A 57671-nucleotide genomic window follows, 5' to 3' on the forward strand; every position below is an offset into this window, starting at 1 on the left:
ATCTTTGCCGAGGGCACCAGCAATCCCTGGGGACTGGACTACGACCAGTACGGCGAGTTCTTCGTTACCGCCTGCGTCATCCCGCATCTCTACCACATTGTGCCAGGCGGACGTTATCAGCGGCAGGCGGGTCAGCACTTCAATCCGTACACGTATGATGACATCAAGACCATCGCCGACCATGCGCACTATGCAGGCAATCCGCGGCCTGATGTCTCGCATGATAAATCGACGGGTGCTGGCATCGTGAATGACGACACGAATGCGCTTGGTGGCGGTCATGCGCATTGCGGTCTCGCCATTTATCAGAGCAGCCTTTTTCCGCCGACATATCGGAATCAGCTTATCTTTGGCAACCTGCATGGGCATCGGCTGGTGACGAACTACACGGACCCGCATGCGAGCACCTATGTGGGCAAGCACGGCAGTGACTTCATGCGCGCCAACGACATGCACTTCATTCCCGTGACGCAGAAGGTGGGGCCGGATGGCGCGCTGTATGTCAGTGACTGGAGCGATGAGCAGATCTGCCACCGCGGCAGCAATGCGGTGGAGAACTGGGACCGGAGCAATGGACGGATTTATCGCGTGAGCTATGACGGCTGGAAACCTTGGAAGGGTGATCTGGCGAAGGAGAGTGATGAGGCGCTGGCGAAGCTCGCGGTGCAGACGGAGAACGAGTGGGAGTCGCGGATGGCGAGGAGGGTGCTGATGGAGAAAATCATAATAATTCCAAATTCTCGAAAAAAGCTCATCTCTCTACTCTCGATCTTTGAAAATAATGAGGACTCTGGATGGCATTTAAAGACTGAAACATGGCTAAAGCAGGACTGGCTGGGATCTCTGCTCATGCCAGACGTTCACCTCCAAAATCTTAATTTTGATGCCAAACATAATGAGCGCCTAGTGGCTCAGCGCCTGCGTTCTGCAGCTTCTCAGCCTGACTTTTTGAATACAGATCTTCGCGTTTTGAATGATGTAGTTCAGAAACATCCTTCCCCAATCGTTCGTCGCGAAATCGCCTCGGCGCTTCAGCGGCTGCCGCAGGATAAGCGCAAAGACCTCGCCACCGCCCTCCTAAAACACGGCGAGGACAAAGACGACCCGATGATCCCGTTGCTGATCTGGTATGGCATCGAGCCGCTTGTCGGCGCTGATCCGATGGTGGGGCTGGAGCTCGCGCGGGTGTCGAAGCTGCCGAACGTGACGGAGTTTATTTATCGCCGCCTATCTTCGGATGATGCGGGGCGGGCTTCGATGCTTTCGGAGCTGACGAAGGAGCCGGATGCGGCCAAGCGCGAGGCGACGCTGGCGATGATCCTGAGCAGTGCTCGTGGTGCGGGCAAGCTCACGATGCCACCGGACTGGGCGGCGACTGCAGCAAAGCTCAAGGCTGGCGGTTCAGGAGCCGCCAGACCGGCTAAAGCCGGGACTACGGAACAGCTGGTCACCGAACTCAGCGCGTTGTTTGGCGATGCGGAGGCGCTGCAAATGTTCCGTGAACGTCTGGCGCTTGCCAGCGCGCTGGTGAATGAGCGCGAGAAGGCGCTTGGTGTTCTCATTCAGACTGGCGATGGGGGCACGGCGAAGATTTTGCTGCAGATCCTCACGCAGGACGCTCCGGCTTCGCTGAGGAGGAAGGCGATTCAGGCGCTGGCATCGCTCAAGGATGCGGGAACGCCAAAGGTGCTTGGGGCGCTGCTGCCGAAGCTTTCTGCGAATGAACTGCCTGATGCGGTCAACACGCTCGCTTCGACGAAGGAAGGATCCAAGGAGCTGCTCAAGGCGGTGGAGGCCAAGACGGTGCCACCCACGGCGCTTTCGCCTTTCCTTGTGCGTCAGCTCACGGCCTTTGACGATGCGGAGATCAATGAGCTGATCAAATCTGCCTGGGGCGATGTGAACGCGCCGAAGGCGGATCTGGGCGAGAGGACGAAGAAGTATCGCGAACTGCTCACGCCTGCGGCTTTGGCCAAGGGGGATCTGGCGAAGGGCAAGATGCTTTTCACCATGACCTGCGGTCAGTGTCACAAGCTTTTTGGCGAAGGGCAGAACGTGGGGCCGGACATCACGGGAAGCAATCGCGCGGACTTGAACTACCTGCTCGAAAACGTGCTGGATCCGAATGCGGTGATCGGCAAGGCCTACCAGCTCAACCTCTTCACCATGAAGGATGGTCGTGTCATGAGTGGTGTCATCAAGGAGGAAAGTCCTGCGGCGGTGAAGATCGCGATGATGGGCGGGGTGGAGTTTACGCTGCCGCAGCCGGACATCGCCAAGCGTGAGGTGTCGAAGCTGAGCACGATGCCTGAAGGGTTGTTTGATGCGCTCAAACCGGAGCAGGTCATTGATCTGGTGAAGTATCTGCAAAGCGGGGCGGCCGGAGCGGCGAAAGCTGGGACGAAAGTGCCCGGAGCGATCGAAGGCGAGGGGCTCAAGGTTCTGGCGAAGACGGGTGGCAATGCCAAGCCGCAGGGCATGGGTGGCTTTGGTGGCGATTGGAGCGGGGCTTCGCAGCTCTGGTGGACAGGGGCCAAGCCGGGGCAGAAGCTGACGCTGGCGCTGCCGGTGCAGGAGAAGGGGAAATACACGCTGAAAGCGGCGCTCACCCTTGCGAAGGACTACGGCATCATTGATGTGGCGTTGGATGACACAACTGTGGCCACGGCTTGGGACGGCTACAATGGACCCAAAGTGATTCACAGCGATGAACTCGACTGGGGCACGCATGAGCTTAGCGCCGGGGAGCATCAGCTCACCCTCACGATCACTGGCAAGCATGCGGATGCGGTGCCGGGATACATGGTGGGGCTGGATTATGTGAGGTTGGAGAAGAAGTAGCCCGTGCTTGCACAGGCGGCATTTTTTGAGCACACTTGGCCGCATGAACATCAATCTCAGTCCTGCGCTGGATAGTTTTGTCACTCGCGGAGTGCGGGATGGCTTGTTTGCCAGCGCGGATGCGGCGATTGAAGAAGGGCTGCAACTTCTTGCCAGGCAAACCCAGCTTAAACAATCCTTCACCGCTGCGAGCGAGGACGAATTGCTGGGAAAACTTGATGCAGGGATTGCGTCTCTCGATGCAGGCCAGGGCATTCCAGCCTCCCAGGCTTTTGCGATGCTGCGCAATCAAAGCCATTGATTCATGGCTGAGGCGATCATTTCTCCGGAAGCGCTCCAGGACATGGGAGGCATCCGCAGTTACATCGCCATGGACAATCCAGAAGCGGCGTAGCGTGTCGTGCAGGCTTTTGAAGCCTCGGCTGCTTTATTGGCGACACAGCCGGAACTTGGGCCGTGCAAACCCCGCCTGCGTGGACTGCGTCTTTGGGTGGTCACAGAGTTTCCCACTTATCTGATGTTTTATCGTCTGCGTGAAGGGCAAGTTGAAATCGTACGTGTTCTTCATGGTGCGCGCGATTTGAAGTCACTTTTGGAATAACCACGAGACATATCCACTTCAACGCACGCATGCGGATGCGGTGCCGGGATTCGTGGTGGGGCTGGATTATGTGAGGTTGGAGAACAAGTGATCGTTCGACATAGCGGCTGACCAGCTTACGCTTCAGTTCCATGGAAGCGGTTGGCGATATTTTGTCTGCCTTGATTCAGGTTTTCTGCCTCTTGATTGAGTTCTTGGCGGAGGCGACTGTCTGGTTTCTGCAACTTCTGTTCTTTGTGGTGGAGAACATCGTCTGCGGTGTGCTCTGGCTTTGCCGCTGTTCGAAGTTTGCTGGGCTGCGGAGAATAAAGAGGCTGTCTGAAGAGACACGCTTTGTCATCCACAGCTGCCTGCATACTACTCTGGCGCTCGGCCTGGTAGGTGGGATCGTCTATTTCGCCTGGTTTCGGAAACCGGCTACGGTGCCCGAACCAGCACGGGCACCCGAACCGACGAAAATGGAAAAAACCTTGCGAGTGATCGAGAAAGCCAAACAGCTCAAAGAAACGCTCCTGCCGCCGAAACCCCAGCCATGAAGGACCTGCAATCCACGAAAGCCATGTGGCTCAAGGGCTGGCTGTTTCTGCTCATTGGGCTGATGTCAGCGGCCATCTTGCTGGTGGAGAACTGGAGCTGGCGTACGGCGCTGCTGCTGGCGCTGTGCGTGTGGGGATTCTGCCGGGCGTATTACTTCGCGTTCTACGTGATCGAGCGCTGGGTGGATCCGCAGTTCAAGTTCAGCGGGCTGGGGCATTTTCTGGCGTACCTGCTGCGGCGCCGGGACTGAGGCATGAGAAATTAGTTTGCAAGGTCGAAGCGGTTTTCATTTAATCCGGCCTGCAAAGGTATTGCCACCCACCATGAAAACGAAACTTACTTGGATTGTGCTGCTCGTCGGCAGCTTGTTTGCCCTTCAGAACCTGTTTGCTACCGCCTCCAAAAGCAATGTGGGCACGGTGGTGAAAGTGGACGGGCTCAAGTTTAAGGAGAAGGCGTCTTCGTTTGCCGGCAAGCCTCTCATCGTGGAGTTCTGGGCCACCTGGTGTCCGCCTTGCCGCGCCAGCATTCCGCATCTCAATGAAGTTTACAAAAAGTACCAGGCCAAGGGCCTCGAGATCATTGGCGTCACGAAGGAAGACCGCCCAACAGTGAGTGCATTCCTCAAAGAGGTGCCCATCAACTACCACGTGGCCTTTGATTCCAATGGCAAATTCAGCAAGCCCTTTGGCATCAAGGGCATCCCTCACGCCATGATCCTCGACAAGGAGGGCAAGGTTGTATGGGAAGGCCATCCCATGAGCCTGCCAGAAAGCGAATTGGAGACGGTCTTGAAGTAGCTGCTGCTGTGGTCACGCTTTGGCGAGTGCTTCGTCAAAGCGTGCGATCAAATCTGCCGTGTCTTCCAAGCCAGCAGACACGCGGAGGAGCCAGCGGCTGACGCCGCAGCTCTCGGCCCAGTCGAGTTCATCGTAGTGCGCGAGAAGAGTGTAGGGGCAGGCGAGGGTGAAGTTGGTGCCGAGGCTTGGGCCTTTGCAGACGCGCAGGGCGTCGAAGACCTTGGGGCTGGTCTGCTCGGGGTTTTTGAGCGTGAAGGAGAAGAGGCAGCCGTAGCCGCCGTTGTCGCGGCGGATGAATTCGTAGCCGCGTCCGCCTTCGCTGGCGGCGTGCCAGACGCGGTCCACTTTGGGGTGGCTGCGCAGATGATCGGCGAGCGCCTGCGCGTTGTGGCTCATCTTAGCGGCGCGTTGTGAGAAATCGCGGCTGTTGAGTTCCAGGGCCACGGCATCGCCGCGCCAGAGTTCGTGATCGGCATGGGCCGTCAGGAAGGCGGAGAAGGCCGCGTGATGCGGTGAGTTGCGGTTGAGAACGACGCTGCCGGCGAGGACATCGCCTACGCCGGAGAAGCTCTTGGTGAGGCTTGTTGTCACGACATCGGCCACGCGGTGGGCATTCACATGCGCGACGGTGGAGATGGTGTCGTCGATGATGATTGGTACGCCGGGTTGTGCGGCAGCACGGATCGCGAGAAGGCGTTCGAAATCGACGCAGCGGAGCAGGGGATTGCTCGGGGCTTCGCAGAAGATGCCCGCGATTGGCTCGCTTTGCAGCAAGGCGCTGAGGTCATTGTACTCGCCGTCCTTGATGAGCGGCATGAAATGAACGCCGGTGCCGAAGAACTGCTGCAGCTTCAGCACATCCACATAGGGGAAGTCGAGCTGCACGGTTTTGCGGCTGGGGAAAAGCTGTGTGAGCATGCGATGCACGGCAAAGTTTGCCGCCATGCCGGAGGGAAAGAGAAAGACGTCTTCAGGCTGCTGACCGGCCAGTTGCGCGATGCGCTCGCGGATGGTGCGGTTGGCGGCCGTGCCTTCGTCCACGCTGGCGGTGCTCTGGCGTTCGCCCAAGGCATCGCAAGCCTGGCGGGTGCTCACGCATTCACCGCAGAAGCGCCAGAACTTGCGGGCCTGCACGTAGCTGTCCGCTGGAAACACGGCGACGCCGAGGTTATGCACGGTCCATTCGAGCGCGCGGCCGGTGCCGATGAACTTCACACAGCGCTCCGCATGCACGACGCGTGGAAACACGAGGCAGCGCTCGCCGGCTGCGGCGAATTCTTTTTCCGCCGCTGCAAACAGCCGGGAGATGGCCGGCGGGCAGCAGAAGCGCGGGTAGCCGGATTTGAACTTTGAGACCACATTCTGGTCCCCTTCTTCATAACCGATCACATGTTCCCACAGCGGCAGGCACACGGACACGCCGAGGTCGTGGTCAGGGATCGCTTTGCCGAGGTCTTCGGCATTGCAGAGAGGGTGGGTGAACAGGTCGGTCATTGGGGGGGACGGCACTTTTCTTCACACCTGCGCAAGTGCAAGGGAATGCGGCGGCGCATTGTGAGAAGCGGCGGCCCTCACCAGAAAGCCAGAGGCGTGGCTTTTGAGATGACGCAGCAATCCCCAGCGCGGCAGGCTATTCGTTGATGCCCGTTGCAGTCTGGCGCTGCTGGTTTTTGTGCTCCAGTTTCTTCCGCCGGTTGAAGTCGGCCAGCTCGTTGCGGTAGCGCTTCAGGGCCATCTTTTCGTCGATATATCGATAATGCGGGCGCTCTCGGCGGGTACGTGCAAAATGAGGCAGTGCGAGGAATGCTTTCATCTGCTCGGAGGTGGGTAACCCGGCTCGCTTCTCATCGAGATATGCCTTGGATGTCTCGTCTCCAAATATCCACAGGCTAATCGGGTAGTCATTACTGGCATCGACGATGGCCAAAAACTCACTGGTGACCTGTTCAAAGACATCCTTCGTCCATCGCAATTGTTCCAGAACCAGATCGTGATGCTTGTAGAGCATCGCCACCAGATTCAGAAGATGCGTTCTCAAGGCATCGGATTCCTCGCTGCCAATCGCGTCGCGACCGAAAAAGCAGTAGTGAAACCAATACCAGCTGTCCCCGAAAACCAACGGGAAATCTCCTGCTTCAATGGACTCGTCCAAAGAGATAAATTGAGTTCCAGAGAACTCCTGGTCCATGAAGTAAAACTTCGCCATATCAGTAGGTCACTTCTTCTTCAGCGCCGCATCAATGTCCTTCCACAGGTCTTCCATGTGCTCGATGCCGACGGAAAAGCGGACGAGGCCGTCGGTGACGCCGGCGGCTTCGCGGGCGTCTTTGGGGATGGAGGCGTGGGTCATGCTGGCGGGATGGGCGACGAGGCTTTCGATGCCGCCGAGGCTTTCCGCCTGGGTGAAGAGGCGGAGGCGGCGGATGAAGGCGAGGGTGTCGGCGTAGCTGAGGCCGAAATCGGCGAGGAGCATGCCGCCGCCGGCGGTCATCTGCTTTTTGGCCAGCTTGTGCTGCGGGTGGCTCTTCAGGAAGGGGTATTTGACGCTCTTGACGCCTTTGCACCCTTCCAGACGCTGGGCCAGTTCGAGGGCGTTGGAGCAGTGGCGCTCCATGCGGATGGCCTCGGTTTTGGCACCGCGGGAGATGAGCCAGGTGTCGAAGGGGCTGGGCTGCAGGCCGATGGCTTTCTGAGCGAAGATCATCTTCTCCTGCCATTCGTCGGAATTGGTGCAGACGGCACCGCCGAGGGCATCGCTGTGGCCGTTGGTGTACTTGGTGGTGCTGAGGAGGGAAAGATCGGCACCGAGATCCAGCGGCTGCTGCAGCAGGCTGGAGGCAAAGGTGTTGTCCATGGCCACAATGCTCCCCGCTTTGTGCGCAACTTCGCTGATGGTCTTGATGTCCAAGATTTTCAGCAGCGGATTGGTGGGTGATTCCAGCCACACCAGAGCGGGCTTGAGCCGTGTGATGAGGTCGTAGTTCTCCGGATTGGCGAGGTTGGCGTATTTGATTTTGACGCCGAAACGCTTCAGCACCTTCTCGAAGATGCGATAGGTGCAGCCGTAGATCTGCTGCTCGGAGAGGATCGTGTCGCCGGTCTTGAGGGAAAACAGGATGGCGGAGATGGCGCTGAGGCCGCTGGCGAAGGCGGTGCAGTGCTTCGCATTTTCCAGGCTGGCGAGCGTGGTCTGGAGGTTGCGGAAGTTCGGATTGCCTGAGCGGGTGTAGTCAAAGCCGTTGGGATTCCCGGTCTCAAACGTGGATGTCATGTAGATCGGCGGGATCACGGCGCCGGTCTCGCTGCGGTAGTCCTGGCCCACGTGAATGGCGCGCGTTTCGAAGCGTGCGTCGGCGGGGATGGTTGGGTCGTCCTTCATGAGGTGATGTGTGACATGCAGAATTAGCTTTGCAAGGCCCCTGCGCGCATGCTTTATGAGTTAAATCTGTTCTTTCATGCCCGACTCCACTGCTCCTCGAAAATTCCGTCGCGTTCTGCTCAAACTCAGCGGTGAAGCGCTGAGAGAACCCGGCAGCCATGACAATATTTCCCCGCCCATCGTCGAAGACATGGCGGCGCAGATCAAAGCAGCGCATCAAACCGGCCTCGAAATCGCCCTCGTCGTGGGCGGTGGCAACTTCTGGCGCGGCGTGACTGCCAGCAACAAAGGCATGGAACGCGCCACGGCCGACTACATGGGCATGCTGGCCACGGTGATGAATTCGCTCGCGGTGCAAAGCATGCTGGAAGCGATGGACGTGCCGACGCGCGTTCAAAGCGCCATCAAGATGGACAATGTGGCCGAGCCCTTCATCCGCCGCAAAGCGATGCGCCATCTGGAACTGGGCCGCGTGGTCATCTTCGCCGCCGGCACGGGCAATCCGTTTTTCTCCACCGACACGACCGCTGCGCTGCGTGCCAGCGAGATCAATGCCGAGATCGTGCTCAAGGCCACGAAGGTGGATGGCATCTACGACTCCGATCCCAACAAAAACCCGAACGCCGTCAAATTCGACCGCGTCAGCTTTCATGAGTGCCTGACACGCCAGCTCAAGGTGATGGACTCGACCGCTTTCTCCCTGTGCATGGAGAACAACATGCCCATCGGTGTTTTCAGCATGAACGAACCTGACAACATCCGCCGGGCGCTCATCGGCGAATACATCGGTACGATGGTCGATGCGAAAGGCTGATCTAACTTCCAACCCGATACTGATATGGACCCTGAACTGACGATGATGGAGGCCGAAGAGGCCATGACGAAGGCGGTGGAGCATGCCATCCACGAATTTGCCACTGTGCGCACAGGCAAGGCCTCGCCGACGCTCGTGGAAAACATGGACGTGCATGTGATGAGCTACGGCAGCCACATGAAGCTGAAGCAGCTGGCCATGATCACCACACCGGATGCTCGGCTGATCCGCATCGAGCCCTTTGATTCCTCCACGCTGCAGGACATTGACCGCGCGATCCGCGAGTCACGCCTCGGCCTGAACGGCAGCATTGAAGGCAAGGTGATCCGCCTGCCGATTCCCTCTCTTTCCACGGAACGCCGCGAGCAGATGGTGAAGATGTGCAAGACCCTCGGCGAGGACGCCCGTGTGCGGGTGCGCTCCGCCCGCCGCGATGCGCTCGAAACCATCAAGAAAGGCGAGAAAGACGGCTTTATCACCGAAGATGACCTCCACCGCATGGAAAAGGAAATTCAGGTGATGACCGACAAGAAGATCGCTGAGATCGACCAGCACGTGGTGTCGAAAGAGAAAGAGATCATGACGGTTTGAGCCGAACTCGTTTCTGATGTTTCCCGCGCGCGACTACCTCGACCTCACCCACACGAAGCACGGCATCCTGTTTCCGGATGACTCGCCCGTGTGGACGGCGTTGACGCGGATTGAATCCTATCTGGACTTTCGTTTGCAGCGCGAAATCCGCGTCCAGGTGCCACCCGGGGCGTTCATTGGCGAGGATGTGTTCATTGATGAAGGCACGACCATCGAGCCCGGGGCGGTGATCAAAGGTCCGGCATGGATCGGGCGCAACTGCCAGCTCCGTGCGGGCTGCTACATCCGTGAGAATGTGATCATCGGCGACGGCTGCGTGCTCGGGAACTCCTGCGAGTTCAAGAACTGCGTGGTCTTCGACGGCTGTGAGATCCCGCATTACAACTACGTGGGCGACTCGATCCTCGGCCACAAGGCGCATCTGGGAGCTGGCGTGATCCTTTCCAATGTGCGGCTGGACCGGCTGGAGGTCACTGTGAGGACCGACACGGATGTCATTCCCACCGGCTTGCGAAAATTTGGCGCGGTTGTGGGCGACTATGCTGAGATCGGCTGCAACAGCGTGATCAGTCCCGGCAGCATCATCGGCCGCCGCAGCATCGTCTATCCGCTGTCGCATTTCAGCGGTGTGCTGGAGGCCGATCTCATGCTGAAGACGCGGCAGACGCAACAGGTGGTCAAGCGTCGGCGGTAGGAGAGAGAATGAATACAATTCGGGTCGCGGGAGTCAGATCAACATCCCACTCTTATGAAATCGTCTTTTCGCCCGCTCCTCGTCGTTTCAGCCATTTTGTCTTTGGCGAGCTGTGACAAACCCCTGCCGCCTGCGGCTACCGCACCCTTGGCGGCAGAAACAGACAACCAGCTCGCTGAGGCGCGAGATGCCTTGCAGCGTCAGGCATTGGAGATCGAAACCAAGACGGCCTTGATGGACAAGCAGCTGGCAGAGATGGCGCAGTCGCTCAAGGAGCGTGACAACGCCGAACTGCGTGACTCGTTGGACGCTCTGAAGCGGCAGAATGACGAGCTGCGTGTGCAAGCGGATGCTGCGCGGCAGCAGAGCAATGCCATCACCCAGCGCATCGTCGTCACGCCCCAGCCAAATGTGGTGCCGCAGCCCATGGCGCTGCCCGATTACTCGTTGTTCTATGACCGTCTGGCGCCTTTTGGCCGCTGGTTTGAGGTGAATGGCTACGGTTACTGCTGGCGGCCCACCATCACCGTGGCGGGCTGGCGTCCCTATGTGGATGGCTGCTGGGTCTGGTCATCGCTTGGCTGGGCCTGGCAGTCGAACGAGCCCTTTGGCTGGGCTACCTATCACTACGGGCGCTGGGTGAATCTGGCACGCTACGGCTGGATCTGGGTGCCGGGCAGCGAGTGGGCTCCGGCGTGGGTCGCGTGGCGTCAAAGCCGGGATTGCGTGGGCTGGGCGCCACTGCCGCCGGAGACAGGCGTGTTCAGCGGTGCGTATCGCGACTGTGACTCACGCTACGGCCTCGGCCCCACCAGCTACACCTTCATCAACACGACCCAGTTTGTGAGCCCGACCTACATCAACATCTATGCGCCCGTGACGCGGCAGACCACGATCTTCCAGCACAGCGTGAACGTGACGCAGATCGTGCCCAGCCACAGCCAGCGGCATGCGTTTGTCCATCAAGGAGGACCACCCCGCTCCCAGATGGAGCAGGCCTGTGGCCGGCCGGTGCCCCAGCGGCAGGTGCAAACCATGCACGCCGACCAGATGCCGACGCGCCCGCAGCATCATGGGCGGAGAGACGCGGATGCTCCTGTGGCCATGGTGGAACTTCCCGCCGTGGCTCCCGGTGGCCACATGAGGCGCCCCGAAATCAAAGAGCACATCCAAAAGCCGGTTTTGATGGGTGGATTTGAAGGCGTGCCGCAGCAGGCTGCCAGGGAGATTCGCGAGAACATCGCCCAAGAGAAAGAAACGGCCGTGGTGCAACAACAACCGCCACCGATGCGCGGGCACATGCAGCATGGCCCTGGCCGGCGTCCGGCCGGGCCACCGACGGTCGTCAATGCACCGCCCGCAGTGCCAGGTGCTATTCTGCCGGAAACCGTGAGGCCTGCCAGCCCTTCTGAACCCCCTGCTGTGGCTCCAGCTACAGCTCCAGTGGCGACGGTGCAACAGCAGCCGGGGCAGGGAAGCATGCCACAAGGATCTCGTCGGCATTCGCCTGAAGGACGGCCTGCGACGAACTTGCCAGCCCAGGAAACCGTGCGCCCCGCTGTGGCTGTAGAACCTGGCGCAGACGCGACGAGAGAGCCTCGGCGGCATGGCCAGCCCGGGATGGGGGCACCACAGGCACCGAATGTGTCGCCTGAGAGCAAGGTGGTGGAGAACAGCCCTCCTGCTGCCGCATCATCCACACCCGCCGTGATGCCTGCTGTGGTGGAGAACAAGGCCCCGGAGCCTTCGGCTGCTCCAGTGGTGCCTGTTGTTGAGCCAGAACGGACCGCTGCACCAGCCGTCATGCCGCAGCCGCCTGCCGAACCCAGTGTTTCGCCGCAACCCGTGGCCGCCGAGGTGGAAAGAACGCGAATGCATGCTGGCCGGGAACAGGCCCAAGCCGCCGCCATGGAGCAGCGCCAGCAGCAGGAGATGCAAGACCGTGCCATGGCAGAGAAAAGGGCGGCTGAACAAGCCGCCGCGAATGCCGAAGCGGAAAAGAGCCGCATGCAGGCCGCCGCTGCGCAGCAGGAGGCGCAGGCGGCCCAGCAGCAGCGCATGGCTGCCGACCAAGCCGCCGAGACTGAAAAAGCACGCCAGCAGGCCGCTGCGACCGCAGCCCAGCAACAGCAGGAGATGGCGGCCCAGCAGCAGCGTGCCACGGCTGAACGCATGGCTTCCGAACAAGCCGCCGCCGCAGAAGCAGAACGGGTTCGTCAGCAGACTGAAGCCGCAGCCATGCAGCAGCGCCAGCAGGAGGAAGCCACCCGCCGTGCCGCTGAAGAGCAGCAAATGAAGGCGCAGCAGGAAACCGAACGCCGCACTCAAGAAATGGCCGCCCAGCGCCAGGCTGAAGAGCAGGCCCGTCGTCAGCAGGAGGCTGAAATGCAGCGTGCGCAGGAGCAGGCCCGCCGTGCGGCTGAAGAACAGCAGATGCGCGCCCAGCAGGAGGCGGCTCAGAGAGCCCAAGAAATGGCCCAGCGTCAGGCGGAAGAGCAGGCCCGGCGTGCCCAGGAGATGGCTCAGCGCCAAGCAGAGGAGCAGGCGCGTCGTGCTCAGGAAGAAGCCCAGCGTGCTGCCGCAGAGGCCGCGCAGAGGGCTGCTGCCGAAGCTGCGCAGCGTGCCGCCGCTGAAGCCGCCCGCAATCAGCCGCAGCCTGCTCCCGGATCTTGAGCCGACGCGATGATTCGCCCTGCCCGTCACAGTTCCTGATTGTCATGCGGCAGGCTGGCGCGGTAGAATTTTGGAATGCGCTGGCTGCTGCCCCTTTTCCTAATCGGCGGTTCGTGGGCAGTGCATGCGGATGAGGTCATCCGGGTCACCTGGAAGACCACGCACGCAGCAGCACCGCCGCAGTTCAGTCGTCCGACGGCGGATTTCCTGCCGATGTTCCGGCTGGCGCTGACCACGCTGCCAGAGTCTGTGATCGTCGCCCTGGCTCTGTCACAACCCGCGATGCTTGGACTGACGCCTGCGCAGGCGGGCATGATGCGGCCTTTGGTGGCGGAGTGTTATGCGTTGATCGCCAAATCACCGGCCTACTCCGGTGTGGCTTCGGCGCTGCCGTATTGTTTTGCGGAAAAACGTCCGCAGGAAGGGCTGGCGCTGGTGCACATGCCCACGGGGGCGGATGCGCGGACTCCAATGCTGCTGTTTCTGCACGGTTATGGCGGCAGTTTCCTGTGGTATCAGCATTTGCTGGCCGAGCATTTTGGCAATCACATCATTGTCTGTCCCGCTCATGGCATCAACACCTCAACCATTACCAGCGAGTATGTGCAGGAGTGCGTGCAGGCCGTGGGCTTGCGTCTGGGACGACCCGTGCTGAAGCCGGTTTTGATGGGGCTGTCAGCAGGCGGGTTCGGTGCCTGTGATTTGTACACGAAGCACCCGGAACGCTTTGACCGCCTGATCTGCCTGGCTGCGTATCCTCCCGAGGACCTGCTGCTGAAATTTCCGCGGGAGGCGAGGGCTGGATTCATTGCAGGTGGAAACGAGTACTTCGTGAAGTCGGGAGATTTCGCCCGACGCATCGCGCAGGTGAGGCAGCTCGCACCTGTCACGCAGGCATTCACCGTTCCGGAGGCGGATCACTTTTTCCTGCTCAGCCATACGACGCTGACGATGGCCAAGCTGCGCGAGTGGATGCCCCGGCCCTGATTCACACCCGCAGCATATCCTTCACCACCTGCCAGTAGAGGAAGATGCAGCCGCGCCAGGAATAGCGGAATTCGCCGTTGCCGGTGGGCTCGATGACGCCTGCGGTGATGTTGTGGTCAATGAGCACGCTCATGTCGCGCTCGATGTAGGCGTGGAGATACTCAGTGTCCTGCAGCGCCAGGTCTTCGGAGCGGATGCCTTCGCGGTGGAGGAAGTCTTCATGGCGCTCCAGCAGGTCAGAGAACGAGCCCGCATGGGTGAAGCGGTTCAGGCGCTGCTTGGGGGAGTGCTTCATCGTGGCGGCGAAGGGGTAATTCGTCGTGGTGAAGGTGACTCCACTGGTGGTGCGTGAAGTGAGGCTGACGTAGGAAAAGCCAAACTCCCCCTGCTGCGCCAGCGCAATGGCGGCCTGCATGCGTTTTTCCGCGTGGTAGAAGAGCCGCATGAAGTAGTCCGTCTGGCTGAACTTCCAGCCGGTGTCACCGACTTCGGTGAATCCGGCATCATCCGCCTCGCTGCTGAGCTCGGAGAGCTCAGGGAAGACTTCGCGGGAAGGGGGGAAGCGGTGCTTGACCTCGCTTTTGATAGGGAAGCGCAGCCGCCGAACGCGGAAGACGATTTCCATCCACGGCAGCATGAACCAGGCACCGACAAAGATGGCGCCGCCGATGTGCGAGTAGGTCAGGTAGTAGCCGCTGAGATAGGAGGCGCCCAGCAAAGCCAGCCAGCCCAGCTTCTGGATGAAGCGGTTGTTGAAGGAGCGGCAGGCGATGGCAAAAACGATGACTGCCGCAACATACAGAATCTGCTGGAGTGAGGTTTCCATGGGGCCGCTGATTTTGAAGCGAAGGTGAAACTAAAGGATGAGGTGAGACAAAGCAACCCTGCATCCGTTCGTCTTAACCGCCTGAAAACGAAGAGGCCGGACGCACTCCCGATGCATCCGGCCTCCCACTCAACCTTAACCAAAAAATGAGCGCTTAGAAATTGACCTGGGCCTGCACGCCGAGGTAGTCGTAATTCACGTTGCTGTAAGGAGCCACGTTGGTGTTGGTGCGCATGCCGTGCATGAACATGGCCGTGAGTTCCAGTTCCGGGTAGGGGATGTAGCGGAAACCAAAGCCGACTTCGTTGACCTTGTCCTTCGGTGCGTTGACGGCAAATTTACGACCGCCGTTGTAGGTCTGCCAGCGGGCGAAGGGAATGATTTCGCGCTGGTTGGCAAACACGTGGCGGTAATTTGCCTGCACATAGCCGCCGCTCAGACTGGAGGAGGTGATGGTGCGCATGTCATTGGAAAGCTGCGGTCCTTTGCCCCAGTTCCATTCGGTTTCGATGCCGAAGGGCTGCGGGTACAAGATGGCGGAAATGCCGACGCGTGCATCGGTGAAACCACGGTTGCCTCCGTTGCCATTGGCAGGAGTGCCCACGCCGGGGATGGCTGCCGTGGTGGTGTTGAATTTCCCAGCATAGCCCTGGACGCTTAGCTCGAGGAATTGACCGTTGTCGAACTCGAAGGGATAGGTGGCACGGGCCGCCCAATGCGGCTGTCCGTTCGTGTCCGGCTTGTTGATGCCTTGGCCGGAAAAAGCACCAAAGGCGATCATGCCATAGTCACCCGAACCGCGCAGCCCCATCTTGACGAGGTTTTTGAAACGTTCGCGGATCTCATAAGGGGCATACATGTAGTAGACGCCAAAGTCACGCTCGCTTTCCACGGCCGTGCTGATGGCTTCAGGGCGCTCCAAGGCGAGCCGATTCTGGGATGACTGCAAGATGGAATGGCCATAGGGGACTTTGGACAGACCCATGCGGACGCGATGTTCACGGGCTGGGTCGAGGGAGACGTCGGCGTAGTAGTCGCGCGCCTGCACACCGCCATTGCCATTGACGCCGCCAAACAAGTCTGCCTGGAAATAGAGGTAGACATGGTTGGTCAGGTCACCACTGAAGGCCAGACGGCCGCGGCGGACACCGATGCTCGACTGGTCATTGGCAAACGAGTCATTCTGAACATGCAGCTGACCGCCATCTTCGTGCATCACGGAATCCGCACGCACTTGCAGGTAGCCCTTCATTTTCAGTCGCTCATACCATTTGTCAGCCAGCAGGGTGTCGAGCTCTGCTGCAGACATGGTGGAGGGGGAGGTGTTGTCGGTGATCTTGGAGATGTCCTCAATCTGCCCGCGGGTCGTGGAAATGACGTTTTCGAGATCGCCCACCTTGCTCTCGGTCTGGGAGAGGCGTTTTTCCAGCGTGGTGCCGCCCGCGCGATTCAAGGCATTCTCAAGATTACCCACTTTGCTTTCGGTCTGAGCCAGACGCTTTTCCAGAGCGGAGGTGTTTGTCGCTGGTCCGGCTGCAGGAACTGAAGCTGCTGGCGGCGGAGCGGCGGCCACTGTGGCTTTGTCCCTTTCCTTGTCCTCTTCACGGGAGGCGGCGACCAGCATGTCGTACTCCTCCTGGCTCAGGGTGCCCTTGGCCTTCATGATGGAGAAGAGCTTTTCCATGGCAGGGCCAGCAGCAACTGGCAAGGAGGGGGGCAGGGCGATGGCGACGGCTGCAAGAGCAGCCATGACACGGGAAATGCGGGAATGTTTGAGGCGCATGTGTGAGGTGAGTCAGGTGAGTTGAATGAGCTCCCCCAGGCGATGTGGTATCCCCTAGGAAAGGAATGTCACATGGCTGTAACCGGAATCCCCTGCGAGATCCTTAATGTGACGCTTTCGTCACGAAAGTGAGTTATTCACATGGCAATTGCCTCTTGAGAGGTGGCGGCGGGCTCAGTATTCTGTTTGTGACGCTTTCGTCACAGTGTGCATTTTGACCACCTGCCCCATTCCGCCAATATCCGCCTCGTCACCCGCGAACTGCCGGCGGACAAGCTTATCGCCTTACTCTATCCTACAACCCTCATGAAGATCGCCTTCCTCACCCTTGTCACCACCTTGACCGCAGCACTTTCGCTTCAGGCTCAGACCACCCTGCGCATTCGCGGCTCCGACACCCTCGGAGCCAAGCTCGTCCCGCAGCTGGCCGAATCCTTCAAGAAGCAGGGTGGCAAAGTCAGCTTTGACATCGCGGCGGAAGGTTCCTCCACCGCTTTCACGAATCTGGCCTCCGGCACGGCGGAAGTGGGCATGTCCAGCCGCAAGGTGAAGGCAGATGAGCGCACACTTTGCCGCAGCAAGGGAGTGACCCTCACGGAATACGAAGTCGCCTGGGACATGATCTCCGTCGTGGTGAACAAGAACAACCCCGTGTCCGATCTCTCCAAAAAGCAGCTGCTGCAGATTTTTGCCGGTGACATCAAGGACTGGAGCGAAGTCGGCGGCACCCCCGGCCCCATCTCGGTTTACACCCGCAACACATCCTCGGGCACGTACAAAGACTTCATCGGTCTGGCCATGAAAGGCCGTGAGTATGGCAAAAACAGCCAGAAGATGGCTGGGAATGAGCAGATTGCCGCTGAAGTGGGCTCCAATCCGAACGGGATCGGCTATGTCGGCTACGCTTATTCGGGTGCGAAGGGCATCAAGGTGGTCTCCATCGCAGGTGCCTTCCCCAGCCCAGCGGCGGTGAAGTCCTACCCGCTGTCCCGCCCGACTTATCTCTACACCAGCGGCGAACCCACCGGCACCACCAAGGCCTTCATCGACTTCTGCCTCAGCCCTGCGGGCGACGCGATTGTCAACAAGGCTGGCTTTGTCCCACTTAGCATTGCGAAATAACTGTTGATTGACCGATTCACCAGTCCGGCGGAAGAGACATGTCTCGACCGCCGGATTTGTTTTCAACTCCGGTGCATTCTTCCCTCATAGCCGCATGAACAGCCTCCCGACGCCCAGCAGACCGCCGCTGCGCAGCGTGCTGCTCAGGAGTCGCAAGCACACCATTCTTGGGGTGGATCCCCAGAAGCTGATCAAATATTTCTTCGGCAGCAATGCCAGCGTGGCCATCATCGTGCTGGTGCTGATCATGGTGTTCCTGCTGCGCGAGGGCATTGATTTTCTGCCGACCTACCAGCGTGAGTTGCAGACCTATCGCCGGGCGGGCCTGGAGTTTTGTGACATCATCGACCAGCCGTTGCAGCGGAATCAGGCGCTTTCCAGCAGTCTGCGCCAGGCAGTCAGTGCATCCTTGGAAACGCTGAGCAAGACAGCGCGTGACCGCCGTGATGCGGCCTTTTTGCTGAAGCGACAGGTTGAGGACAAGACTGCGCGACCGAGCGAATCGCTCACGCAGGCGCTGGAGAAGACGCCTCCCGCACCGGAGCAGATCGAGGTTTTTCGCCGTGAACTGGCTGAGGCGTCCGCTGCTGCTGCGAAAGCGCTGGAATATCCGGCCGTTTTCAGTGCCGCAGAACGCGAGCAAATGCAGCGCGAATTCTCTGCGCTGACACCGGAGGTCACTGACCTGCCGCCGCTAATGCAGACGCTGGTGGCGGATTTCAGTGCCAAAGACCGCGAGGCACGCACCAAGTTTGCTGCTCTTGTAACGGCGCAGGAAGAATTTGAGGAAGCTACGGAACCGCTCCAAGAAGTGGTGGACGAGCTCAAGGCGAAAGCTCTGGAGACGAAGGAAAAAGCCGTGGAGTTTGAGGTGCTGGAAACCAACCGCCTGCGTCTTCTCGAAGCCGCCGCCACAGAAACTGATCCAAAAGAAAAAGCCAGCCTGACCAAGGAGGCGGAGGAATCCGTCGCTGAAACGGTGAATCTGGAGGAGAGCATCAAGGAAATCACCGGACGCACGGCTGAACTGCGTGAGCAGGTGGAAAAATATGCCGTGGTCATTGAAAAGGCCGCTGCTGATCTGCCCAAAGACGCGGGCACCCGAGCCGCCCGCAGACTGGTCAGCGATGTGCGTGAAGGGATTCCGGTGCATGCCCGTGAAATGCGGGCTGCGGCTGGAAAGCTTGAAGGCTGGCACTGGGACAAACCGGTATCCATTTTCACCGTCATTGGCGCTTTCTTCTTCGGCACCCAATGGATCACGAACAGCTCCTGGCAGGACTTCTTTGGCTTTGTCCCGCTGCTGACGGGCTCGCTCGTCATTGCCGCCATCGCCATTTTGATCGCCACGCCCATCAGTGTGGTGGCCGCCATTTACACGAACCAGTTTGCCAGTGAACGGGAGAAGGAGCTGATCAAGCCGGTGATCGAATTCATTCAGGCCATTCCTTCGGTCGTGCTGGGATTCATTGGCATCTCGCTGGTGGGGAATTTGATCAAAGACGTGAGTGAATGGAGCTGGCTGCAATGGGTGCCGGGATTCCCGATTCAGGAGCGTCTCAACATGTTCAATGCGGGCTGTCTGCTCGCTTTCATGGCCGTGCCCACCATGTTCAGTCTCTCGGAAGATGCGCTGAACAACGTGCCGCGTGCCTACATTGATGCGTCTGACGCGCTCGGTGCCACCAAGCTGCAGACTGTCTTTCGTGTCATCGTGCCCGCAGGCATCTCCGGCATTCTCTCCGCCATTCTGCTGGGCCTTGGCCGCGTGGTCGGTGAAACGATGGTGGTGCTGCTCGTCGCGGGCAACCGCATCGCCATTCCTGATTTCAGCGCCGGACCTGGCGTCATTTTTCATCCGGCCCACACGCTGACCGGCATCATCGCGCAGGAACTTGGCGAGGTGTCACGCGGCAGCTCGCACTGGCAGGCGCTGTTCATGGTCGGCATCGTGCTGTTTGCCATCTCGCTGCTGGTCAACTGGTGCGCCCGCGCCGTGGCCCGCCGCTTTGAACCCCACAAGGCATGACTCCTGTCCCCACCAACGACAATCCTTTCGCCGGCGACAACTCCGGCATTCAGCAGCGCGAGACCGCTGCGCGCTGGGCCCTGCGCATCGGCAGCTACATCGTGGTCATCATCACGCTGGCGATCATGCTGCACATTTTCGTCAAAGGCGCGCCGGTGGTGTTTCAGTCAAAGTGGCCGTTTGTGAACACAAAGTTCCTCACCGAACTGCCGGCCACGCTGCACGTCATCGAAGACCAGCAGGGCAACCACATTGAAACCGATGTGAACGGAGCCGACGCGATCAAGAAGAAGCTGGGCGACAACTTCCGTGCGGAAAAAACCATCTCCTATTCAGGCGGCGGTATCCTGGGGCCGATCGTCGGTACGGCGCTGCTGGTGGTCGTCAGCGTCGGTGTGGCGCTTTTCCTTGGCGTCGCCTGTGCGATCTATCTCAGTGAGTATGCCAAACACGGCAAATTTCTCGAAATGGTGCGGCTGGCGATCTTGAATCTCGCGGGCGTGCCCTCGGTTGTGTTCGGTTTGTTTGGTCTTGGGGCGTTCGTTTTGACCGCACCGACGTTTGTCGATGTGCCGGCGGAGCGCTCGGTGTTCTCCATCCCGCTCGGCTTCACCACGCTGAGCTTTGAAGGCTGGGACACCTGCGTGCTGTCCGGCGGGTTCACGCTCGCCTTCGTCATCCTGCCCGTCATCATCACTGCCAGCGAGCAGTGCCTGCAGGCGGTGCCGCAGGGCTTTCGTGAAACAAGCATGGCCCTGGGTGCGACGCGCTGGCAGACCATCCGCTACAGCGTGCTGCCCTTTGCCACGCCCGGCATTCTGACTTCCAGCATCCTTGGCATTGCGCGTGCGGCAGGTGAAACGGCTCCGATCATGTTCACCGCTGCGCTGGCTTTCAAAGACAAGCTGCCCTGGCAGAAGGACCTGCCGCCGCTGCCGGCGGACGCGTCGATCTTTGCGCACTGGGAGCAGAGCGTGGCGCGCTTTTTCGGCATCTTCACCGAGTCTGTGCAGGCCCTGCCGTATCACATCTACACACTTGCCGCCAAGATCCCGCAGAACGAGTACGCGGAGCGTGCGCAGTATGGGTCTGTTTTCGTTTTCCTAGTTCTGGTCGCCTCGCTGGCCGCCAGCTCTGTGATGCTGCGCAAACGTCTGCGCGCCAAGTATCGCTGGTAATTGCTTCTCATTTCATGTCCGCCGATTCCACCGCCCAGTCCACACCGCCGCCTGTCGTCCAGGTGAGGGACATGGATTTTTGCTACGGCACCAGCAAGGCGCTGTTCGACATCAATTTGAAGGTCGAATACCACCGCGTCACTGCGCTGATCGGCCCCTCGGGCTGTGGCAAGAGCACGCTGCTGCGCTGCATCAACCGCATGAACGACCGCGTTCCCAGCGCCCGTGTGACGAAGGGTGAAGTGCTCGTCAAAGGCAAGAACATCCATGATGATGATGTGGATCTCACGCAGTTGCGCAAGCAGGTCGGCATGGTGTTCCAGAAGTCGAACCCCTTTCCCAAGAGCATCTACGAAAACGTGGCCTATGGGCTGCGCATCCATGGTGAGAAAAATAAAAGCGTGCTCGATGAAGCCGTTGAACGCTCGCTGAGCCATGCCGCGCTGTGGGAGGAGCTCAAGGACCGCCTGCATGCGAACGCCCTCGCCCTTTCCGGCGGCCAGCAACAGCGGTTATGCATTGCCCGTGCCATCGCCACGGTGCCCGATGTGCTGCTGATGGACGAGCCCTGCTCGGCGCTGGACCCCATCTCCACGCTTAAAATCGAAGAGCTCATGCACCAGCTCGCCAAAGAATTCACGGTGGTCATCGTCACCCACAACATGCAGCAGGCCGTGCGCGTCTCGGACTACACGGCCTTCCTGCACCTCGGCAAACTGGTTGAGTTTGCCCCCACGGAGGAGCTCTTCACCAATCCGCGCGAAAAGCTCACCGAGTCTTATTTGCGCGGCACTTTCAGTTAAAAATGGCCGCCGAAACACCAGCTCCCACTGCCGCAGAGCCGCTCATTCAGGTGGAAAAGTTCAACTATGCCTATGGTGACAACCAGGTGCTCTTTGACGTCGATCTGAACATGCGCAGCGAGGATGTGACGGCTCTCATCGGCCCGTCCGGCTGCGGCAAGAGCACCCTGCTGCGTTCCATCAACCGCATCAACGATCTTGTGGACTCCGCCCACGTTGTCAGTGGCAAGATCAAAATCGACGGCATCGATCTCTATGCGCCTGATGTCGATGTGATCAACCTGCGCCGCAATGTGGGCATGGTCTTCCAGAAGTACAATCCCTTCCCGCGTTCCATTTTTGAAAACGCCGTGTACGGCCTGCGTGTGGCCGGCATCAAAGACCGCCACGACCTTGAAGAAGCCGCCGAACGCAGCCTGCGCTCGGCCGCCCTGTGGGATGAGGTGAAGGACCGTCTCCACGAAGTGGCCACCGGACTTTCCGGCGGCCAGCAGCAACGTTTGTGCATTGCCCGCGCCATTGCCCTGCAGCCACGCATTCTGCTCATGGATGAGCCCTGTGCCGCCTTGGACCCCATCGCCACCGCGCGCATTGAGGAGCTGATTCACCAGCTGCGCGACCAGTACACGTTCGTCATCGTCACGCACAACATGGAGCAGGCCAAGCGCATCGCCGACCGCACCGCGTTCTTTTACAAAGGCCGGCTGATCGAGGAGGACGAGACGATGAACATCTTCCATCACCCCAAGGATTCGCAGACCGAGGCCTACATCACGGGACGGCTGACTTGAGGCCGCAGGCTCGGCGGCATGCCCGCATACCCCGAAGTTGAAAATATTGTTTCTTGCAGCACTGTGGTGGCGCATGAACCTTCGCCCCTTTGCCCTGTTGCTTCTCATTGCCAGCGTTGCCCGCGCCGGCGTGGAGGTGGACATTGAAAAATTCGGCGAGAGTCTCGGCGGGTGGACGAAGGAGAAAAAGAAAGCTGCTGAGTACAAATTCTCGGAGGTCGATTTCCGCACCTACAAACCGGAGGTCACCACCGCACCCGATGGGGGCGTCTTTATCTCCGTACGGGTGGATCACCTCCGTGGCATGTTTTCTTCCGATGACCATGCCAGCATCGAGATGAGCTTTGCGCCAGACGGTACCCTTCTCTCCTCCCAGGCGGCCATCTCCATTCAGGCACGCCGCATCAGCAGCGACATGTTTCGCAGCGGTGGCAGTTCCGCTGCCAAGGCTGCAGGTGAACTCGCTGGCGGCACTGTGGAAAAAGCCGCCAAGCTTAGCAGCAACGTCTTTGCCAGCCTCGCCGGCAAGCTCCTCCGGGAAAACGTCACCGAGCCAGGCCGCATCGCCTACCCGGCCGCGCTGCGTCACAATTATAATCTCCTGTACCAGTGCGTGAAATTCGTCAAGGACCCGCCCAAGGCCCTCGTCGTGGAAGGAGATCCTCTTCGCCCCAAACCTCCTGAGCCCAAAGGCGCCCCTGAGGGCATGTTCAACGTGAACACCTTTGGCGAGCCCCCCAAGGAAGGGGACAAAAAAGAAGAGAAGAAGGAAGAGGCCAAGAAGGAAGCCGAGGCCGCCAAACCATGAGCCGGAGGCAGCTGCTCATTGATGTTGGTAATGGTCGCACCAAGTTTGGTTTAGCCACGAGTGAGGCGATTCTCGAACGCCGGGAGCATGCCACGCGTGAGCTTTCGCCCGATGCCGTGCGTGCGGTCACGCAGGGCTGGCAGTTTGAAAGCGCGGTCATTTGCAGTGTGGTGCCCAAGGCGGTCCCTGCGTTCCGTGAAGTGTTGGGCGACCAGCTCATCGAACTGCGGTATGACACTCCCATGGGCATAGGCATTCGCTACCCGAAGCCGGAGAGCATTGGCCCTGACCGTCTGGCAAACGCGGTCGCACTGGCGCACATGCATGGTGCGCCGGGTATCGTGATCGACTTCGGCACGGCGGTGACGTTCGACATCCTCTCCGCCGACAAGTTTTACATCGGGGGGGTGATCGCACCAGGGCTGCGGTTGATGACCGATTACTTGCACGAACGCACCGCCCTGCTGCCCCGGGTTGATCTTCTTGAGCCCACCACGGCCATCGGCCAGTCCACCGAGGGAGCCATCCTTGCGGGGGCTGCCATCGGGTATCGAGGGATGGTGAAAGGCATCCTGGAGGCGCTGAAAAAAGAGCTCGGGGGGCAGAAGGTCAGCATCGTCGCCACGGGTGGGGATGCGGAATGGATCATTTCCGGCATGGGCGAAGACATCATCACGGACCCTGATTTGACCTTGCACGGACTGCGTTTGGTGGGCAATCTCCGCGCCCCGCTTTGAGGCGGGACGCGTTATGGCTGAAACTGACAAAACCTCCATCGGCATCGACTTTGGCGGCACCTCCGTGAAACTCGGTGTGTGCCGTGGCGATGAACTGCTCGTCACCGACGAGCCCATCCCCACCACGCAGTTCCACGGGCCTGCCGCGCTCATTGGGGAGATGGCCTCACGCGTCGCGAAGCTGCAAAAGTCGTATCCCGCCATCTGCGCCATCGGTGTCGGTGTTCCTGGCCTCGTGGATTTCGATCACGGATTTGTGCATGAGCTGACGAATGTCCCCGGCTGGAAGCATGTGCCGCTCAAGACCATCCTCAGCGAAAAGACCGGGCTGCCCGTGCTGGTGGAAAATGATGCGAATGCGATGACCTATGCCGAGTTCCGTCATGGGGCGGCACGCGGCCTGAAAAACGTCATCGGCCTCACGATGGGCACCGGCATCGGCGGTGGTCTGGTGCTTGATGGCAAGATGTTCCGAGGCAGCGGCTTCGTGGCGGGAGAGATCGGCCAGATGAGCATTGATTACAACGGCAAGGCCGGCCACTACGGCAATCTGGGCGCGCTGGAAAAGTACACCGGAAACCAGCAGATCGCCGAGCATGCCGTGCTGCGCTACTCCGAAGCGGGCATCGAGAAAGACATCGCCGACTGCACGCCCAAAAAGATCGCTGATGCGGCGCAGGCCGGGGATGACATCGCCCGCCAGATCTGGGGTGAGGTGGCCGACTGGCTCGGTACTGCGATTTCCAGCATCGCCTGGCTGCTCAACCCTGATGCCTTCGTGATCGGTGGCGGTGTGGCGCAAGCCGGAGACCTGATTTTCACGCCACTTAAGAACAAGGTGCAGAGCATGCTCAGCACCGTGGTCTGGGAGCGCCTGCAGATTGTGCCCGCTCGCTTCAGCAATGAGGCCGGCATCATTGGCAATGCCGCGTTGGCGGCTGACGCGGTGTGATCATCGCTGCAGGAAGAAGCTGCTAAGCATAAAAAAGGTCCAGTTCCTGATGAACTGGACCTTTTTTTGTAAATTTGCAGGCTACTTCTTTTTCCCTTTGGGCTGCGGCTTGGGCTCCCAGTCCTCCACCTTGATGATAGCTTCCAAATCTTTCTTGGCGTCGATGTCTTCCGGCAGGATTTTGAACTTGGTGAGGTAGCGCAGCGCCTTGGTCACCTGCAGAATCTCGTTCTTCTTGGATTCGATCTTGCCCGGGGGCACCTCTTTCATCGCGCTGGCGAAATCGCGCACGGTGGCCATGGCAAATTCACGGGCTTCGGCATTGTCCGCGTAGCAGAGAGACTCAAAGTAGTGCAGCATCTTCTCGATGCCTTCGAGCTTGGCGGCCGATTCACGGATGTTTTTGGCAATCTCAGCGCGCTTGGCCGTGGTGGCGGCTTCGCTCATGTGGCTGGTCTCACCACCCTCGATGGCGCGCTTGGGCAGGGGGCGGTACCAGATGTTGCGATAGCGGACGGGGTTGCCGTGGTCCTGCAGCTTGAGCGGGCCCTTGTCTGGGAAAGGGCGGGGGGAGGAACGCTTCATGTGGCCGCCACCGCCTTCGAGAGGCGTGTGGTCCTGGGTGAGCACGCCGTTCACGAAAACGGTGATGTAGCCGGGATCGAGTTCCTTGCCGTCTTTGAAGATGGGGCGGCGGAAGACGATGTCGTAGGTCTGCCATTCACCCGGAGTACGCAGCGGATTCGCCATCGGCGGGTTGATGCCGTAGATGGATGACGCCATGCCATCGGGGTAGCTGGGGTTGTTGTAATTATCCAGCACCTGCACTTCGACCTGGCCCATGAGGAAGACGCCGCTGTTGCCACGGCCCTGGCTGTTGCCCTCGACCTTGGAAGGAGCACTCCATTCAATGTGGAGCTGGCAGTCGGAAAATTCCTCCTTGGTGCGCACGTAACCGCTGCCCGGCACGCATTGCAGCACACCGTCTTTGACTTCCCACTTGGTGGGCTCAGCAGGCGTTTTGTCCGCCTGCCATTTTTCAATCTCCTCCGGCTTCCCGCCGAAAAGGATGACGGCATCCGAAGGCGGTGTGCCCGGCTTTTCCTGGGTGCTGAACGTGCCCGGCTCCACGCGCACGGGCTGCGGACGGTTCATGTCATGGATTGCCCATGGATGCGTCGCATCCGGCGGATCGCCGTAGAACGCGCCATCAGCGAGCGCAGCGGTGGTGAGCAGAGACAGTGCGAGAGTGTGAAGCGTGGGTCGGTTCATGGTGGTGAAGAGGTAGATAGGAAGGCGCTTGGAGCAATGAGGATTCATACACTCACCGCGGCCAAATCTCGCGCTCGCTTGGAATGGCAAAAAATATGCCATTCCGCCGATGCGGCAGAATGGCATATCGTATTTTTAAGGGGATCAGCCGTTGGGCAGAAGACGCTCCCAGAGGATGTCGTTCATGAGGACGTTCGTGATGAACTCGCGACTGCTGTCAACGGCGGCCACCGGGGTCGGAGCCACGGCAGGCACGACGATGTCGAGGATGAGGCCCTTGGCAGTGCGCTGGGATGTGATGCGGCCACCGAGATGGTAGGCGAGGAAGAACGCGCCCATGAGGGTGAGGCCTGGTCCATCCGTGGTGACGTCATCGTGAGTGAAGAAGGGATCAAACACGGAGCGCAGCACATCGCTGGCGAGTCCAGGACCGGTGTCGGTGAGGGTGAGATGCAGTGCTCCGGTATCGGCGGCCTCGGCCGCGGTTTTGGCAGAGAGGGTGACCTGTGTGCCGGAGGAAAGCAGCGATAGCTCTGTCTGAAGCAGCAGGTGCAGCATTTTTTCAAACGCAGGTCGGCTGGCCTGAAGGGCTGGGAGTGCTCCTGCAGCTTCAAATTTCAGCTCGATACCCTTTGCCGTGAAGGCGGCACGCTGCTGGTCAATCAATGCTTGAATGACATTGGCCGCATCCATCTTGTGCTCGGCACCGGAGGCGGACTGCAGTTCACCGAGGAGATCGGCGATGCGGGCGGCTTGGCGCACCACATGCGCGTGGAAGTCACGCCAGAAGGTGGCCTGACGCAGGCGGTCGAGGTCAAAATTCTGCTGGCCGAGTCTTCCGGGAGTGATGTCCAGGAAGGCATGCACGGCACGCAGAGGCTGGTTCAGCTTCTGGTTCAGCCCGGCGGCAACGACCCCCAGCCCCATGACGCGGTCGGTGATGAGCAGGTTCTGCAGCACAGAGAGTTTTTCCTGCAGCAGACCGTCGCGCTCCTGCTGGAGGATGTAAAACTCCATGGCCCGGTGCAGGGTGTTGCGCACATCGTCCATCTGGATGGGCTTGGAGATGTAGCGGAAAATGCTGCCGAGGTTGACCGCATCCACCGTGACATCGTAGTCGGCGTAAGCCGTGACCATCATGCGCACGAGGCGGGGGCGGAGCTGGCGTGCACGCTCAAGCAGCTGCACCCCTTTTTCCCCCGGCATGCGCTGGTCGGACAGCAGCACGCCGATGTCCTCACCATGCTGCTCGATGAGTTTGAGCCCCTCGGCCGCACTGATGGCTGTGAGGATGCGGAATTCGTCTCCGAATGTCTTTTCGAAGTACTTCAACGCCTTCTCTTCATCATCGACATAGAGAACGGCATAGCGTTTGAGGTCGTATTGGTTTTGCATATGGGGAAGTCCTTCTAGGTGTCGGCGTGGTTGTTGTTGGGGCTGTCGGTAGAGGGTAGCTCGAGAATGAACTCGGTAAACTGGCCGGGCTGGCTGCGTACTTCAATGCGTCCGCCATGGTCGGCAATGATGCGGTTGCAAATGGAAAGTCCAAGCCCCATGCCCTGGCCCACGTCTTTGGTGGTGAAGAAGGGGTCGAAGATCTTGTCCCGGATCTCCTGCGGAATGCCGGGTCCGTTGTCCTTGATGGAGAGAATGGTTCTGTTTCCGCGGGCGAACGCGGAAAGCTTGATGCAGGCCGACTCTCCCTCCGGGTATTCCTTGGTCGCCATGGCATCCAGGGCGTTCTGGATGAAATTGATGAGCACCTGCACGAACTGGTTGCTGTCGCCCCGGATTTCAAGCTCCTCGGGAATGTCCACTTCACGCTGGATGCCGTCTTTCCAGACGTGAGCAAAGAAGCGCATGCAGGTGTTCACCACGTTCTTCAAGTCAAAGGCGTGATTGAGCTGGTTGGTGGTGCGGGTGAAGCCGCGCAGGTCGGAGATGATCTGGATGACGCGGTTCACCCCTTCCTCCACATCTTTGACGGTGTCGGCAAAGTCGGCGCGTTCATCCTCGGGCAGGGATTTGGTGGAACGACTGATGATGCCCAGGCCCTGACGTGCGTAGTTGAGCGGATTGTTGATTTCGTGGATCAAGCCGGCACTGAGGCGTCCGAGGGAGGCGAGCTTCTCATTCTGCACGAGCATGGATTCGGTCTCCTTGATCTGCTCCAGCGCATTTTCGAGCTGTTGCTTTTGCACCACGAGCTCCTTCTGGAACAGGCGCGAATCGACGAGATTTTTCAAGCGCACCATGATCTCCGTGAGTGAGAATGGTTTGGCCAGAAAGTCGCTGGCCCCGGCGTCGAGGCATGCGAGCTTGGTTTTCTCATCCGCACGTGCGGTGAGCAGCACCACGGGGATGGAGCGTGTGATGCTGCGCTCACGCAGCTCACGGCAGACCTGCAGGCCGTCTTTTTCCGGCATCATCATGTCTGAGAGAATGATGTCCGGGAGGAACTGCGCCGCCTTTTCCACGGCCTGCTGCCCGTCCACGGCTTCCAGAATTTCGAAGGTGCCGCTGAGCTGGCTCTTGAGGAAGCGCAGCATGTCGGGCTCGTCGTCGGCGATCAGCAGCTTGGGCTTGCGGCTGCGGCCGACGCCGGTTTCCACCGGACGCAGGGTGGCTTGCAGCGAAGTCATGGCCGGGAAGAGTTCGGCGCGGCGATAGAGTTCGGCGATCCAGTCCTTGTTCTTGGGGCTGTCGGCGTCTCCTTCCTCGATCGTTTCATCCGACTCATCATCTTCAGTGGCGGTCGGCTCACCTTGGAGGAGAGGGATGTTCACCGTCATGGTCGTACCTTTGCCGACTTCACTGGTGGCCACGACATTGCCGCCCTGCGCTTCCGCGAGCTCTTTGACGAGGGCGAGGCCGATGCCCATGCCCTGGAATTTGCGCTGGGATGAAGTGTCCGCCTGCCAGAAGCGATTGAAGATATGCGGCAGCTGATCCGCTGGAATGCCCATGCCGGAGTCACGCACTTCAATGGCCAGCCAGCCGTCTGTCTTGAGGGCGCTGAAGTTGACGTGACCATTGGCGGCAGTGAATTTCAGAGCATTAAAGAGCAGGTTGAGGCAGATGCGTTCCAGCTTCTCCGGATCGGCGAGCACGGTGCCGAGATCTTCATCCACATGGGAATGCAGATGGATGCGCTTGTCTTTCGCGACGCTGCCGACGGCGTTGGCGAGACCGCTGATAAAATCGTTCACATTCACGCGCTTGGTGTTGACCTGAGCGCGGCCGGATTCGAGGCGCACCAGATCCAGCAAGTCATTGATGAGCTTGAGCAGGCGCATGGAGTTGCCGTGCATGGTGGCCATCAGGTCTCGTTCTTCCTGAGGACGGGTGGATTCAGCGCTCTGGATCAGGCTTTCCAGCGGAGCGATAAGCAGGGTAAGCGGCGTGCGAAGTTCATGGCTGATGTTGGCGAAGAAGCGGCTTTTGGCCTCGTCGAGCTCACGCAGTTTCTGGTTGCTGGCCTCAAGCTCGGCGCGGTTGAGGTCCAGATCGTGACGCAGCTTGAACTCGGAGAAGCGGATGGTGTTGTAAAACCAGGTGCCGGCGGTGGTGAAGACTCCGGTGACGAAAAGGAAATAAAGATTGTTGAAGAAGATGCTGCGATTGACGATCGGACCATGGAAATAGCACGCCAGCAGGTAGGACGTCACCGTGAGGACCACCACCAGGATGCTGTCCTGCAGCGTCCAGCGCATGAGAATAGCGGCTCCCAGCATCACCAGGTTCAGCCCGGCATAGTAGGGTGATTCAGCCCCCCCTTTGGCGTAGATCATCCATGCAATCCCGACAATGAGAGGCATGGCCATGAGCAGGCCGAGCAGTCGGTGCATGCGCTTGCCCCAGGCGGTGGTCAAAGCCAGCCAGACGAGGATGCTGACCACGGCGGAAAGAACACGAGCGGGAAAGAAGCGCTTTACGCCTTCCTCCTGAAACACCACCCAGTCCAATGAACTTCCGGCCAGCATGAACACGACGGCAAGGATGCCGCAGAGCTGATAGTTACGGACTCGGATGTCCTGCTCGTAGGCCTGGAAGTTTCCTTTCAGGCCACCAGCTAAAACTGGAGAAGCATCAGGCATCGAGAGGTTTGCGTACTTCGAGGAAGATATTCACGCCCGTGGCGTCTGGTTTCACCACAAAAGACCCCGGGGGCGCACGATCAGGCGCCAGCTTGAGAAACTGTTCTTCGTCACGGTACACGAGATGCCATTCGGCCAGATACTCCATCCAGTTCCGCCAGGGATTGCTGGGGTGCACATTGGTGGCGATCAGCAATCCGCCGGGTGCGAGCAGATCATAGAAGATTTCCAGCAGACGCCGGCAGATGCGGTCGGAGAGGTAGTCGAACAAACCGGCGCAATAGACCATGTCATAGGTGCCTGACTGGGCCGCCGCACGTCCGGACTCTTTCAAAACTTGGTGCACGGATTTTTTCTCGAAGCGCAGGCCGGTGCGGCGACGGTGTCGGTTGCGCAGATCTTCCAGAGACCGCGTCGTGTGCATGATGGTCTCATCATTGAAGTCCAGCAGCAGCAGGTCTGCCGAGTCGGAGATGGGCTCATGGGTGAGGAAGTTTTGAATCTCCTGGGCCGGGCCGCAACCCAGGTTGTAGATGCGTGCCACGCGGTTCTGGGCGGCTGCACGTGCTGTTTCGGCCTTGAGCTGCTCCACCAGGTAAACGATGCGGTTGCGGTGTGCGATCACCGGCGGGATGTCCAGATAGAGCTTGTTGAGCAGCTTTGCAAAGATCGAGCTGCCTTCATAAGGATCACGCAGCATCATGCTGACCATCTCATAGTCACCGGCATAGCCCAGAGGCTTGTGATACGTCCGGTAAACAAACGGTGCGCACAGCACCAGCGGGTGAAGCTGGCGCTTGATGTAGCTGCGATGCACCGGCTGCTGCTCCAGCGGAATGATGGCGGCGGATTCCTCAAACCGCTTCATCAGCGGATACACTGTGGGAACGATGGGCTCCTCCATCTGCAGGAGGACTTCACGCTCCGCCTGAATGCGATCTCCCGTGGGCAGTGAGCGCACGCCGAGCTCCACCTGCTCCATCCAGCGGCGCAGGTCGGAAAGCATGGTGTGCATGTCCGCCACCACGATTTTGAAATCGGGCATGACGCGATAGCTTTTTTCCGTCTCCCGCAGGAACTCGGCAAACTCGGTCAGCAGGCGGCCCTTGTTCTGCGAGGGGGAGAGGATGTCGATGTCAATCCAGCCTTCATCTGACAGCGAAGCCTCGCAGATGAGCATGATGCCGGTGTTCACCAAGTTGGCAATGGTGGCCCTCCCGGTGTAGACCACGCGGTCGTTCATCATGATCCGGAAGTCATTCAGGACTTCAGAGAGCTGAACAATGCTGTAGGGATTGTAAACTTCAAACACACCCAGATAGCGTGTGAGCCGGTGAAGCGTGCCGCGCACTTCAGCCCCCTGGCTGTTGCGGCAGATGATGAAACTGAGCCGCTCCCCTGAGGAAGCGAGATTGGGAAGTGCGTTGTCGTTGTTCTCCATGTTACGAATCCTCTGCTAAAGCGGTTTGCTCGCTGATGACAACACAAGCCTTTTGGAAAAAGTTCGCCGCGTGTTCTGGCATGGCCCAGCGAGGGTGCCGGAGACGTACGAGGAGAATAAACATGGTGTCATTATATTTGAAATTAAAACCTCTGCGTGAAGCTCACCGCCAGCACCTGCCACTGATGCTTGTAGGTGCCGTCATACTGGTTGGGCGGATTGGAAGCGGCCCCGCTGATGACACGGGCGGGATAGTAAACGCAGGAGTAGGTCAGATCCACGCCCCGAGTTTTGCCCCGCCAGCCCACGCCCAGGCTGAAGACATGCCTGTCGTTGCCAGGGATCAGCGGTGTGTAGCTGTTCTGCGGCTGGGAATTTTCTGAATAGAGATAACCGCCGCGCAGCGCCCAGTGTTCATTCAGCTGATAGGACATCCCTGTGCCAAAATCGAGCGAGTTTCTCCACCCAAAGACGGTGCTGGTCGACCCGCCGAGCAAAGCCTGGTTGTTGCCGATCAAGAGGGGGAGGTCATCATGGGAGGAATTCTGCGCCCATTTGAAGTCAAAACCCACGGTGAAGCGGTCTGTCACGTCAAATCCATAGCCGACGGAGATGGAGGCAGGAAAGGTCATGTCGGATTTGAAGCTGCTTGATTCGCTGAAGGTGCCAATCAGCGCCGGCGGGATGTTGCTGGCTTTGAAGTCACCACTGAGATTGACCTTCACCGGCAGCCGCCCAATCACTGCAATGCGATGTCTTTTGGCAATGGTCCAGTTGATGCCTGCATAGGCGCCCAGGCCCCACCCCTGGCCGTGAATCTTGATGTCTCCTTCCGCCGAACCTGGTATAATGTTGTTCCAGGAGTAGAACTGCTTCATCGTCAGATCGGCATACAAGATGTCGAGCCCGATGGCAAAGCCGAGATCATCTGTGATCTTCACCGCGAGAGCCGGGGTGATGTCCACCGTCAGCAGATTGGCCTCGTAGGGCAACGCATAGCGCAGGCCGCCGCCCATGCCTCTGGGGTAGTAGGCGGCAAGGCCATATGGGGTGCTAACACCGAGGCCAAAGGACAGCCTGCCGGGCAGCAACGGCTGCACAAAGTACATGCTCGCGGGAAACACCCATGGCCGGTTGATCCGTACGTTCTGGCCACCGTTCTGCTCAAAGCGAATGTCTGAATGCCACATGGCTGTGTTGATCAGCAGCTCGCTTTTCTCCATCTTCAGAATGTTGGCCGGAGCGACACGCACAGCGGAGGCGTCGCTCAGATTGGCATATCTGCCACCCACGATGCTCAACGCCTGGGCGGAGTCAGGTATCACGGAGAATGTTTCGGATGCCTGCACCGCCGCTGAGGTCAAACCCAGGGCAAGAATGAAAGAAACGACGCGGTTATTCATGGTTGGGTTGGGCTGAGCTAAGCCAGTCCGTTGGACTGGCAGTATCTGAGAATTTCGACGGTCCCTTTCAGCCCGGTCTTGCGACACAGGTTGTGCTTGTGCACTGCGACGGTTCGCGGGCTGAGAGACAGATCCAGCGCCACCTGCTTGAGGCTTTTGCCGCGGGCCAGCTGCATAAGGACTTCCAGTTCACGATTGGAAAGCTTCTCATGCACCTGCCCTGAGGATCCTTTGCGGATGGAGCGGTCTGCAAACTTTTGCGCCAGTTCTCTGGAAATGTAACTGCGTCCTTCCAAAGTGCAGCGAATCGCATCAAACAACTCATGCGGAGGGGCGTCCTTGGTCACGTAGGACCGCGCCCCGAGCTGCATGGTGCGCGAGACAAACGTTTCCTCCTGATGCATGGAAACAGCGATGATTCTGGGAGGGGTGGGCAGGGTGCGCAGCTCCGTAGTCAGTTCCATTCCAGACCGGTCCCCGAGCTCGATATCGACAAGGGCGATTTCATAATTGTGGAGGCGGGCTTCAACCATCGCCTCCGCACAAGTGCCGGTGGAGACGACGGTCGCCTGGGGAAACTCCCCCTTCAGCATGCTCGTGAAAGCTTCACGAACCAGCGCATGATCATCGACAACCAGAATGCGGAAAGGCGGGGGAGATTGCATGAGAGTGTTCAATGCGGTGAAGAGGTTTATGCTGCGGACGGCTGCGGTGATGGCAGCGCCATGAGGCAGACCCGCGAACTGCCTCCTGGTCCGGCGCCCATGACTTGCATGCGGGAACCCAGCAGAGCACACCGGGCTTCGATGACGGCCAGTTCTGATTCGGCCATGGTCTCCTTCCAGATGCTGTCGCCACCATCGTGATCAATGGTGATTTCCAGTTTCTCGGCAGAAGCCCGGCAGGTCACCTCCACCCAAGAGGTGTTGGCAAAACGCACGCAATGTTTTAACAGCGCCTGCATGATTCGAAACAGATTGAGCCGGCTGGCGAGATCGAAAGACGGCTCATCACCGCTGATGTGGAGAACCAAAGAGCCGGCAAAATTTTCGCCAACATTGCGCACCAGCTGCTGCAGAGCGACATGCAGCCCGAAGGCCTTCAAAACTGGAGGAAACTGCTTTTCTGTCATGTCCCGCACCAGTTGCAACGTCTGCCGCAGAGTAGAATCCAGGCTGCTGAGCAATTTGCCGACGCTCGCCGCGTCTCCACCGTTCGCCAGTTCGTGTCGCATCATTTCACCCAGCGAGGCGCAGGCCACCAGACCTCCAGCCATGTCTTTGTGCAACAAATGTGCGAGATCGACGCGCTGAGCATCTTCTTCCTTTAACAGACTGCTCAGCGCCTGTAGCAGCATTGCGGCTGAGTTATTTTCCATTTCGAGGGCGATGGGATGCATGTGAAGGGCTAAATAATTTAAATCATTATGTCGCTGCATTTAGGAGAACCACATTCCGTGGGGCTTGGCACCTAAATGTTGATTCAATATTTAGGTTTTGCCTAAATCGGCATTGTGCCGTCTTTTTTGAAAGAATTCTTGTGGATCTGGAATTTAGTTAAAATAAACCTAATTTTATTAAATTTATAAAAATCCAAGGCTAATATTCCGCACATGTATCTAAATACCATTCAGCACAACCTCAGTGCCTGCAGCCGGATTCTGATTGTGACCGAAGAGCGGTCCTTGCTGGAAGATCTGCATGTTTCCCATGCACTACAGAACATGAGCCATAGTGGCAGTTCCTCTGCTTCACTGGGCACAGAGCATGGCAGCAATAAAGCTAGATCTGCTGCCTCCGCTCCTGAGGTGGTCTGCACTGCGAATGAGAAAGAGGCGTTAGCGTTGGTGGAATCAGCGGCTCAAAGTCACAAACCGTTCTCCCTGGTTATTATGGATGGACGTCTTTTTTATGGGAAAGACTATCGATATATCATCAATCGCTTATGGCAGTCGCAGCGCGACTTGCATGTGGTGCTGCATGCTGTTTCCCAGTTGGAATCATTCGAACAAATCCCGATCGACTTAGGGTCCAATCCACATCTGCTAGTCTTCAAATTTAGGCTGGTCCCCTTCGAGATCACCCAGCTCATTCGCACACTCTCCGTCAGGCACAGTGCAGAGAATCAAACCTCACACCGCAATCTGAGCCTGAATGCCCAGCTACTGGAGGTGGCCTCACGTTTTGAAGACGTCAGCAACCGGCTCCGGCTAGAGCAGGATCACCGCAGGCAGTTGGAGGACCAGTTGTGCCGGAACCAGCGGCTGGAAACCGTGGGGCGTTTCGCAGATGCGATGGCACACTTTTTTAACAATTACCTGACTGTGATCCAGGGCCATCTGGAAGCTGCGCAGCTCAATCAGGATGGCACCGGCTCAAGCACGCTGCCGACCTCCACGCTGAAAGAACTCATCCTTGCCACGCAGCGTGCTGCGGGCGTCACCTCACAGTTTGTGTCCTTCAACAGGCGCGAATACATGCAGCCGGCTCCGCTGCATCTCGGGCAGATCATTGATGGACAGGCCTCCATGCTGCAGAAAGCCATGGGTGAGCAGATTGCCATCCAAATCAGCCACAGCCCCGATCTGCCGAGTGTCATGGCAGATCAGGCCGCCATGGAGCAGATCATTTTCAATCTCATCATCCATGCACGTGATTCCATGCCGATGGGAGGCAGACTAATGATTCAAACCAGGCCGCTGTTCATCCCAGACGCTGCAACCGCCTGCCAGATGCATGCAGAGGCAAAACCAGGAGAATATGTGGTCATGACGATTTCTGACACAGGCAAGGGCATGAGTCCTGCCGAGCTGGCAAGGCTGTTTGACTCGTCCAAACTCTCATCAGATCAAGAAGGCGGAGCGGACATCGCGTTGATCCTAGTACAGGGATTGGTGCGCATGCAAGGCGGCTGGGTCGACGGCCGGAGTGTCTTGGAAGTCGGCACGGAGTTTTCCATTTGCCTTCCTGTCGCCAACGGAACGGTGCCAACACCTCCTGCGCCAGAGAAGAAACTCCTGAGCAGCACCACCGGGGACGAAGCGTCCACCATTTTGATCGTTGATGATGAAGACTCCGTGCGGCAGGTGATGGAATATGTGCTCACCAGCCAAGGGCACAAGGTGCTCACTGCTGCAGATGCCAATGAAGCCTGGGCCATCTGGCGTGAGAAGTCGGCCGTCATCAAACTCGCGCTTATCGACGTCAAGCTGCCCGGTGGCGTCAGCGGTTTCGATTTGGAGAAAGCTCTGGCAGCGGAAGATCCCACACTCCCGGTCATTTTCACCTGCGGCTACTCTCCGACCACGCTGAGCAACGCGAAAGAGCTGAAGGCAGGCGAAAATTTTCTGCCAAAACCCTTCGGAATGGTGGAGCTGCTCAACATCGTGGGCCAGGCCCTCCTGCAACCGGCAAGGTTGTAAGAACGCGGGGAATCATGGATGCGCGCATGCGGGCGACCCGAGACGGCACCGAGATCCAAACGACGAAAGCTTCAGTCTTTGCCACGTGGGGTCTCTTTTTGGCCATGCTCAGGAGGCCTGTCACTGCGCAAAAAACTGGTAGTGAGATCAATAAAGGTCTCCGGGACCTGCGAATAAGGAAGCTGGCAACTCCTCCAGCATGCATAGTGGGAATGGAATTTTCCTCAAATTCTCTGCGCTGAATTATTTGGCGCTCACAGAATCTTGACCGCACCCGTCAATGACCGAAGGAAGAGCATGGTTCTCTCCATATATTATTGTCTTTCTGTTGCTTGCAGAGGCAAATCCATTCCAAGGCCGCACACCTCTTGGCCGTTGTGTTCCCATCATGTGTCTCTTTGCGCGTAGACATCTCTGGCGTAAGAAATGCCCACGTATTGAATCGTGTCCTCTGGAGGTGGCAGCTTTGCAAGCTCTGCATCCATGAAGTCTGACGCGCCAGATTTTGTGATGAATGTACAGGAGCAGCCTCTCGCATGCAGCCTGGTCATCCTGGTGGACAGCCTGGGAATCGTCCATGCGGTGAACGGCGGGCAGGTTCGTTTTGCGGAGATTTTTGGCCAGGATCTGCGTCTGCCGGAAAGCGGCAGCAGTTGTTTTGATTTCTTTGCCAGCGAATGTGAAACCCGCTTTGAAGGGGGGGCTCGATGGGCAAAGACTCTCAAGGAGGTGCTGGATCAGCAATCGGCGGGCGCGCGGATCGAATCATGTCTTTCAGGCTCGACCGCAAGGTGTTGGATTGAAATCACGATCATTCCGCTGCCGGTTGGCGACAGCCCTGGTGCGCTGATCACCTGCATAGACATCACCTCACGGAAGCAGGCGGAACTCGAACTGCGCCATCGGGAAGCGCAAGGAAGGGCCATTGTTGATCTCGAGCCCGAGTGCGTGACGATCGTCGACTGCGAAGGGCGGTTGCAGGACATGAACCCTGCGGGCCTGAAAATCATCGAAACAGGGTCTCTGGCAGAGGTCAAGGGGGGGCTGATCGTAGATCTGGTACATCCGGATGACCGGGAGAAACTTCAGCAGCATCTCCGTCAGGTGATTGAGGGCGAATCAGGGCAGCAGATTTTTCGCGTTATTGGCCGCAAAGGCAGGCTGTCCTGGATCGAAATGCACTCGGTTCCCTTGCGTGATGCCGAAGACCACATGATTTCGATGCTCAGTGTGGCCCGGGATATTTCCGAAAGGAAACAAGTTGAAGAGCGGCTGCGGCAAAGTGAGGCCACCATGGCAACCGCCCAGGGCATCTCACATTTCGGCAGCTGGGAGCTTGATTTGACGGTTTTGGACGGGACCGGCAAAAACTCCCTGCGCTGGTCAGACGAAGTTTATCGCATCTTTGGTTATGAAGTGGGGGGGGCCGAAACCACGAATGAGATTTTCTTCAGTGCGGTTCATCCTGATGACCGCGAAATGATCCGGCGGGCGGTCAGCGAGGCCATCCGCAGCCATGGACGCTATTCGATCGACCACCGGATTATTCTGCCAAACGGCGAAGTCCGGCACATCCACGAAGACGCCCAGATTTTTCGCGATGAGCGGACCGGCCAGCCCTTGCGAATGGTGGGCACGGCGCATGACATTACGGAGCGCAAGCTGGCCGAGGAAGCGTTTAAAACCAGTGAACTGCGCTTCAGGCATGCTTTCACGAATGCCAGCGTGGGGTTTGCGATCACGGACATGAGGGGAGTCGTCCTCCATATCAACAAGCACTACTGTCAAATCATCGGTTATGCGGAAAACGAAATGATCGGCAGATCTTTTGCCTCTGTGACGCATCCGGATGATGTGGCACGCAAGCAGAGGCTGAACCAGAGGTTGATAGCGGGAGAGATCAACGACTTCGTCGTTGAGAAACGCTATCTCTGCAGGAATGGCGAGGTGGCCTGGGTGGAAAACAGTGTGTCCGCCATCCGGGATGAAGCCGGGGTGGCTCTGCACATGGTGGTCCTCTGCAAAGACATCACGGAGTCACGCCACAACCAGGAACAGCTGAGATTGCTTGAAGCCTGCGTGGCTCATCTCAATGACATTGTGCTCATCACCGAGCCTGAGCCCCTGGATGAACCCGGCCCGCGCATTGTTTTTGTGAATGATGCGTTCACCAGGCAGACCGGCTACACACGGGAAGAGGCATTGGAGCGAAGCCCGCGCTTCCTGCAAGGGCCGGCAACCGACCGGCTGGCACTGGGCCGCATGCATGAGGCCCTGGCCCAAGGGCTGCCATGCAAGGAGGAACTGGTCAATTACAAGAAGGACGGGTCTGTTTTCTGGGTAGAGATTGATGCCGTGCCGATCACCGATCTCAACGGCCAGACGAGTCACTTTGTGGCGGTCCAGCGTGATATCACCGCACGCAAAGAGGCCGCCGACCGGTTGTGGAAGAGCAATCTGCGGTACGAGAGGCAGCATGTCGCTCTGGCCCGGATGATACGTAGCGGCGTGATGCAGGCCGTCCATTTGGAGTCCGCGTTTCGTCTGATCACGGAAGAAATCGCCCACGCCATGGAAGTGGAGCGCGTCAGCATCTGGCGGTATGATCAAAACCGCAGCAGCATCGTCTGTCAGATGCTGTTTGAGGCAGGTGCGCGGCGGCATTCCTCCGGGCTAGAACTGAGTGGAAGAGATTACCCGGCCTATTTCCGAGCCATGGCGCAAAATGAAACCATTGCGGCAGATGATGCGCAGCGTGATCCACGCACACGTGAGTTCACCGAAAGCTACCTCTCACCGCAGGGTATCACCTCCATGCTGGATGCCCCGCTGCATGTGGGCGGGGTCCTGGCCGGAGTGCTCTGTCAGGAGCATGTCGGTCCGCTGCGGGCCTGGCTGCCAGAGGAGAAAAGTTTTGCGACTTCGATGGCCAACTTCATTTCCCTGGTGCTCGCCCAATGGGAGCGCAGGCAGGTTGAGGACATGCTGCGTCAGCAGGCGTCACTCCTCGACAAGGCAAACGATGCCATTCTGGTGCGTGATCTGGACCACCATATCACCTACTGGAACAAAAGCGCTGAAAGTCTCTATGGATGGACCGCCGAGGAGGCAAGAGGGCGCAAAGTGTCCGAACTGCTCTACGTCGATGATTCGCAGTTCGAGGAAAAAAACAACCAAGTGCTGACCGATGGAGAATGGGCAGGTGAAATCCTGCAGGTGACCAAGGCGGGTAAAGAGGTGACCGTGGAGGGGCGCTGGACCTTGGTGCGCGATGCCGAAGGCCGGCCCAAATGCGTGCTGGCCATCAACACCAACATCACCGAGCAAAAACGGCTGGAAGATCAGATTCTGCGTTCCCAGCGCATGGAAAGCATCGGCACCCTGGCGGGTGGAATCGCGCATGATCTCAACAATGTGCTCACTCCGATCATGATGTCGGTGGATCTGCTGAATCTGCGCATCAAGGATGAGGTTTGCAGGGAAACACTGGAGACCATCGCCTCCAGTGCACGCCGAGGAGCCGACATGCTCAACCAGGTGCTGTCTTTTGCCAGGGGCATGGAAGGGCAGAAGACCCCTTTGAAGATCAGCCGTCTGCTGCAGGATCTGGCACGCATCGTCGGAGACACCTTTCCAAAAAACATCCAGCTCCGGCTGCTGGATGAACTGCTGGAAACCGATGCCGTGTCAGGCGACGCGACGCAGATCCATCAGGTGCTGCTCAATCTTTGCGTCAATGCGCGGGATGCCATGCCTGCCGGCGGTACGCTCACGATCAAGGCGGCACACCTTTTGATCGACGCGCAATACGCCGCCATGAACATCGAGGCGCGTGAAGGGCCGCACATCATGATCAGCGTCGAAGATGATGGAGTGGGCATTGCGCCGGAAATTCTCCCAAAGATTTTCGATCCCTTTTTCACCACCAAGGAAATGGGCAAGGGCACCGGACTCGGGCTGTCCACTTCGCTGGCCATCATGAAAAGTCACGGTGGCTTCCTCCGTGTTTACAGCGAGCTGGGGCATGGCTCATGCTTTCATGTGTATCTTCCGGCACAGCCGACCCAGGTCATGGAGCAGACGGTTGTCGAAGAGCCGGTGCTGCCTCGTGGCAATCAGGAGCTTGTTCTCCTCGTCGATGACGAGGCGGCCGTGAGGGAAATCACACGGCAGACACTGGAAGCGTACGGCTACCGTGTGCTGCTGGCTGCGGATGGAGTGGAAGCGGTGACTCTCTACTCCAAGCATCAGCACGACATCGCCCTGGTTTTGACCGACATGCGGATGCCGGTCATGGACGGCTCCACCACGATTCAGGTTTTGATGAAGATGAACCCCGAGGTCTGCATCATTGCCGCCAGTGGCATCAATTCCAACAGTGGTATTGCCAAGGCCGCAGGCACAGGGGTGCGGCAGTTTCTGCCCAAGCCCTACACTGCCGAAACCATTTTGCGGGCTCTGCACAACGTTCTGCACGAGCAGTAAGCGCAAAAAGGTCAGGCCGCCTTCCGTGTCGTCTGCAGCACGTCTCCGAGTGCTTCCAGCAAGGAGTCGGCATTGTAAGGTTTGCGCAGGAAATGCTTCACTCCCAGGCTGTTGACCTGTGCCTGCATTTGGTGGCTGAGCCCGCTGGCGCCGATGATGGGCAGGTCAGGATGGATTTTGAGCAGCGCCTGGATGAGCGTTGGTCCGTCCATGTTGGGCATCATCATGTCAGTGATGAGCGCGGCCGGTTTCTCGGAACTTTTCAGGAAGGTGGCGATGGCGTCAGTCCCGTCGCAGGCGGCGACCACGCGGTAACCAAAGGCTTCCAAGGTGTGCTTGGTGGCGGTGAGAATGGCGGATTCATCATCCACGACGAGGATCAACTCGCCCTGCCCAAGGCAGCGTTTGGATTCGACTATTTGGATCTCCCTGTGCTCCACGTCCGTTTTGGCCGGCAAATAAATGCGAAACACCGTGCCTTTGCCCATCCGGCTTGTGAGATCGATGAACCCGTGGTGCGATTTGACGATGCCCAGCGTGGTGGCAAGTCCAAGTCCGGTGCCCTTGCCCATTTCCTTGGTGGTGAAGAAGGGATCAAAAATGCGATCCCGCACTTCCAGCGGGATTCCCGTGCCCGTGTCTTTCACTTCAAAGACCACATGCGGTCCTGTCTTGGCGTCGGGGTGCATGCTGGCAAACTGCTCATCCACGACCACATTGCTCATGGTGATGTCCAGCTCGCCTCCCCCGGGCATGGCATCACGGGCATTAACACACAGATTGAGCAGCACCTGGTGCAGTTGGGTGGGGTCTCCTTCCACGTTCCACGTTTCTTCCGGGCAGGAGATCCGGCATTTGATGAACTTGGGGAAGGTCTCATGGATGAGCTGCTCGATTTCCTGAAGCACGTCCTGTGGGCGCAGGCGCATGCTGCGGCCCTCGACGCCACGCGCAAAACTTAGAATCTGCTTCACCATTTCCGCACCGCGATTTGCGCTGTTCTCCATGGCGTTCAACAGCTCGATGTCGCGCGGTTGCTGCAGTTTCATGCGCAAAATCGTGAGCGACATCAAAATGGGGGTGAGCACATTGTTCAAGTCATGCGCCACACCACCGGCGAGGGTCCCGATGCTTTCCAGACGCTGATTGCGCAGGGACTGTGATTCCATGCGGCGCTTCTCAGTCACATCGGTCATGAATCCCTCGGTGTGTCGCATCACGCCGTCTTCGGAGGGGATTCCCTGACCGCGTTCCCAGATCCACTTCACCGCGCCTTCCGCCGTGCGGATGCGGTAGCTCATCTCAAAGCGTTTCCCAGCAGCGACAGCCTCTGTCACTGTTTGACGTACATGTTCCCGGTCTTCCGGATGAATCAGATCACCGAAGAAGACCTCGCCGTTGCCGGCGAATACTTCCGCCTCGTAACCCGTGAGCTCCAAACAGCCTTCGCTGATGAACTCCAGTGTCCATTTTTCATCGATCAGAGAACGGTAGGCCGCACCGGGAAGGTTGCCCATCAGCGTCGAAATCATGCGCTCATTTTCGCGCAGGGCTTCGATCGCCTGCTGGCGTTCTTTCTCCCTCTCCACGGTTTCCATGGCGAATGAAAGGTCATTGGCCAGGGCGCTGAGCACGCGGATTTCCTCCTCCTGGAAGCAGTCTCGCTCATCGGCGTAAATCAGCAGCACCCCCACAGGGATGTTGCCTGGTTTCAACGGGAACGCGGCGCAGGAGCGAAAGCCACGTTCCAAAGCCCGCTCGCGGAAGTAGAATGTTTCATCGTGCTCGATGTCATTGGAAATCTCATGGGTGCCGCTCCTAAAGGCGCGTCCAGCCGGTCCGCGGCCGGAGGGATGATCTCCGCGGGTGATGAGAGTCAGACCATCCAGATAGTTTTGATAACTGCCGGCGCAGGCAGCCGGCTTCAAGCTTTGGGATTCTTCATCAAAGAAGGCAATCCAGGCCATCTTCATGTTGCCCTTCTCCACCGCGATGCTGACCGCTGATTCATACAGCAGCTGCGGCTCACGAATACGGACGATCGCCTCATTGATGCTGCTGGACATCGCATGCAGCCGGTTCAGGCGCAGCAGGCGCTGTTCGTCCAGCTTGCGTTCATGAATGTCCAGTGCGGACCCGGCCATGCGGTAGGGCTCGCCATGCTTGTCCCACAAGGCCTGGCCACGGGCCTCAAACCAGCGATACCCGCCCGCCTTCACCTGAATGCGGTATTCGATGCAGAATTCGCTGCGCTGCTCCAGATGGCTCTCCAGCGCGGCACGCACCAGTGGCAGGTCCGCCGGGTGCATTTTCTGCTCCCAGGCAAAAAACAGACTGGGAAATTCCTCGTGGTTGTAACCAAGCAGTTCACGGAAACGCGCGGAATAATAGACGCCGCCTGTGCGGATGTCCCAGTCCCAGACACCGCCGGTGGAACCCGTGGCCGCCAGCGCATAGCGTTCTTCACTCTGTCGCAGAGCCAGCTCCGCCTGGTGGCGTTCCATTTCCGCCGCCGCACGCACCGCAAAGAGCTGGAACATGGCCTGCAGGCGCTCCCGGTGGTCCAGCGTATTTTCGCTGAACACCGCAATCATTCCGATCACACGCCCGTCTGTGGCATGCAGCGGCATGCCCATGTAACTGTTCGCCCCAAGTTCCTGCAGGATCTGGTCGTCTGGAAAGTGCTGCCGCACATTGCTGTCATAATAACAGACCTCGCCACTGGCCACGTTGTAACATGGCGAGCCGATCAGGGAGCAGGTCTTGTTGGGCAGGACCTTGCCGTCTGCGCAGAAACCCAGCGTCCGCACCATGCGGTCTCGCTCTGGCAGGAGCATTGCCACGGTGGCGTATTTGGCTTCTACCGTGCGGGCTACTTGTAGACAGAGTGACTGGAAAAAAGTCTCGCCACTGCGTGCATCCACACCTTCGGCCATCGCCCGCAGTGCTTCCTCCATTTTTTTCTCCACCGTGATGTCCGAGGCCAGCGAAAGTATCGACTGCAGCTCTCCCTCCTCGTTCAACAAGGCGGAATTATGCCACTCACACACAATCACCCGCCCATCACTGGTGAAATTGCGGTTGATGCAGGTATTGCGGGACTCCGAGCGGTCCAGCAGCCGGCCCAGCGTTGCCTTCACCCGCGGCAGATCTTCGGGATGAACGAAGTTCCAGTCACTGTGATCATTCCCCATGACCTCAGCTTCGGTCCAGCCAAAGATTTTCTCCGCCTGGGGCGACCAACGGCAGATGCGGCTGTCTGTGTCGCACTCCACCAGCGCCAGCGAAGTGTTTTCCAGGTGATAGAGCAGCGTCGCATGGGCCTGCTGCTGCAGTGCCTCCTCCTGCTCGCGTCGTGTGGTGAAATCCCGCAGGTTGCCAATGATCGCCACCGGCTTGCCTTCACTGTCTCTGACAATGGACCGGTTGTCACTGATCCAGCGATAAGCCTCATTTTTGTGCTTGAACCGGTATTCCAGAACGGGTTGAAAATCCCCGTTCAGATCACGTGCCATCACTTTTTCCAATCGCTCGCGCTTCGATTGATAATCCTCGGGATGAATCCGAGAAAACATGAAACGAAGTCCTCCCGCGATGCATTCCTCAATGCTGAAACCCAGCACCTGCTCCACCGCTGGACTGATGTAATCATAGGTCAGCGAGGGCAGGCTGAGACAGTACACCGGGTCTTTGGAGTTGCCGAGCACGGTGCGGAAACGCTCCTCGCTCCGCCGCAGCTCGCTCTCGGCATGCTTCCGCTTGGAAATATCACGCACGGTGACGACCAGCCTGTCTTTCCCAAGGATCTCGGCCTTGCGCATGCTTACCTCCACCCAGAACACGCGTCCAGAACGTGCGCGGGCCTGCCATTCAAACATCTGCGGGCCTTCCTCCATCGCCTTGCGCATCCAGTAGAGAGACTCGTCCAAGGTGTAAGGCGGAGTGTTCACGCTAAGCTCAGCTATGGAAAGCCGCCGCATTTCACCAGCCTCGCAGTCATACATCTCACAGGCACGCTGGTTGACTTCCAGAATGGCCCCGGTGACGACGTCGTGGATGAAAATCGCATCATTGAGGCAGTCAAAAACACTGCGAAACCAGTCGCCACGCACCTCAATGTCCAGGTCTTCGGTGGCGGTGGCCGTCGTCATGGTGGGAATGATCATGCAGGAGTAGTTTCGATCATTCACAGTGATTTTTCTAGTGTCAATTCCTCCGGTGAATCAGTCTCGGTGACTTCGGTAGAGCAGATTGCAGTGATCGTCTCTGCCAGAATCTTCAGTCCTTGCTCCTTCGACACGTAGCCATGTACATCGCCACGGCTCAAAACCGGCAGCATGTCGGCGCTGGAATGGCTGCTGAGCACAATGACTTTGATTCCCTGCCTGATAAAATACCCACATTGCTCCACCAGATCAATGGCTGATCCGTCTGGCAGTGTCATGTCCACGACCATCACGTCAATAGGGTGCGAATGCAGCACTGGGAGTGCGGCCGCCACGCAGTCCGCCTCCAGCAGTTCATAATTGGGCAGGTATCTGCCCAAGGCAGCACGCACCACATCACGATAGAGGTCGTGATCCTCGACCAGCAGGATCACTCCGGAATTTCCTGAACCATTGGAATGCCAATTTGCCTGCTGCATAAATGCTCTTTAGTTTCTGATTATGACGGGAATCAGCAGTAACATACAGCAAATCTGACACGTGTAGCGGGGAAGCATGATAATGAATAATGATTTAGACTCGCCTAAACTTCGGCAGCATGACTCGCTGAGGCCGAACTTCTCTCTCGTTGAGGGTTCCATAGCGGAGAAAAACGAGTTCCTTGGCAACATGGGGCATGAGCTGCGCAATCCGCTCGCGAACATTATCGCTCAGGCGGAAACACTGCAGGAGGGTGTTTACGGGCCTATGGAGAAAGCGCAGAAAATGGCGGTCACAGCCATTCAGGACAGTGCCAGGCAGTTGGTCCAGCTCATCGCTGACATGGTGGATCTTGGCAAAATCGACGCAGGTGCGTCATCGCTGACCCAGACAGCATGCATGGTGAGTGAAAAGTGCGCTGGCAGCGTGGCCGCCTTGGCGGGGCTTGCGCAGTCACGGTCCATTCAGATTATCACCGAAGTACAACCCCCCAGCCTCGGAGTCCTTGCCGATGGGCACCGGCTGCAGCAGATCATCACCGAGCTGCTTTCCGCCGCTGTGTTATCCATGCACACGGGCGGTCAGCTGCGGCTCCATGTCACTCATGATGAAGGCACTCTGCAACTTCAGACACAGGGAAGCGTCGGCCAGCTGCCCTCGGAACCGGCGGTCATCCTCAACCGGCTGGGAAAAGTCAAACCTATTGGCCTGGCCTTGCTGCAGAAACTGGTGCAACTCCACTGTGGCACTTTTGAGGTGCTCGAAACAGCCGGGCAGAATGTCTGCATGACCATTCATCTGCCACTGGACCGGTCGTCGGCTGCGGTGCCAGCGCAGGAACAGCCCCTGCCTGAGCCTTCTATCAGCCATGAAGCCCCTCTTCCGGCTTCTGCTGCCCGCCAGCCCATCATTTTGATCGCTGATGATCAGCCTGCCCTCATCGCTGTTACACGCAACTACCTTGAAAGTGTTGGCTTCCAAGTCATCACAGCCCGGGATGGCAGTGAAGCCATCCAGCAGGCCTGCACGGTGCAGCCCGATCTCATCCTCATGGATGTGCGCATGCCCGTCGTGGATGGTTTGAGCGCCATCCGGCAGATTCGTGCCTCCACAGATCCTAAAACGCGTGACATCGCCATCGTCAGCCTTTCCGGGCATTCGAGTGCCGCAGACAAAGAAAAGTGTCTGGCCGCAGGAGCCACCGCCTACCTGAACAAACCTTTTGGTGTCCGCGAACTGGATCGCATCATCGCGGAGCATATCCGCCCGGATCGCAATTGACCGGCCTGGGGTGCGCATGGATCACCACCCCGCAAAGTTTCAAGCATGGCGTGCGCGCGTCTTGCCGCCACGGAGGAGGCGAAGGGCATTCGCGATGACCAGCAATGTGGCGCCGGTATCCGCGAGAATTGCCAGCCAAAGGCTGGCATGGCCGAGCAGGGCCATGATCAAAAACACCGCCTTCAGCACGAGGGCAAAAGCAATGTTGAACTGGATGATGCCCACGGTGCGGCGTCCCAGTGCGATGGCTTCGGCGACCATGCCCAGATCATCCCGCATCAGCGTCATGTCCGCTGTTTCGATGGCTGTGTCCGTGCCTGCACCACCCATGGCGATGCCCACGCTGGCGGCGGCCATGGCTGGCGCATCATTCACGCCATCGCCGATCATGCCGACGTAGTTCAGTTCGGCGATGAGAGCTTTCACGCGCTCGATCTTCTGGTCGGGCAGGAGATCACCGTGCGCTTCATCAATGCCGCATTGCCTGGCGATCGCGCTGGCCGTGCGCTGATTGTCACCACTGAGCATGACGATCCGTGTGACGCCTGCGCGGTGCAGAGCCGCGATGGCCGCAGGTGCCTCCGCCCTCAAAGTATCGCCCACGGCCAGGATGCCCAGCACTCCCCCCTGACAGCCCGCATGCGGCCGGTGGCCGACCACGACCACGGACTGCGCCTTGGCTTCAATGGTCGCGAGCTGCTGCTCGATCTCCGCAGAGCAGACACCCAGCTCATGGGCCAGGCGATGGTTTCCCACAAAGTAGCGATGCCCGCTCACATCCGCCTCAGCTCCGCGCCCGTCGAGAGACTGGTAGTTTTCACTGCGTGGAAACGCGACCTTCCTGTCCTTCGCATAAATCACCACAGCCTGCGCCAGCGGATGTTCTGAGTGCGTGTCGATGGCAGCGGCGATGCGGATGATCTCCGTTTCATCCTTGGAGCTCACCAGGATGACATGCGTTACGCGCGGTTTGCCTTCCGTGATGGTGCCCGTCTTGTCCACGCACAGCGCCTTGAGTTTGCCCACCGCCTCCAGCACCGCACCGCCTTTGATGAGCACCCCGCGCCGCGCCATGGCCGTCAAGCCGGAGACCACGGACACCGGTGTCGAAATCACCAGCGCGCAAGGGCAGGCGATGACGAGCAGCACCAGAGCGCGATAAAACCACGCGAGCCACACACCACCGAAGAACAGCGGCGGCAGCAGCATGACGAGCACTGCGGCGACCATCACCACAGGCGTGTACCACCGGGCAAACACATCCACAAAGCGCTGAGATGGGGCCTTCTGCGACTGCGCCTCCTCCACCAAATGAATGATCTTCGCCAGCATGCTGTCGCTGCTCGCCTTGGTGGTGCGTACATCCAGCGATCCTGATCCATTGATGGTGCCTGCAAACACGCCATCGCCGGGCTTTTTCTCCACTGGCATCGACTCCCCCGTGATGGGCGCTTGATTGACGGCGGAGTTTCCTTTCACCACCTCACCATCCAGTGGGATGCGCGCGCCGGACTTCACCGCGATGGTGGCACCCACGACCACCTCCGCAACGGGCACTTCACGAAACTCGTCGCCCTCTTTCAGTAGCGCAGTCTCCGGCGTCAGCTGCATCAGCGCCTGCACCGCCTTGCGTGCACGGGCAAGACTGTAGGCTTCGAGCAATTCGGACAGGGCAAACAGGAAAGTCACCGCCGCACCTTCCGACCATTGGTTGATCATCAGCGCTCCCGCCACGGCCACGGTCATCAGCACATTCATGTCCAGCGCCAGCCGCCGCAGCGCACGCCATGCCTTCGGCACGGTGAACCATCCGCCTGCAATGATCGCCACCGCATATCCCACATCCGCGCTCCACCCTGGCCCGACTTTGAACCACTCAATGAGCATGCCCAGGCCGAGGCTCACACCCGAGACGGCGACCGCGATCTGCCGTACCCGTTTCGCGCCTTCCAGGTCGGCCGCTGCTTCACCATCCAGCGCCGCCTTCATGCCGGTGGTGCCGATGGCGCTGATCAGCTGCGCCGTTGTCAAGCTTGCCTCATGCAAAAGCGTGACCTTGCCACCCATCAAGTTCACCCGCACCTCACGCACACCCTTGAGCGGTCTCAGCACCTGCTCCAGCGCCGCGACTTCATCCGCACAGTCCATCCCGGCAATCCGAAGAATTGTCTGTTCATCCCCCTTGGCATCAGGATTGAGAGCGATGCTTTCAGGCGCAGTCTGGCTGTGATCATGCGCATGATCATGTCCATGCTCTGAGGCGTGGGATTCAGAGTCATGGGCCTTGGGGGTGATCATATGAGAGTGTGATTAAATCGTGAGCGTGGAGGCAGAATGCAGAGAGAAGCGCCCGAGTTGTGCCAGATGTCTGGCAGGCGGCCTTTCCAAACAGTCGTGCGAAACGAAGGTCCTCGTGTCTGTTCCTTTGCGGGGATTCGCGTGTGCGATGAAAATAGTTGGATGAATCTCGAATACGCGCAGCCGCTCCGCGTCTCATGAACACGCCGTTAGAATGCGGCAACAAATCAAAAGCAAACCTCCTCTCATCATGAAAAAACTCTTCACCCTCATTGCTGTTACCGCCAGTCTGGCTGTTTTCGCTCCTTCCAGTTCGCAGGCCTTTGACGGCCACCACTCCAGCCGCAGCTTCGCGAACAACTGCAGATCCTGCGGCACTGCGGTGTATCGCGAACGCGTCGTCGTTGGCCGCGATCGCCACGGTCATCCCATCTTTGGCTATCGCATCGTCAGCCATAACTGCCGCCCAGTGAGCCACAGTCATGGCCATGGGCATGGACTTGGCAGCAATGCTGGACCCTCCCGCTGGCCAGGATTTCATTTCAATTTTGGCGGTCATTCCAGCCATCGCTAATCCAGGGTGAAGACACGGCCTGCCGGAGAACGAAAGCTCTCCGGCAGGCCTTTTTTTTATGGGATGAAACGTGAAAGCGGTCATGATGGAAGTGTTTCATCACCCTCATGACGATGCTGAATCCAGGGGCGTCATGCCTGGACTTTACTGGAGCGGTTTTCGCTGGAACAAGGAACAGGCCCGCACGATTATAGCATTAATCCTTGAGCTTCGCATTGGCGACCTCGGCGGGGTACAGCGCCTTGAGCTGCGCGAGAGTTTTATCCACCTCGTCCAGATGCGGAGCCGCCTCCGCTGGTTTGCGCGCAGCGAAAGCATCACGCACGCCATTGAGCGCGGCCTTCAATGCATTCACCAGCATTCCTGCTTCAGCCTGCTTGGGCGCATCCGTCTTGCCCGGCAGAGCGGAAGCCAGCACCGGGAATGCCTCGGTGACTTCATCGATGGCCTCATACCTTTTGTCGGCGGTGCCTTCGTGAAGTTCTTCCGTGTGCTGGTTGATCTCCGCCCACAGGCCGGCGAGTTCCGCAGGGACTTCCACGTTCTTGCCGCTCTTCTGACTGCCGCAGCCGCACTGCCATTCGGGCTTCTTGCACTCGCTGCACACAGCCGTGTTGAAGTGCAGCCGGAAGGGGATGGACTTCGACGCTCCAGGTTCGCGCAACTGCATGATGACGTAGTAATCGTCCCCTGCAGGCGCGGTCTCCGTCACCAGTGTTTCGCCATGGGTTTCGACGCTGAGTTTCTTCGCCGAGCTGCGGTCACCCGCAGTGACGACTAGCTTGCGCTCACCAATCGCGATGGGTTTGCGATCCTTGTCCAGAAAGGTGATTTCAAAGCGACGATCCGCGCTGACGTTGAATTCTGCATTCGGTGTGCTCACGGAATCAATCGCCAGGATGCGACCACCGCTTGGGCTGAAGATGAAGCGCCCGTGCGCATGCAGGCTGCCGCAAAGAGCGAGCAGCATGGCCAAGAGAAGGAGGATCTTTTTCATGATGATGAAGGTGAAATTATAGCACGGCATGTCCATGCCGTGGCTGTGATTCGCGGCATGCTACTTCTTCGCCTCATCGCCATGCGCGCAGGTGCAGGCATATTCCTTGTTCTTGCAGGTCGGGCATTGCTCCAGGTTGAGATTGAACTTCTCATTCACGGCCTTGGCGCCTTCCTTCGCGCGGATCTGCACCACGGTGGGGAGGTTGTTGCCTTCAGGGATGACCTTGTCAGAAATCAGCTTGTCGCCTTCTTTGGCAAAGCTCAGCTTCGTCGGTGCTGAGCGTTCACCCAGCGTGACGCTGATGACTTGTTCGCCAGGGGCGACGACTTTGTTGTCCTCGTTGATGAAGCGAATTTCCACCTTCTTGTCCTTGTTCACGAAAAACTCCACGTGGGGTTCCACCTCCGTGATGAGCCTTCCGCCGGTGGGGCCAGCCTTGGTTTCATGGTCGTGCTTGTCTTTGTCGGCAGCATTGGCGGTGAAGGCCAATGCGAGTGTCAGCAGGGTGGTAATGAACAGTTTTTTCATGGGATGTCAGTGTTCTTGTTTGGTTTGGTTTTATCTTGGTCGCTCAGGCTTGAATGCCTGGCCTCGCTAGAAATTCAGTGAGATGCAGGTGCTTCGTTCTCGATGGCTTTCGCGGCGGCTTTGCGGCCAAGCAGCCAGAACATCGCGGGTGTGATCGCCATGTCGAGAAAGGTGGAGGAGATCAGCCCGCCAACGATCACGACCGCCACAGGATGCAGGATTTCTTTCCCCGGCTGATCCGCCGCCAGCACCAGCGGTATAAGGCCGATGCCTGCGGACAGCGCCGTCATCAGCACCGGCACCAGTCGTTCCAGCGTGCCGCGTATCACCATTTTGCGCGTGAATCCCTCACCCTCATGCGTCATGAGGTGCAGGTAATGGCTGATCATCATGATGCCATTGCGCGCCGCCACGCCACCCACGGCGATGAAGCCCACCAGCGTGGCGATGCTGATGTTGTTCAGCTTGAAATACGTGAAGGCAAGCCCGCCCATGAGCGCCAGCGGGATGTTGACCAATACCTGCAACGCCAGCGAGGCACTGCGGAAGCACCCATACAGCATGAGGAAGACCGCCACGAACACGATGGCTGAAAACAGTGCGATGCGCTGCGTGGCCTCCTGCTGCGCCTGGAACTCGCCCTCAAAGGTGATGAAGTAGCCTTCAGGCAGATTTATCTTCGCCGTGACTTCATCGCGCAACCTCACGACGAGGTTCGACACATCCCGCACCGTGGGCTTGATGGCCAGCGCGAAACGCCGCTGGCTGTTCTCACGAAAGATGACGTTCGGTCCCTTGGCTTCGCGCACATCGGCTACCAGTGACAAAGGGATGCGCTGCAGGTGCCGCCCATCGCCCTCGTCCTGCATCTCGATGGGCAGTTCGGCGATTTTGTCCGGTGAATCACGCCACTCGACGGGCAGCCGCATCACCAGATTCACACGCCGCTGTCCTTCGCGCAGCTCAGCCACCGCTTTGCCACCAATGAGGCTGGAGAGTTGGTCATTGAGTTTGCCGGGGGCGATGCCATACGCCTTCGCGCGATCACGATCCGCCTCGATGCGGAGCTGCGGGATGGAGGAAGTCTGGTCGAGCTTGCAGTCCTGAAATCCCGGAATGGCTTTGGCGATGCTTTGGATCTCGATGCCAAGTTGGCGCAGCTTGTCGAGGTCAGGCCCGAAGATCTTCACCGCCACAGGGGCGGAGACACCGCTCATCATGTGGCCGATGCGATCCGCCAGCGGCCCGCCCACCACCGCAAAGACACCCGGCACTGTTTTGATCTTCTTCGAGATGTCATCCAGGATCTCCTTGCGGCTGCGGCTGCGGCTCTGGCCCGCGCGCTCGCCTTCGATCTCACGAAAATCCACATCGAATTCCGCCGTGGACACGGGCACCACATGGTCGCCACGTTCCGCACGGCCCAGACGCCTTCCCACCTTGCGCACTTCCGGCACGGTGAGGATCTGCTGCTCGATCACGTCGGAGATTTTGTTCATCTCCTCCAGCGAAGTGCTCGGCGCGGTGGTCGCAGCCACCAGCGCCGTCTCTTCCTGGAACTTCGGCAGGAAGTCCTTGTTCATCTGCGGATACAGCAAAAATGAAACGATCAGCAGCACGACCGCCAGCGTGAGGACGATGAGCGGCTGATTCAGCGCAAAGCGCAGCAGCGTGTGCTCCAGCAGCCACTTCATGTTCCGCGTGATGAAGCCGTCCTTGTGCGCATGTCCTGCAGCCGGGTTCAGCAGCAGCGAGCACAGCACCGGGATGGCCGTGAGTGAAACGATGAACGAGGCGATCATCGAAATGATCGTGGCGATGGCAATCGGCGCGAAGAGCTTTCCCTCCACACCCGTCAGCCCGAGCAGCGGCAGGAAGACGAGGATGATGAGAATGGTGGCGTAAAAGATGGAGTTCCGCACTTCGCCCGAGGCCTTGGCGATCACCTGCAGTTTGGGATGCGGCTTCGTCAGCGCCGCATTTTCCCGCAGCCGGCGGAAGACATTCTCCACATCCACAATCGCATCATCCACCACCATGCCGATGGCGACTGCGAGGCCGCCAAGCGTCATCGAGTTCACGCTGATGCCGAACCATTTGAAGATCAGCAGCGTGATGCCAAAGGACAGCGGCATGGCCATCAGCGTGATGAAGGTGGTGCGGAAGTTCAGCAGAAACAAAAACAGCACCAGCGTCACCATGATGGCCCCGTCACGGATGGCCTCGGTCAGATTGCCGATGGCATGATCAATGAAATCCTTCTGCTGAAACAGCAGCGTCGTCTCCACGCCTTTGGGAAAGGTGGCCTGCAGTTCATCCAGCGCCTGCTTGATCTGCTCCGTCAGCTTGCGCGTGTCAAAGCCCGGTGCCTTGGTGATGGACATGATGACGCCATACGTCGGCGATTTCTCCGGCGCCTGGCTCACCGTCGCATCCCCACGCATCGGCTCGATGCCCCAGACCACATTCGCCACATCACCGATGGCAATCGGGCGGTCATTGATCTTCTTGATGATCGTCCGCGCGATGTCGTTGAGCTCCACCGTCATCGCCAGATTGCGCACCATGATCTCGGTCGGTCCCGTGTTGAGAAAGCCGCCTGTCGTCGTATTCGCCGCCTCGGCAGCCGCACGCTCCAGCTCATCATAGCTGATGCCATTGGCCTGCATTTTGTAGGGGTCAGGCTGAATCTCGATCTGCTTGATGCCGCCGCCCATGTTCAGGATTTCAGCAATGCCGGAGATGCTCTGCAGGCGGCGCTTGATGGTCCAGTCTGCCAGAGATCTCACCTCACGCGGCGGTATGTGCCCGGGCTCGCCCTCCTTCGTCGTGGAGCGCACGCCGACGAGCAGGATCTCACCCATCAGCGAAGCCACCGGCGTCATGAATGGCTGCACGCCCGGCGGCAACTGACCGCGCACGCTTTGCAGCCGCTCCTGCACCAGCATGCGCGCCTTGTAGATGTCCGTGTCCCAGCCGAATTCGGCATAGACCAGCGAAAGCGACACATCCGAATTCGACCTCAGCCGCGTCAGCCCCGCCACACCCATCAGGGCGCTTTCCATGGGCTGCGTGACACGCATCTCCACCTCCTCCGGCGCGAGCCCCGGTGATTCGGTGAGAATGATCACCGTCGGCTTTGTCAAATCCGGCAGCACCTCCACTGGCAGCTCCGTGGCCGTGCGCAGGCCCATCACCATCAGGATCAGAGACACCCCAATGATGACCGCGCGATTCGCGAGCGACCAATGAATCAGCTTGTTCAGCATGGCTACTGCGCCTCCTTCTCAGTGGGTTTCGCAGCAGCGGCATCCTCATCGGCAGGCCCGCGCTTTTTGGAAAAGAGCGAGATCAGCAGCAGCACAAAAAGTACGATGGAGGCATACATCCACATCGGGCTGGAGCCTTCCTCCTCATGCTCATGCGCCGCTCCGCCTTTTTTCCCCTCCATCGCGGCCTTCTTCTCTGGAGTCAGCTCGGAGCCGTCTTCCGCATGCTCATGGCCGTGCGCCGCATCCAGCGCCTCTTTGAGCGAGACGCTGCTGGCTCCGGCAAAGGACAGGGAATATGCACCGCGCGTCACCACTTCATCCGCAGGCAGCAGGCCGCTGGTGATCTCCACAAAGCGGTCGTTGATCTCGCCCACCTGCACCTGTGTTTTCACAAAAGCATTCGGCAGATCGAAGTCCTTCACATAGACAAAGCGGTTGCTCGATTCGCCCTGCAGCGCCGCACGCGGCACGCTCACCACATTGCTGCGCTTGCTCATCACGATGGAGAATTCCGCGCGCATCCCCGCTCGCAGCAGCCCGCCCGGATTCGTCAGGCGGAAGATCGCATCAATGGTGCCGCTCTCCTTGTCTGCACTCGTCCCAAAGCGCAGCAGTTCGCCTTTGAATTTCTCATTGGGCAGGGCCGCCACTTTGATATGAGCCTCCGTGCCCGGCTTCATGCGTCCCGCCTGATGTTCCGGCACACGCGCCACGGCATACACCTCACTCAGATCCGTGATTTCCAGCAGCGCCTTCTCCGGATCCAGCGGATCTCCCAGCCTCGCATCGACACGCGTTACCAGACCAGCCAGCGGAGCTTTCAGTGGGATGACCGGTGGTGGATCACCCGGCATGCGGCTCTCGATCTTCGCCACCTCGTCATCCTTCTTCACCGTGTCCCCCGGGGCGACCTTCAGCTCCACAATGCGCCCTGAAATACGAGTGCTCACGGCCGCCACCTTGCTCGGGATGGCCTCGATGCGGCCCAGGGAAAAGATCGTGGCCTCAAAGTCCGTCTCCTCCACCTCCACGGTTTCGATGCGGAGATTCTTCACACCGGTTTCATCCAGCACCACCGTGTTGGCCGCACGTTTGGAGTCGCCTTCGGCATGCGCCATGCCTGCCACCGTGAGGCAGAGGATCAGTCGGGAAAAGGAACGTATCATAAAAGTTAGGTCAGAATTGGATTGGGCAGGTCAGCGTTTAGCTGGTGTGGATGAGGTGGCTGCACCCGCAGGCGCGTGCTTGCCCGTGGCCGCTTCATATCGGATGCGCGCCATATGGAAATCCCGCACGGCATCCAGCGCAGCGGCCTCCAGTTGCAGGCGTTGCTCACGCGCCCGCAGGATGGTCAGCAGATTGGTCTGCCCCTGCTCATAGGCTTTTTCCAGCTTGTCCGTCTGCTCAATGACCAGCGGCAGCAGTTTGTCCCGCGTTTCATGCGCCAGGTCGGCATTGGCCTGCATTTCGAGGCGGGCCGTTTCGGCTTCGCTGATGATCTGTTTGCCCAGCGCTTCTCTTTCCAGCAATGCACGCTCCGCACTCGCGGCCTTCTCGGCGATCTCTCCCTGATTGCGATTCCAGAACGGCAGCGGGATGGAAATACTGAATCCATAGTAGCCCGTGTACTGGCGGTAGGTCGGCGTCACATCCTGCATTTCCCGCGAGGCAAACAACCCCGCTTTCACATCCGGCAAACGCCGCGCCTTGGCGAGTTGCTGGTCTGTCGTGGCTGCGGCGATCTTGGTCTGGGCCAGCTGGTAGTCCGCCCGCTGCATCCAGCCCGCACCCATGCCAGGAACGACCATACTCGGCAGATCGCCCGAGAGAGTCAGTGGCTCTTCAGGTGCTAGACCCAGCATGGGTTTGAGCTGGCCCATCAGGCTGATGCTGGTCGTTTCCAGTTTCCGCGTCTCCAGCAGCAGTCGCTGCGCATCCACTTGGGCCTGGGCGGCATCCAGAGCGGAAATCTCCCCGACTTTTGCACGCCCGCGCACAAACTCAGAAAGCTTCGTGGCCAGTGCCGTTTGCTGCTTTCGCAACACACGCTGCTGGGTGAGCGACATCAATTGCACGGCAAGGCTCTGTGCCTCCGCGATCAGGCGCCGTTCCGCGTCCCGCACCTCTAGCTCCGCAGCTCCCACCATCTGCGAACTGAGTTTCTTTTCCAGGCTCAGCCTGCGGGTGATGGGAAACGCCTGATCGATGGAAAACACCCCGGTTTGCGGGCTCACCTTGCTTTGATTTTGAAGAGCGTAGCCAAATGTCGGATTCGAAAGCCTGCCGGAGCCGAGCTGACGGCCCCTCGCCTCCTCCACCGCGAGCCGCGCGGCTTTGAGAGTGGGGTGCGAAGTGCGCACCTGCGGGCCAATCTCGGCAAGCGAAAGCGTCAGGGCAGGGGCCGTGGCGGCGGCTGCCAGCATCAAGGAGATACACAAAAGAGAAGAGCGAAACATGGAAAGCGTGATGGTTTGAGATTTGCAGGCATGGCCACGCCATGCCCTGGACCAGGGGAAAAACACAAGCGCCTCAGCCGTCAGTCGTGGACGGCGGCGCACACTTCTCTCAAACCAAAATCACCACGCAACGTGCCACCTGCAAAGCCGCAGGCGGCGGACTCTCGCCCCCAGTCTCCAGGGGCGTCTTCATCATTTCATTCACCGTGAGTCCTTCAATCAGCACCCACTCATGCATTGGAATCTCCGCCACCAAGACGGCTACAAAAGCCGGGATGGAAACCGCCGTCAGGCCAGCGGTGCCGGCCTGCAAATCCACCGTCAATGGCGCATGATGGTCCGTGCCCTCATGCTCACCATCCTCTTCATGTACATCCTCAGCGCAGGAAACATACCCGGCCTCGGCTTCGTGATGGCAGTGCTCCGCAGTTGTCTCCACCCTGATTCCCTGATGGTCACAAACAAACCCGCGCTGCATCCCAAACACCTGCGCGCACCCCACGACCAGAACGGCCAGAGTGGCTAGAATGCGCTTGGGAAGGAATGCCATG

Annotated in this window: 44 protein-coding genes (1 of these 44 running past the window's edge); 23 read left to right on the forward strand and 21 right to left on the reverse strand. The window is 58.9% G+C overall.

Translation table 11 applies throughout. The annotated features are described in order from the left end of the window. The 6 genes from AC24GY_RS06075 to AC24GY_RS06100 form a co-directional block, all read left to right on the forward strand. Nucleotides 1–2841: the 3' portion of a PVC-type heme-binding CxxCH protein gene (locus tag AC24GY_RS06075; protein ID WP_487681174.1), read on the forward strand. Its footprint begins 2100 nt before the window's first position; only the last 2841 of its 4941 coding nucleotides appear in the window; its start codon lies off the left edge, out of view; its stop codon occupies nt 2839–2841. Nucleotides 2842–2884: 43 nt separating this feature from the next. Next, entirely contained in the window at nt 2885–3142 is a 258-nt protein-coding gene (locus AC24GY_RS06080) for a ribbon-helix-helix domain-containing protein (protein ID WP_487681176.1), read from the forward strand. A 99-nt stretch (nt 3143–3241) separates the two neighbouring features. Further along, nucleotides 3242–3442, forward strand: a complete 201-nt coding sequence (locus AC24GY_RS06085; RefSeq protein ID WP_487681178.1) for a type II toxin-antitoxin system RelE/ParE family toxin — start codon at nt 3242–3244, stop codon at nt 3440–3442. 131 nt (nt 3443–3573) lie between these two features. Beyond that, nucleotides 3574–3978 carry a hypothetical protein gene (locus tag AC24GY_RS06090; RefSeq protein ID WP_487681180.1) on the forward strand — a complete coding sequence of 135 codons (405 nt, stop codon included), beginning with the start codon at nt 3574–3576 and terminating at the stop codon, nt 3976–3978. Further along, the gene (locus tag AC24GY_RS06095; RefSeq protein ID WP_422321507.1) at nt 3975–4229 is read left to right on the forward strand and encodes a hypothetical protein; all 255 of its coding nucleotides are present in this window, start codon (nt 3975–3977) and stop codon (nt 4227–4229) included. The genes AC24GY_RS06090 and AC24GY_RS06095 overlap by 4 nt, the downstream gene beginning before the upstream one ends. A 73-nt stretch (nt 4230–4302) precedes the next feature. Then, nucleotides 4303–4779, forward strand: a complete 477-nt coding sequence (locus AC24GY_RS06100; RefSeq protein ID WP_487681183.1) for a TlpA disulfide reductase family protein — start codon at nt 4303–4305, stop codon at nt 4777–4779. 12 nt (nt 4780–4791) lie between these two features. Here the strand turns inward: AC24GY_RS06100 and AC24GY_RS06105 are convergent, their stop codons facing one another. The 3 genes from AC24GY_RS06105 to AC24GY_RS06115 form a co-directional block, all read right to left on the reverse strand. After that, nucleotides 4792–6273 carry a PLP-dependent transferase gene (locus AC24GY_RS06105; protein WP_487681185.1) on the reverse strand — a complete coding sequence of 494 codons (1482 nt, stop codon included), beginning with the start codon at nt 6271–6273 and terminating at the stop codon, nt 4792–4794. A gap of 136 nt (nt 6274–6409) precedes the next feature. Beyond that, complete coding sequence (locus AC24GY_RS06110; protein ID WP_487681187.1) at nt 6410–6985, reverse strand: hypothetical protein; 576 nt, start codon at nt 6983–6985, stop codon at nt 6410–6412. A gap of 9 nt (nt 6986–6994) precedes the next feature. Next, a complete protein-coding gene (locus AC24GY_RS06115; RefSeq protein ID WP_487681189.1) occupies nt 6995–8158 on the reverse strand; it encodes a trans-sulfuration enzyme family protein in 1164 nt (387 codons plus the stop codon). A 76-nt stretch (nt 8159–8234) separates the two neighbouring features. Between AC24GY_RS06115 and pyrH the strand changes: the two genes are divergently transcribed. From pyrH to AC24GY_RS06140, 5 genes are all read left to right on the forward strand, one after another. After that, nucleotides 8235–8972 (forward strand): UMP kinase, encoded by a 738-nt coding sequence (gene pyrH, locus AC24GY_RS06120; protein WP_461528109.1) that lies wholly within the window; start codon nt 8235–8237, stop codon nt 8970–8972. Between the two features lie 24 nt (nt 8973–8996). Then, nucleotides 8997–9563, forward strand: coding sequence for a ribosome recycling factor (gene frr / locus AC24GY_RS06125; RefSeq protein ID WP_487681191.1), 567 nt, complete (start codon nt 8997–8999; stop codon nt 9561–9563). 16 nt (nt 9564–9579) lie between these two features. Beyond that, nucleotides 9580–10257 (forward strand): acyltransferase, encoded by a 678-nt coding sequence (locus AC24GY_RS06130; RefSeq protein WP_422321512.1) that lies wholly within the window; start codon nt 9580–9582, stop codon nt 10255–10257. Between the two features lie 54 nt (nt 10258–10311). Further along, the gene (locus tag AC24GY_RS06135; protein WP_487681194.1) at nt 10312–12930 is read left to right on the forward strand and encodes a DUF6600 domain-containing protein; all 2619 of its coding nucleotides are present in this window, start codon (nt 10312–10314) and stop codon (nt 12928–12930) included. Between the two features lie 75 nt (nt 12931–13005). After that, nucleotides 13006–13917 carry an alpha/beta hydrolase gene (locus tag AC24GY_RS06140; RefSeq protein WP_487681196.1) on the forward strand — a complete coding sequence of 304 codons (912 nt, stop codon included), beginning with the start codon at nt 13006–13008 and terminating at the stop codon, nt 13915–13917. 1 nt (nt 13918) lies between these two features. Here the strand turns inward: AC24GY_RS06140 and AC24GY_RS06145 are convergent, their stop codons facing one another. Both AC24GY_RS06145 and AC24GY_RS06150 read right to left on the reverse strand, forming a co-directional pair. Further along, nucleotides 13919–14743: a hypothetical protein gene (locus tag AC24GY_RS06145; RefSeq protein ID WP_487681198.1), complete on the reverse strand. Its 825-nt coding sequence runs from the start codon at nt 14741–14743 to the stop codon at nt 13919–13921. A gap of 154 nt (nt 14744–14897) precedes the next feature. Beyond that, on the reverse strand, nt 14898–16526 hold the full coding sequence (locus tag AC24GY_RS06150; protein ID WP_487681200.1) for a porin: 1629 nt from the start codon (nt 16524–16526) through the stop codon (nt 14898–14900). Between the two features lie 207 nt (nt 16527–16733). Here AC24GY_RS06150 and AC24GY_RS06155 point away from each other — a divergent pair, with 207 nt between their 5' ends. The 8 genes from AC24GY_RS06155 (at nt 16734) to AC24GY_RS06190 (ending at nt 24946) form a co-directional block, all read left to right on the forward strand. Continuing rightward, nucleotides 16734–17648: a PstS family phosphate ABC transporter substrate-binding protein gene (locus AC24GY_RS06155; protein ID WP_487681202.1), complete on the forward strand. Its 915-nt coding sequence runs from the start codon at nt 16734–16736 to the stop codon at nt 17646–17648. 94 nt (nt 17649–17742) lie between these two features. Continuing rightward, entirely contained in the window at nt 17743–19677 is a 1935-nt protein-coding gene (gene pstC, locus AC24GY_RS06160; RefSeq protein ID WP_487681204.1) for a phosphate ABC transporter permease subunit PstC, read from the forward strand. Next, nucleotides 19674–20855 (forward strand): phosphate ABC transporter permease PstA, encoded by a 1182-nt coding sequence (pstA, locus tag AC24GY_RS06165; RefSeq protein ID WP_487681206.1) that lies wholly within the window; start codon nt 19674–19676, stop codon nt 20853–20855. Before pstC ends, pstA begins: the two co-directional genes overlap by 4 nt. A 14-nt stretch (nt 20856–20869) precedes the next feature. Continuing rightward, nucleotides 20870–21658 (forward strand): phosphate ABC transporter ATP-binding protein PstB, encoded by a 789-nt coding sequence (pstB, locus tag AC24GY_RS06170; protein WP_487681208.1) that lies wholly within the window; start codon nt 20870–20872, stop codon nt 21656–21658. A 2-nt stretch (nt 21659–21660) separates the two neighbouring features. Continuing rightward, nucleotides 21661–22449 (forward strand): phosphate ABC transporter ATP-binding protein PstB, encoded by a 789-nt coding sequence (gene pstB, locus AC24GY_RS06175; protein ID WP_487681210.1) that lies wholly within the window; start codon nt 21661–21663, stop codon nt 22447–22449. Between the two features lie 73 nt (nt 22450–22522). Next, the gene (locus tag AC24GY_RS06180) at nt 22523–23257 is read left to right on the forward strand and encodes a hypothetical protein (RefSeq protein ID WP_487681212.1); all 735 of its coding nucleotides are present in this window, start codon (nt 22523–22525) and stop codon (nt 23255–23257) included. Further along, entirely contained in the window at nt 23254–23994 is a 741-nt protein-coding gene (locus AC24GY_RS06185; protein WP_487681214.1) for a type III pantothenate kinase, read from the forward strand. The genes AC24GY_RS06180 and AC24GY_RS06185 overlap by 4 nt, the downstream gene beginning before the upstream one ends. A 13-nt stretch (nt 23995–24007) precedes the next feature. Further along, entirely contained in the window at nt 24008–24946 is a 939-nt protein-coding gene (locus AC24GY_RS06190) for an ROK family protein (protein WP_487681216.1), read from the forward strand. A gap of 81 nt (nt 24947–25027) precedes the next feature. Here the strand turns inward: AC24GY_RS06190 and AC24GY_RS06195 are convergent, their stop codons facing one another. The 7 genes from AC24GY_RS06195 to AC24GY_RS06225 form a co-directional block, all read right to left on the reverse strand. Further along, nucleotides 25028–26218 (reverse strand): 3-keto-disaccharide hydrolase, encoded by a 1191-nt coding sequence (locus tag AC24GY_RS06195; protein ID WP_487681218.1) that lies wholly within the window; start codon nt 26216–26218, stop codon nt 25028–25030. Between the two features lie 144 nt (nt 26219–26362). Then, complete coding sequence (locus AC24GY_RS06200; RefSeq protein WP_487681220.1) at nt 26363–27613, reverse strand: response regulator; 1251 nt, start codon at nt 27611–27613, stop codon at nt 26363–26365. 14 nt (nt 27614–27627) lie between these two features. Then, the gene (locus AC24GY_RS06205; protein ID WP_422321640.1) at nt 27628–30315 is read right to left on the reverse strand and encodes an ATP-binding protein; all 2688 of its coding nucleotides are present in this window, start codon (nt 30313–30315) and stop codon (nt 27628–27630) included. Continuing rightward, nucleotides 30308–31756 carry a class I SAM-dependent methyltransferase gene (locus AC24GY_RS06210; RefSeq protein ID WP_422321641.1) on the reverse strand — a complete coding sequence of 483 codons (1449 nt, stop codon included), beginning with the start codon at nt 31754–31756 and terminating at the stop codon, nt 30308–30310. Before AC24GY_RS06210 ends, AC24GY_RS06205 begins: the two co-directional genes overlap by 8 nt. Before the next feature lie 143 nt (nt 31757–31899). Next, nucleotides 31900–33159 carry an OmpP1/FadL family transporter gene (locus AC24GY_RS06215; RefSeq protein ID WP_487681223.1) on the reverse strand — a complete coding sequence of 420 codons (1260 nt, stop codon included), beginning with the start codon at nt 33157–33159 and terminating at the stop codon, nt 31900–31902. A gap of 17 nt (nt 33160–33176) precedes the next feature. Next, on the reverse strand, nt 33177–33824 hold the full coding sequence (locus tag AC24GY_RS06220) for a response regulator (protein ID WP_422321643.1): 648 nt from the start codon (nt 33822–33824) through the stop codon (nt 33177–33179). 26 nt (nt 33825–33850) lie between these two features. After that, complete coding sequence (locus AC24GY_RS06225) at nt 33851–34558, reverse strand: hypothetical protein (protein WP_422321644.1); 708 nt, start codon at nt 34556–34558, stop codon at nt 33851–33853. 492 nt (nt 34559–35050) lie between these two features. Between AC24GY_RS06225 and AC24GY_RS06230 the strand changes: the two genes are divergently transcribed. After that, nucleotides 35051–36580, forward strand: coding sequence for a response regulator (locus tag AC24GY_RS06230; protein ID WP_422321645.1), 1530 nt, complete (start codon nt 35051–35053; stop codon nt 36578–36580). A 483-nt stretch (nt 36581–37063) separates the two neighbouring features. Further along, nucleotides 37064–41065 (forward strand): PAS domain S-box protein, encoded by a 4002-nt coding sequence (locus AC24GY_RS06235; RefSeq protein ID WP_487681226.1) that lies wholly within the window; start codon nt 37064–37066, stop codon nt 41063–41065. An 11-nt stretch (nt 41066–41076) separates the two neighbouring features. Here the strand turns inward: AC24GY_RS06235 and AC24GY_RS06240 are convergent, their stop codons facing one another. Both AC24GY_RS06240 and AC24GY_RS06245 read right to left on the reverse strand, forming a co-directional pair. Then, entirely contained in the window at nt 41077–45231 is a 4155-nt protein-coding gene (locus AC24GY_RS06240) for a PAS domain-containing protein (protein ID WP_487681228.1), read from the reverse strand. Nucleotides 45232–45251: 20 nt separating this feature from the next. Then, nucleotides 45252–45665 (reverse strand): response regulator, encoded by a 414-nt coding sequence (locus tag AC24GY_RS06245; RefSeq protein WP_487681230.1) that lies wholly within the window; start codon nt 45663–45665, stop codon nt 45252–45254. Nucleotides 45666–45792: 127 nt separating this feature from the next. On the opposite strand from AC24GY_RS06245, the gene AC24GY_RS06250 reads away from it, so the two are divergent. Continuing rightward, a complete protein-coding gene (locus AC24GY_RS06250) occupies nt 45793–46992 on the forward strand; it encodes a hybrid sensor histidine kinase/response regulator (RefSeq protein ID WP_487681233.1) in 1200 nt (399 codons plus the stop codon). Between the two features lie 39 nt (nt 46993–47031). Here AC24GY_RS06250 and AC24GY_RS06255 read toward each other — a convergent pair whose 3' ends face one another. Next, nucleotides 47032–49290 (reverse strand): heavy metal translocating P-type ATPase, encoded by a 2259-nt coding sequence (locus AC24GY_RS06255; protein ID WP_487681235.1) that lies wholly within the window; start codon nt 49288–49290, stop codon nt 47032–47034. Nucleotides 49291–49540: 250 nt separating this feature from the next. On the opposite strand from AC24GY_RS06255, the gene AC24GY_RS06260 reads away from it, so the two are divergent. Beyond that, entirely contained in the window at nt 49541–49864 is a 324-nt protein-coding gene (locus tag AC24GY_RS06260) for a hypothetical protein (RefSeq protein ID WP_487681237.1), read from the forward strand. A gap of 196 nt (nt 49865–50060) precedes the next feature. Here the strand turns inward: AC24GY_RS06260 and AC24GY_RS06265 are convergent, their stop codons facing one another. The 6 genes from AC24GY_RS06265 to AC24GY_RS06290 all read right to left on the reverse strand — a co-directional run bounded on the left by AC24GY_RS06265 (nt 50061) and on the right by AC24GY_RS06290 (nt 57670). Further along, a complete protein-coding gene (locus AC24GY_RS06265; protein ID WP_487681239.1) occupies nt 50061–50861 on the reverse strand; it encodes a hypothetical protein in 801 nt (266 codons plus the stop codon). A gap of 60 nt (nt 50862–50921) precedes the next feature. Continuing rightward, complete coding sequence (locus AC24GY_RS06270) at nt 50922–51392, reverse strand: hypothetical protein (RefSeq protein ID WP_487681241.1); 471 nt, start codon at nt 51390–51392, stop codon at nt 50922–50924. Nucleotides 51393–51466: 74 nt separating this feature from the next. After that, a complete protein-coding gene (locus tag AC24GY_RS06275; RefSeq protein WP_487681243.1) occupies nt 51467–54661 on the reverse strand; it encodes an efflux RND transporter permease subunit in 3195 nt (1064 codons plus the stop codon). 2 nt (nt 54662–54663) lie between these two features. Continuing rightward, nucleotides 54664–55830 (reverse strand): efflux RND transporter periplasmic adaptor subunit, encoded by a 1167-nt coding sequence (locus tag AC24GY_RS06280; protein WP_487681245.1) that lies wholly within the window; start codon nt 55828–55830, stop codon nt 54664–54666. 30 nt (nt 55831–55860) lie between these two features. Next, nucleotides 55861–57120, reverse strand: a complete 1260-nt coding sequence (locus AC24GY_RS06285; protein WP_487681247.1) for a TolC family protein — start codon at nt 57118–57120, stop codon at nt 55861–55863. Nucleotides 57121–57229: 109 nt separating this feature from the next. Beyond that, nucleotides 57230–57670: a hypothetical protein gene (locus tag AC24GY_RS06290; RefSeq protein WP_487681249.1), complete on the reverse strand. Its 441-nt coding sequence runs from the start codon at nt 57668–57670 to the stop codon at nt 57230–57232. Nucleotide 57671 lies beyond the last annotated feature (1 nt).

It is taken from the genome of Prosthecobacter sp. Pr1 (genome assembly GCF_057652315.1).

What these genes read in the sequence shown, in the direction of transcription:
- AC24GY_RS06080 (WP_487681176.1), top strand. Translation starts at nt 2,885, where the DNA reads ATGAACATCAATCTCAGTCCTGCGCTGGATAGTTTTGTCACTCGCGGA.
- AC24GY_RS06090 (WP_487681180.1), top strand. Translation starts at nt 3,574, where the DNA reads ATGGAAGCGGTTGGCGATATTTTGTCTGCCTTGATTCAGGTTTTCTGC.
- AC24GY_RS06095 (WP_422321507.1), top strand. Translation starts at nt 3,975, where the DNA reads ATGAAGGACCTGCAATCCACGAAAGCCATGTGGCTCAAGGGCTGGCTG.
- AC24GY_RS06100 (WP_487681183.1), top strand. Translation starts at nt 4,303, where the DNA reads ATGAAAACGAAACTTACTTGGATTGTGCTGCTCGTCGGCAGCTTGTTT.
- AC24GY_RS06105 (WP_487681185.1), bottom strand. Translation starts at nt 6,273, where the DNA reads ATGACCGACCTGTTCACCCACCCTCTCTGCAATGCCGAAGACCTCGGC.
- AC24GY_RS06110 (WP_487681187.1), bottom strand. Translation starts at nt 6,985, where the DNA reads ATGGCGAAGTTTTACTTCATGGACCAGGAGTTCTCTGGAACTCAATTT.
- AC24GY_RS06115 (WP_487681189.1), bottom strand. Translation starts at nt 8,158, where the DNA reads ATGAAGGACGACCCAACCATCCCCGCCGACGCACGCTTCGAAACGCGC.
- pyrH (WP_461528109.1), top strand. Translation starts at nt 8,235, where the DNA reads ATGCCCGACTCCACTGCTCCTCGAAAATTCCGTCGCGTTCTGCTCAAA.
- frr (WP_487681191.1), top strand. Translation starts at nt 8,997, where the DNA reads ATGGACCCTGAACTGACGATGATGGAGGCCGAAGAGGCCATGACGAAG.
- AC24GY_RS06130 (WP_422321512.1), top strand. Translation starts at nt 9,580, where the DNA reads ATGTTTCCCGCGCGCGACTACCTCGACCTCACCCACACGAAGCACGGC.
- AC24GY_RS06135 (WP_487681194.1), top strand. Translation starts at nt 10,312, where the DNA reads ATGAAATCGTCTTTTCGCCCGCTCCTCGTCGTTTCAGCCATTTTGTCT.
- AC24GY_RS06140 (WP_487681196.1), top strand. Translation starts at nt 13,006, where the DNA reads ATGCGCTGGCTGCTGCCCCTTTTCCTAATCGGCGGTTCGTGGGCAGTG.
- AC24GY_RS06145 (WP_487681198.1), bottom strand. Translation starts at nt 14,743, where the DNA reads ATGGAAACCTCACTCCAGCAGATTCTGTATGTTGCGGCAGTCATCGTT.
- AC24GY_RS06150 (WP_487681200.1), bottom strand. Translation starts at nt 16,526, where the DNA reads ATGCGCCTCAAACATTCCCGCATTTCCCGTGTCATGGCTGCTCTTGCA.
- pstC (WP_487681204.1), top strand. Translation starts at nt 17,743, where the DNA reads ATGAACAGCCTCCCGACGCCCAGCAGACCGCCGCTGCGCAGCGTGCTG.
- pstA (WP_487681206.1), top strand. Translation starts at nt 19,674, where the DNA reads ATGACTCCTGTCCCCACCAACGACAATCCTTTCGCCGGCGACAACTCC.
- pstB (WP_487681208.1), top strand. Translation starts at nt 20,870, where the DNA reads ATGTCCGCCGATTCCACCGCCCAGTCCACACCGCCGCCTGTCGTCCAG.
- pstB (WP_487681210.1), top strand. Translation starts at nt 21,661, where the DNA reads ATGGCCGCCGAAACACCAGCTCCCACTGCCGCAGAGCCGCTCATTCAG.
- AC24GY_RS06180 (WP_487681212.1), top strand. Translation starts at nt 22,523, where the DNA reads ATGAACCTTCGCCCCTTTGCCCTGTTGCTTCTCATTGCCAGCGTTGCC.
- AC24GY_RS06185 (WP_487681214.1), top strand. Translation starts at nt 23,254, where the DNA reads ATGAGCCGGAGGCAGCTGCTCATTGATGTTGGTAATGGTCGCACCAAG.
- AC24GY_RS06190 (WP_487681216.1), top strand. Translation starts at nt 24,008, where the DNA reads ATGGCTGAAACTGACAAAACCTCCATCGGCATCGACTTTGGCGGCACC.
- AC24GY_RS06195 (WP_487681218.1), bottom strand. Translation starts at nt 26,218, where the DNA reads ATGAACCGACCCACGCTTCACACTCTCGCACTGTCTCTGCTCACCACC.
- AC24GY_RS06200 (WP_487681220.1), bottom strand. Translation starts at nt 27,613, where the DNA reads ATGCAAAACCAATACGACCTCAAACGCTATGCCGTTCTCTATGTCGAT.
- AC24GY_RS06205 (WP_422321640.1), bottom strand. Translation starts at nt 30,315, where the DNA reads ATGCCTGATGCTTCTCCAGTTTTAGCTGGTGGCCTGAAAGGAAACTTC.
- AC24GY_RS06210 (WP_422321641.1), bottom strand. Translation starts at nt 31,756, where the DNA reads ATGGAGAACAACGACAACGCACTTCCCAATCTCGCTTCCTCAGGGGAG.
- AC24GY_RS06215 (WP_487681223.1), bottom strand. Translation starts at nt 33,159, where the DNA reads ATGAATAACCGCGTCGTTTCTTTCATTCTTGCCCTGGGTTTGACCTCA.
- AC24GY_RS06220 (WP_422321643.1), bottom strand. Translation starts at nt 33,824, where the DNA reads ATGCAATCTCCCCCGCCTTTCCGCATTCTGGTTGTCGATGATCATGCG.
- AC24GY_RS06225 (WP_422321644.1), bottom strand. Translation starts at nt 34,558, where the DNA reads ATGCATCCCATCGCCCTCGAAATGGAAAATAACTCAGCCGCAATGCTG.
- AC24GY_RS06230 (WP_422321645.1), top strand. Translation starts at nt 35,051, where the DNA reads ATGGATGGACGTCTTTTTTATGGGAAAGACTATCGATATATCATCAAT.
- AC24GY_RS06235 (WP_487681226.1), top strand. Translation starts at nt 37,064, where the DNA reads ATGAAGTCTGACGCGCCAGATTTTGTGATGAATGTACAGGAGCAGCCT.
- AC24GY_RS06240 (WP_487681228.1), bottom strand. Translation starts at nt 45,231, where the DNA reads ATGATCATTCCCACCATGACGACGGCCACCGCCACCGAAGACCTGGAC.
- AC24GY_RS06250 (WP_487681233.1), top strand. Translation starts at nt 45,793, where the DNA reads ATGAATAATGATTTAGACTCGCCTAAACTTCGGCAGCATGACTCGCTG.
- AC24GY_RS06255 (WP_487681235.1), bottom strand. Translation starts at nt 49,290, where the DNA reads ATGATCACCCCCAAGGCCCATGACTCTGAATCCCACGCCTCAGAGCAT.
- AC24GY_RS06260 (WP_487681237.1), top strand. Translation starts at nt 49,541, where the DNA reads ATGAAAAAACTCTTCACCCTCATTGCTGTTACCGCCAGTCTGGCTGTT.
- AC24GY_RS06265 (WP_487681239.1), bottom strand. Translation starts at nt 50,861, where the DNA reads ATGAAAAAGATCCTCCTTCTCTTGGCCATGCTGCTCGCTCTTTGCGGC.
- AC24GY_RS06270 (WP_487681241.1), bottom strand. Translation starts at nt 51,392, where the DNA reads ATGAAAAAACTGTTCATTACCACCCTGCTGACACTCGCATTGGCCTTC.
- AC24GY_RS06275 (WP_487681243.1), bottom strand. Translation starts at nt 54,661, where the DNA reads ATGCTGAACAAGCTGATTCATTGGTCGCTCGCGAATCGCGCGGTCATC.
- AC24GY_RS06280 (WP_487681245.1), bottom strand. Translation starts at nt 55,830, where the DNA reads ATGATACGTTCCTTTTCCCGACTGATCCTCTGCCTCACGGTGGCAGGC.
- AC24GY_RS06285 (WP_487681247.1), bottom strand. Translation starts at nt 57,120, where the DNA reads ATGTTTCGCTCTTCTCTTTTGTGTATCTCCTTGATGCTGGCAGCCGCC.
- AC24GY_RS06290 (WP_487681249.1), bottom strand. Translation starts at nt 57,670, where the DNA reads ATGGCATTCCTTCCCAAGCGCATTCTAGCCACTCTGGCCGTTCTGGTC.